The sequence below is a fragment of the Corynebacterium sp. NPDC104732 genome, assembly GCF_055583565.1.
Genome location: NZ_JBVJNS010000003.1, coordinates 170,788 through 214,384, shown reverse-complemented (window position 1 = coordinate 214,384; position 43,597 = coordinate 170,788). Strand labels below are relative to the sequence as shown.

Sequence of the window (43,597 nt, the reverse complement as noted above, 5' to 3'; positions counted from 1 at the left end):
AACCCAAACAATATTCGACACAGCGATGACCTAACAGCCACTACTACCTACCCCCCATTTACCCTCAATGATTCACAACTAGTTGACAACGATCGAAATTCTGCATCTGGGCCTCAAAAATGGCCGTTTCCCGACCGAAAATGTGGAATTTTACGTGTCTTCTCCAGAAAACCTTTTGCTCTACTTGTCTCCCGAGCACGATGCCGCGATCCGGCAGCTTTTTGACCAGCTAGCGGAGCGCGGTTTCCCGAGGCAGCAGCAAACCCCGCACATTACGCTCACGTTTTCTCCCGCGATGTCGCCGCGCGTGGTGGAGCGCGCCGCCGAACTGCTACCCGGGTTGGTTCCGGCTGAGTTTCGGAGGGTCGGCACCGTTGTCTTTGGCACTAAGTCCAAGCAAACCGTGGCGTTGCTGCTGGAAACCACCGATGAGCTGGAGCGCGCCGCCCGGGAACTCAGCGCTTTGAACCCGGATGGCCGCGGTGATCGCTGGACCCCGCACCTCACGGTTGGACTGCGGCTTCCTCGTGCGATCGTGCCCGACTACGTGGCAGCACTCGACGAGCTGCGACCTCCCACCCAATTGCTCGCTGTTCGGGCCGGGTATTGGCGCCCGGTGCAGCAGGAGCTGACTACACTAGCTCCATGCCCGAAGGCCACGTAATCCACCGACTCGCCCGCGACCTCACCGAGAAATTCGCAGGCCAGCGCGTTCGTGTTTCGTCGCCGCAGGGTCGGTTCGCTGCCTCCGCCGCGCTTATCGACACCCACGTCCTCACCCACGCAGACGCCTACGGCAAACAGTTGTTTGTTCATTTCGCTGGGCCTCATGTGGTGAGCATCCATCTTGGTTTGATCGGCAAGTTGAGGATCCAGCCCTTGGCGGACCCCGGCCCCACGGTGCGACTGCGCATTGCCAACTCGAATACCGCGGCTGATCTGATTGGACCGCAGTGGTGCCGTCTGATCACAGAGTCCGAGATGGCGACTGCCGTGGCGAAGCTCGGCGCCGATCCATTGCGCGCAGATGCGGATCCCGAGTGGCTGTGGTCTCGTGTGAGCCGCTCCGGCCGCACGATCGCTTCGTTGCTCATGGACCAGAAGTTGTTTGCCGGCGTGGGCAATATCTACCGGGCTGAGCCGTTGTTTCGCTTGGGGTTAAGCCCGTTTACTCCGGGGCGGGAACTGGATCGGGGCCAATTCGATGCGCTGTGGCGCGACCTCGTGACGCTCATGAAGGCTGGGGTAACAGCTGGCAGGATCGATACGGTTCGGCCCGAGCACACCCCGGAGGCGATGGGGCGCGAGCCTCGTAAGGACGACCACGGCGGGGAGGTTTATGTCTACCGCCGGGCGGGCCTGCCCTGCCATGTGTGCGGGACTCCGATTAGCCACCAGGTGTTAGAGGGCCGGAACTTGTTCTGGTGTCCCGCCTGCCAGTGCTAGGACATGTACACGCCTTAAACATTTCCCCGAAACGTGTCGATTTTTAGGCTCCAAATGTACATATTACCTTTTATTGGGTCAATACCTCGAGCACAGCCAGGTTCTTAAAGATTTTTTCTCGACCGATCGTTTGTTCACTCAGCACACCGTTCTCAGCCAGCAGAGCAAGCCACTTCGAGGCGGTTTGGCGCTGGGCTATATCAGCTTCCGTAACGTCGCCAATACGCACATATGGGTTCTTCACCAGGACTTCAGCCAACTCTTTTGCCGGTTGTATCCCGAGGTCACGAATCCGATCAGCTAGCTGCTCCTGGACTTTGGTTACCGCTTCAATGAGACGTATTGCTTCTTGCGCAGCACGTTCCACAGCCCTAACCATGAACAGGATCCACTCTTCCCAGGCCCCTTCTACCGTGACGGCCCTCAACAATCGGTAGTACTCAGACTTGTGGGCAACGATCTGTCCGGAAAGATATAGCACGGGGAGAGCTAGCATTTCTTCCTGTACCAACAGCGCCACATTCAGAATTCGCCCTGTGCGACCATTGCCATCATAAAAAGGGTGAATGGCTTCAAATTGGTAGTGAGTCAATGCCATGAGCACCAGCGGATTCAGGCCATGGTCACTGTAGATGAATCGCTCCCAGGCAGACAGGTGTCGCTCAATGACCTCTCTCCCTTCCGGAGGGGTGTATGCCCTCTGTTGAGTAGATGGGTCTCCAATGTAGGTGCCGGGAGTTGATCGCACCTCATTCCGCCCGTCTTGCAACACCCCGCACACCTCTTTAGCTAACTTTTCCGAGACCGGAAGTGTCCCCAGTCCGGAAACCGCAAAATGGAGCGCATCGTTATAGCGGAGTGCCTCCTTTGTGGCAGGTGTTGGCGTGGCATCTGCGCGCCAAGCTGCTCGGAACAGCTCATCGTTTGTGGTGACGATGTTTTCAATTTCGGTGGAAGCCTGCGCCTCCCGAAGCGGGATAGTCGACGTAATGATCGCAGGATTTGGAATCAGCCGACATGCCATATTGAGCGCGGATATGGCAGATTGCGCGTCGATGACGGCCTTGAGCACCCTCACTGTTTCCACAACGTCTGAAGGGGGCAACGGAGGGAGATCGTTATAGGGCACTTCGGGATTGAAATTGCTCATGTACACACCTTAAACATTTCCCCGAAACGTGTCGATTTTTAGGCTCCAAATGTACATATTACCTTTAGGGGGTCTCCTGAACTGGGGTTTCTCCAACCTCCGGGGCCACGGGTTCTGTCGCTACCGGTTCTGACGTAGCTTCCGGCGTCGCCGGGACGGTCGGCTCAACGGTGGGCTCAAAGGTTTCCTCAGGCGTCGGAATGTAGGTTTGTGGCACTTCCGAGTACACGGGAGGCGCTGGTGCCGGCGCGGGAGCCTCGGGTGTCTGCGTCACTACGGGGTCGGGAGCTAGCCATCCGGCTTGGCCTCCTTGCTGCCCGTCAGAAAGTGTCATCGATCCCAACATTCCGACGATGAGCAGGCCGATCATCAGCAGCGTCGTAGAGGGGCGCACTCGCCCACCGAGCGAAAGGATTCCGGAGACTTTCCGTGGTTTCTCCGGCGCATCGGAGCGTTCCACAATTTCCTTCATCACCTGTTCGCGTGGCACGTCAGCGTTTTCTGCGGCGTTGGCGAGCGCTTCGAGCTCCCCGGTATCCGTTGCCTTAGGCGGGGCCGGTTTGATGGCCGCTGCTGGGATGGGACGAAACTCTTCCGTATCAAGCAGGTGCCGGAGGGAATTGTTGACGTCGTCGTCAAGCAGCGTCGTTTCGCTGGCGCGCTTGCCGTAGTCCTCCCACCATTCGTCCAGCACGGCGGCGCGGACGGCACGTTCGACGAGCCACTGTTTGCCCGGCGCGACGTCGATCATGAGGCGCATCGTGGCCGTCCATGGCAGACCCATGGCGGTCGGTGGGGTGACGGCGGTGGCGGGGTGGAAGGTGATTTCGCTGCGGATATGCTCGCTTATCGACGGCTCAAGCAGCGCATCTTCTGCCGCCGCCAGCGATCGCGCGTTGATTTCATCCATTGAGCTACCGGCCGTGATCGGCACTGGAATGTTGACCACGGCGCGGGCCCAGCGTGCCGAAGAGTTGACGCACATGCGGGCTTCGCCGTTGGGGACGGTGATTTCGTCGCCATTGATGGTGCGGATCGTGGTGGCGCGCAGCGTCATGTCCACGACGTCGCCTTCGACGGTGGCTGCCGTTCCGTAGAACTTCACCCAGTCGCCGATACCGTATTGCTTTTCCGTGATGATGAAGAAACCACCCAGGAGGTCGCCAATGATTTTCTGCGAACCAAAACCAACCGCGGCGGAAACGACAGTCGCGGGGATGGCAGCTGCAGCCAGGTTGATCCCGAGGTTCCGCATTCCGAAAATAATCAGGAACGTGTAGGCGATGGCTTCAGCGATGTAGACCATCGCACCTACCAGGGCTTTTCGCCCCTTTGCAGCTTCGCTGCCTTCGTCAACGGCTTTGCCTGCTCCGGCGATGACGCGACGTCCGACTCGGGGGATGAGGAAGCCGATGATCACCAGCATGGCAAGGAAAATGCCATGGGCAACAATCCACTGTTTGATTTCTTCGAGTATTAACTCCACTGGCATAGGCACCAGAGTAATAGCGTTGGGCGTTTTGGTTCGGTGCCGTTGTTACTTCAGCACAGGTGCGGCAGGGTTATTGCAAAAATATTTATCTTATGTAAGATGACCAGTGCTTTGTTAGATGAGATTCCTCAGCGGACACAGGCCACTGATCCGAAAGCATCGAGAGATGCCGCAGGGTTAGGACAGATTTCCTCGGATTAAGGGGTAATCCAAAGTGGTTTCTGCCCAAACTATGGGACAGATACGCCGTTGAGAGTCAAACTCCTTACGTGGAAGCTCACACTCACCTGGAACCTTGTTCCCACTGTGGGTGTGGAAAGGTACAACATGACTCTGCTCAATCTCGGGCATCTGACTGCCCATTTAAGCCTTGCCTTCGTGCTTGGGATCTTGATCGGATCTGAACGTGAATTGCGGGCACGGGCCGCCGGCCTGCGCACCACCACTTTGATTTCTCTAGGTTCGGCCCTTTTTACGGTGCTCGGTGCTGAGGCGTTCGGTGGTGGCGATCCAACCCGGGTGACCGCACAGATTGTCTCCGGCATCGGTTTCTTGGGTGGCGGCGTGATCATCAAACATGGGGCTTCTATCAGTGGGCTTAATACCGCTGCCACCATGTGGTCCTCAGCAGCCATTGGGGCACTATGCGGAACAGGTTTGTGGGAAATCGCCCTCATCGGCTCGATCCTCATCGTGTTGGCTAACTCGGTGCTGAGGCCCCTGTCCCGCATGCTCGCCAGGACAACGGAACTCGAACCAGAAGATGCCAGCTACGCCGCTGAACCGGCGGTGTGAACGACTTAAAGTAATTGTTAGGAGGCATAGCCATGTCTAACTCCAAGATTTCAGCCGCCCGCTGGTTTTACCCCCGCGGATCTAGCAGCGAAGATACCCCCATTCTTTACGACGTGTACCTCGCCTTCCAAAACGGCGACAGTGCACTGCTGCGTGAGCTACTAGGTATCTACACTCCGCATTCCATCGATGCGGCGATATGCCAACTACCGGGCAGGACCGATTACCGCACCCTGGCCCAGCTCGATGCCCATGAGTTGGCTTCATTCCTTAATGATCTGCCCACCCCACGTCAACTGGCTTATATTGAAGCGCTGGAGGACAACATTGTCAGTAGTGCGCTTTCTGAGATGGCGCCAGATGAGGCCAATGACTTGCTCCAAGCGGTGGATCAGGACCGTGCTCGGCAGCTCCGCGCTCGACTGCGGAAAGACGTCCTGCGGGAAATTGAGCTGGTAGCCGGGTACCGGGAAAACCAGCTGGGCGCTCTGGTCAACCCAGCTTTCCTGCTGGTGGGGCCGGAGGCAACCATAGGGGATGTCGTACAGCTTATGCGGGTGACCTCTGAGGTTCGCTTTGATACAGACACTGTTTTTGTCTGTGATCCCACTGGTCTGCCACTGGGCGCCGTTGAGTTGGCTGAGGTTGTCCGCCATATGGACAGCCAGCAGCAGATCAGTAGCTTCATGGATACCGCCCTTCCCTCAGTGTGCGCCACGGATCCAGTGGGCGAAGGACTCAAAGCCCAACAGGCATCGCGACTGTCGTTGCTGCCGGTACGCAATAGTGATGGACAGCTGCTCGGCGTGGTGAGCCATCGTGACCTGCTGGACGCCGATAGTCGACTGCAAGCCGGCATCCTGACCCGTTTCGGTGGTTCGTTACTGGATTCCAACCTTGATTACTTTGCCTCTCCCTTGCACACCTTGTTTTTCACCCGGGTGTTCTGGCTCCTCATCCTCACCGTTTTCGGTGTGGTCACCTCTACTTTTGTAGCTAGTCAAGAGGACCTCATCGCGGAAGTGGTCATCCTGGCAGCGTTCATCGCCCCGATCATCGACATGGGTGGCAACTCTGGCAGCCAATCAGCCACGCTCGTGCTGCGTTCGATGGCGCTAGGCCAGATCACGGTGAGCTGGAAACAGTTAGCCAAGATTGTTGCGCGGGAGATCCCGGTAGCTATTTTCATCGCGATAACCGTGGCAGTCGCCGAGATCGTCATGGCGTTGATGTCTAAATCAGGGCCTATCTTCGCGCTAGGCACCGAAACAGGGGTCGCGATTTTAGTGGTAGTAGGACTATCGATGTTCTGCTGCACGGTGGCGGGGGCTGTCATCGGCAGCCTGCTTCCTTTTCTCGCCCGGCGGATTGGCGCGGATCCGGCGACACTCTCGGCACCGTTAATTACCTCGATCATGGACATCGTGGGTGTACTGATCTATTTCGGTTTTGCTGCAGTATTCCTTGCTGGATTGTTATAGGTGTGATCGCTATCTGGTCCAGGGAACGAAAATGAAACCCAAATGGGGGAAGTTGAATGTGACAAGAAGGGCATATATGAAAAAAGTTATGTTTTCTATTCCGTTCAGAGTCCCTACGGACTAAATTAATTTTTAGCTTCCTTCTGGGTGTTACTGCCCGTGTGCAGGCATGACCGGATGTTTACGCTTCCCTGCCCCGAGGAGCCCCCATGCCCGAATTTAGAGTAAGACGAGTCTTGAGCAACAACGCTCTGATTGTGTCTACCGCAGGGGAAAACGCCATTGAAAGCGTGCGGGTAGGTAAAGGAATTGGGTTTGCTAAGAAACCCGGTGATCTCATTGAATCGCCACTCGACGGTCGCGAATACGTCGAGATTAGTGAGCAGCAACGCGCCGTGCTGGATTCGCTCCGCGAACTGGACGATCATTTGCTCACCGTCATCAGCGCCAGCATTGATTTGGCCAGTGACATGCTCGGAGACCTCCATCCCAGCGTCTACGTGATTCTGGTGGAACACATCGCATTCGCTGTGGAGCGGACCACCCGGGGCGAAGTGATCCATAATTCTCTCATCGCAGAAACCAGGGCCGTCATCCCAGAAGAGTTTCATACTGCCGAACTGATCGTGCACTACCTCAATACCCACCTCGACCAGCTAGACCTACCCCTCGATGAAGCGGCCTACATCGCACTTCATCTTCACGCCGCCCGCTCAGGTGCCAGTGTGAAACAACCGTTGGCCGTGGCCAATGCTCTCGGGCAGGCCACCGCTACGGTTAGGCAGTTACTCGGGGATGCGGGGGACCAGGACGCACTGTCTATGGAGTTGGCGATGCTCCTCAGGCGCCTCAAACAGGGGCGATTGCGCGCGAATGCGCTGCAGCGGGACGTCGAAAAGCGACTGCCCAAAGAATTTGATGTTGCCAATCGGATTATCGCGAACTTATTGAATCAACCCACGACCGCTCCGGAAGCGCGGGGCGAAGCAGCATTTCTCGCCATGTTCTTGCATGGCTGGACGCAGAATATTTAGAAAGGAAAAGTCATGGGAACTGTAATGCAGTCATTACAACGCCTCGGCAAAGCCCTGATGGGCGCGGTGGCCGTCATGCCGGTGGCAGCCCTCCTCATGGGCATTGGCTACTGGATTGACCCCAAGGGATGGGGCTCCGATAACGTCCTAGCAGCCGTGTTCATCCAGTCGGGTTCGGCTGTGCTGGACAACCTCGGCTGGATCTTCGCCATCGCCATCGCCTTCGGGCTGGCCAAGGACTCCAACGGTGCCTCTGCTCTGTCGGCGTTCGTCGGTTTCGCCACCGTCACTGCGCTGATCGGCCCGAAAGCGGTGGCCAGCTACAAGGGGATTGAAGATCCGAAAGCGCTCACCGGCGATGAAGCCTTGCATTGGGCTTCCCAAGGCTGGGATGCCATCGGCGGGAAAAACGTGCTATTCGGCATTCTGGTCGGTATCCTCGCGGCGTGGGTCTACAACAGATTCCATAACGTGAAACTACCGGACTTCCTGGCGTTCTTCTCCGGCCGTCGGCTGGTCCCCATCCTGACCTCTCTGTTCTCCATTGTGCTCTCGGGAATCCTCTACGTCCTGTGGCCACTGATTTACACCGCACTGTTCAACTTCGGTACCGCTATCCAGGGCATGGGCCCACTGGGCGCTGGCCTTTATGGCTTCATCAACCGACTCCTGATCCCGACGGGCCTGCACCACGCAGTGAACTCGATCTTCTGGTTTGACGTCATCGGCATTAATGACATTGGCAAGTTCCTCGACGGCGGTAAAACCATCGCCGCTGCCCAGGCCGCTACCGACGCCGCATCCTGCCCTGGCAACTGGGTCAACAACACCTGCGAAGTGGTTGGCGTTATCGGTCAGTACCAGGGCGGATTCTTCCCGATCATGATGTTCGGCCTCCCAGGCGGTGCGCTCGCTATCTACCTGCGTTCCAAGCCAGAGCGTCGTAAGGCTGTGGGCTCGCTCATGCTGGCAGGCGCACTGGCTGCCTTCTTCACCGGTGTGACCGAACCGCTGGAGTTCTCCTTCATGTTCCTCGCACCGGCACTCTACCTGGTCCACGCGCTGCTAACGGGCCTGTCTTTGGCGATCGCAACCTTCTTCCACTGGACCGCCGGCTTCGGCTTCTCCGCCGGTTTCATCGACATGCTGCTGTCCGCCCAGAACCCACTGTCCAACAAGTGGTGGATGCTGCTGGTCCTCGGCGCTATCTACTTCGCCCTCTACTTCGCGATCTTCTACGTCCTCATCGGCGCGCTCAACCTTAAGACCCCAGGCCGTGAGGATGACGAAGAGCTTACCGCTGCGGAAGAAGCAGGAGATATGGAAACCTCCAAGGCCGCCAGCCATATCATCGCAGGTCTCGGCGGTGCGGAGAACATCGACGCGCTCGACTACTGCGCTACGCGCCTGCGTGTCGCTGTGAAAGATGATGACTTGATTGATGAATCCACCATCAAAAACGCCGGTGTTGCCGGCATCATTCGCCCAGGTGCGCGCAGCATCCAGGTCATCATCGGCCCCCAGGTGCAGTTCATGTACGACGAGGTATCCCGCCAAGTCTCCGGATCCACTGCCATAAGGTAGCTGGGCGCAGGTAATATCTCTGGGATGTACACCTCTGATGCCTTGCACTGGTTCCGTGACGACCTCCGCCTCGAGGACAACCCAGCCCTCAGCGCCGCCACCTCCCACGGAACCACAGTCGGGCTTTATGTGCTGGAAACCCCGGGCACTGGGGTCCGATCACTCGGCGGGGCAACGAAGTGGTGGTTGCACCACAGCCTCCGTGCTCTCGCCACTGAGCTGGCAGAACATGACATTCCCCTGCTGGTGATGGCGGGGGATCCGCGGGCAGTGGTGCCACAGGTAGCGTCCCAGGTGGGGGCCCGGTTTGTGTCCTGGACTCGCCGCTACCACCAGCCACAACGAGATATCGATGCCACTGTCAAGGACAACCTCCGCAGCGCAGGCCTCGAAGCGCACAGCTATCCCGGTTTCCTCCTGGCAGAGCCGTGGGAGGTTCGCACGCAACAAGGCGCGGGCTATAAGGTGTTCACCCCGTACTTTGCCGCGTTGGATAAGTTCCTTGCCGCGCAGCAGTGGGAGGGGTGTGAACTGGCCGTCGGCAAGCTGGGGCCTGGGGCGGATGTGGCTGCCACCGCGCGGATGATCGATGACCTCGCGCTGGTGCCCACGCACCCGGCCCGGCGCGAACCCGACTGGACCCGTGGGCTGGCCGAGCGCTGGACCCCAGGTGAGCGTGGCGCCACCGAGCGGCTCGAGGATTTCCTCGCTAAGCCGGACTACGCCCGCAACCGGGATTTTCCCGCCATCGACGCCACCAGCAACCTCTCCCCGCACCTGAGGTTCGGGGAGATCAGCCCGCGCACCGCCTGGCTAGCCAGCAGCTCCGAGACCTTCCGCAAGGAGCTCGGCTGGCGCGAGTTCGCCTGGCACCGCCTCTACCACGTGCCCACCATGACGCAGGACACCATCCGGCCCCGCTTCCAGAACTTCCCCTGGTATTGGATGCCCCGCGACGGCGCCAGCCACCCCGCCGCCAGCGACCTCACCGCCTGGCAGCGCGGAGAAACAGGCATTGAGCTTGCCGACGCCGGCCTGCGCGAACTCATCCACACCGGATACATGCACAACCGGGTACGCATGGTGGTGGGCTCCCTGCTGACGAAGAACCTCGGGATTCACTGGCGCCACGGCGAAGAATGGTTCTGGGACACCCTCGTGGACGCCGACCCGGCCAGCAACGCCTTCAATTGGCAGTGGGTCGCCGGCTGCGGGGACGACGCCGCCCCCTACTTCCGCATCTTCAACCCAGACACCCAAGCCAAAAAGTTCGATCCCGACGGCCACTACCGGGACAAATGGATCCCCGAACGCCACAGCCCGGCCTACCCGCCACCGATCGTAGATCTGAAAGAATCTCGCGCCATGGCACTGGAGATGTACCGGGCTTGCTAGTGGTTGAGGGTTTTTGACGCCACTTCACGGGTTTCACTGGGAGCAGCGCTAGTTGGAGGCAGTTTTTTCCATGGCTTGAAGCCGCTGAAGGCAGCGCCAGTGCAGATGGTTGTGGCTCCAGACGGCGTCGCGCAGCGCCTCACCCAACTGTGCAGCGGTCATGCCAATGGAAATGAAGGTGTTGGATTCGCAGCGGAGCTGGTGGCCGTCACCGTCGGGAAGCACGCAAAAGCGGGAGCTCTGTTCCTCAATGTTGAGTTCGTTGGCAAGGTCGAGGAGGAGTCCGTTCAAGTGAGTGGTTTCTCCGATAATGGTGGCCACTTGGAGCCAGGTACCGCCGTCGAGAAGCCTGCAGCAGTGGTAAACATCGTTGCTACGGAAGGTTACGTCCCCACTGGGGTACTCAAAGATATCTTCAGCCTCGAGGACCTCGAGAGTCTTTTCGATGCGCCCATTCGTGACCGGCAGCGTGAGGTCAAGTTCGTCCGCATCAAAGTTGGCGAGAAATCCCGGTTCGGTGTGGGTGAGCTCGGGGAACTCGATGCCCGCGGCACGCACTGCCCTGTTAATGCCACCAAATATGGTGTCGAGGTTCTCCCGGAGCTGCACATCAGACATGCCGCCCTTGAGGGAGACGAAAGCGTCGACATGCACCGTCAACCGCTCACCCTGCTTGCGGAAACCCAGCGTCGGCTGGCAGCGCTCACTATTGTAGGCCGCGACCCACGCCGTCAGTTCCGGCAACTGCCGAATATGCATGTCACCCCAAATACGCACCCCAAACAGCAGCGTCGGCTCAAACGGCCCATCCCAAACAACATGCACAATGTAGCCCGGCCAGCTGGCCCACACCTCGCAATCGTCTTCCTCATCCACCCGATACCGGATACCAAGGTCAGTCATTGCACCCATGAGCCGCGTCATCGTCACCGGCGCGACCTCGTTGTCCGACAAAATTCGATCAAATTCCATGATGCCCTCCTGCTCTCTCGCTGGAACACCTTTCACGCTAACAAGCAGGGCGGACACGCTTTTATGAAAAGTCGAACGCATGTACTATTTTGGCACTATTTGTCCAGCGTGGCAGCAGGGACGGTGTGACTGGGAGGCCATTCTCGACGCCGAATTGAACTTAAGTTTTGGCAGATTTGTTTCCTGGCAGGTGGGCAGAGCTAGAGTTCATCCCCCTCTTCCATGAGTGGCGTAGGCGTAGCGCCGTAAAGTGGGTCCTCTAGGTTTCTTGGAGGCTTGGAAACACATTCCCGAACGCCGTCCACGTGTTCGTTGAGGCTATTTGAGACATTGGCCCACATAGGATCCAAGATGAAATCAATTCCAGATCGTCGAGCGTGCTTGGCTGCAGGTACAAAGTCACTATCACCGGAAATCATGACGATTTGGTTGACTAGACCTCGTTCCGCTAGCGATGCAATATCGAGGCCGATGCGCATGTCGACACCCTTTTGCGTGATATCCAGAGAAAAGTCCGTCTCACAGAGATCAGTAACTGAAATGTCACCTCGGCAGAGCTTCTTCAAAGGCCCGGGCTTGAGTGTGTATCCGTTCTGAGTTTCTAACTCTTCTCCGCGCCTCAACGCTACTTTTCGCTTCTTGACGATCTCTTCAAAAAATGCCGTCATCCATGCATACTCTTCCGACTTGCCCAAATTCTGCTGGCTTTGAGTTAGCGGATGGTACAGTACTTTGTTTGAAGGAGGACAATCATAGTAAAAGATCCGATAAAGACTGCTCTCGGACTCACGGATGTGCCGCCGACAGTAAACCAAGAGTTCATCCGCCCGCTCACGCGGAGTTTTTTCTCCGAATAGTTTCTTGGCTCGCTTTCGATAGAATCCGCCATCCACCATGATGGCAGTTATGATAGGTCGCCGTGGAAAATTCGTTGCCGACCTACCTAAATGATGCTTCCCCAATTTCCACTCCCCCATAGAGTTTGAGCCCAGTCATCGGCACTCTCCTTATAGGTGGAGGGTCAACGGCTGGACTACGTGCGCGTATCCTAACACTGAGGGCAACTCAGATGCCAACCGCTAAGCCTCTCAAAAATGCCGTTAACCCCACCGAGCTTTCTCTGTCCGCCAAAGGCGTCTATTGAACCTTCTGCAAGTGGGCGTTCTAGATTACCGAGGTTTCCACACCGGATGTTGCACCACATGCTGAGCGAATAGGCTCCACGGCAAGCGCTTGCGAACAATCTCCCGAGCAGCGCCGCTGGTCTGTTTCTCGGAGAACTTCATCCACTACCGCAAATAGGTTTTCTCAGGAATCCCGATCACTTCAGCGATCCATACGATTGCCGGCGCGCATTGCAATCTGTTGTAGGTAGTACGTGAGCTTCTCACGATTGAATTGCCTTACACCGTGGACCATTTGAGTCCTGAGCCAACCCAGCAAGTGGTCTTTTTGCGTCTGGTACAAACATTTCTACCTGGCGTCATTCTCTCAAACACATCGGTGCTTTGCACATGCTCGGGCAGTTGCTCTAGGAAAGCAGGAATCCGCGGATCTCGAAATCTCACATCCAGCAGCTATTTCTCCAATGACAACCCCTTCACAATGTCATTTGTCTCCACGGCCACGCGCGCGACTTTGGCAATGAGGTCTACGATGTACCGCGGGTTGGCAACTTCATCGGCCCAGTCGTTCGGGTCATTCACAATGCCGGATGCTTTGTCCTTCTTCACCTGGTAGCGGTCGATAATCCACGCCGGTGCCGAGCGCGATCCGAGCATGTATTCCTCGGCATCCACCGGCAGATTCGCGATGGTCACCTTCTTGTTGTATTCAATCCGCGTGTAATCGCAGACCAGTTTCCCGGTCTCAGGATCGCGTACCTTCTTCCATTTCATCTTCAGCACGCGCCACGTCTCCCGGTCCTCAGGATCCACGCCCGCCTTCACCTCAATCGAGACCGGGTACGGTGCCACGTCCTCATACCCGACGTGCAGCTTCATGAGCTTCTCGCCGGCCACGGCAAACTTGTCGAACTCTTCCCGCGTCGCCGGCGTCTCAATATGCGGCAGCATCTTCTTCAGATCGGCCGCATACTTCTCCCGATAATCCGGGTCGTGCAGCTTGCCGTACACAAAGTGGAAGATGTCATCGCCGGAAATGTCCGCGCCCAGCGCATCCCGGTACAGCTTCTTGATCTCGTCGGTCACATTATCGACGCGCCGGTACCCCGCCACGACCTCACCGACCTCACCGTACTTGCTCACCTCGGCAGGCTTATCGACGCACCCTTGACTCAAATCAAGCTGACCTTCAGGAGCCTCCAACTTTTCCCACGTGAAGCGGGGGAAGAACTGGCCTGCATTGGAACCCCACATCGCAAGATCTGGGATCAAATCAGTGGCGAGTGTTGAAAAGGGCTTTGCGCTGCCCGGATTGACGATGTAGAAGCCAATGTTTCTATGCTCCGGAGTCGGGAACATCGACGGCATCTGAGACTGCTCGTGGTTAAGAAGTCGATCAAAATAGACATGTTTCCTGTCAAAAGGACGATATATTGCAGTACTTAACTTTTCCTTTTCAAAGGCAAATTTCGATTGCCTATGTGCATAGTTCCTCAGACTACGACTCCATTTGATGCGCCGTGGATCTGAATGAACGGGAGATTCTTTTAGAAAAGCTTCCACCTGTTTCTCTCCAGGGCCAACACTAGTTTTGCCCAATTGGCGAAACTCTTCAACCGCCAAGTTGTAAGCTTCACCCATCTCTGCAACTTGTCGAACTAGTTTTGCTTCGCCAAATGAATAAACCCAAGCATCACGATTAGTTTGGAGACCAGCAGAGTACGAATCGAAATACTTGCTTGATGTACCTTTTTTCTCTCCGAGTACCGGCCACTTTTCAAATTCTGCCGACCGCTGGCTCAACCAATCGCCATATTCGTTTGGTTGAATCATTCGCCAGTCAATTTCCGTGACAGTCGCTTGGGTGGCGTATTTTGTTTTCATTTCCGGCGTGGCGTAGTCAGGCGATTCGTAGTAGTGAATACTGCAGCCTTTCTTGCTACTGTCTTTGATTCCTACGGTGACTGCCACACCTACACGAATATTGAAGACGTTTCCGCCTTCTCGTTTCGCCAAATCGCCTGTTGTTCGGGAATTGCCGCGCAGATTGAAAATGTAAATGTCCGAGAAGTCTTCTGCCATTGAAAGGCGTACCCCCCCCCCCCGGTATTTCCGTCAATCCAGCCGTTGTTGGTTACAAACGCGACTACGCCCCGATCACCAATGCGGTCCGTCGCCCAGCGGAATGCGCGCAGGTAGGAGTCATAAAGCGAGTTCTTGTTCGTCGCGGTCGACTTAGCCGCGTAGGTCTCTTCAATTCGCTTATCCAAGGTCGGATACTTGAGATTCGCATTCAGATCGTTAGCACTGTTTTGACCTACCGAGTACGGTGGGTTTCCCACAATCACGTTGATCGGTGCTTCGATCTGCCGATTAATGGCAGCATTGTTCTCTCGGAAGACTTCAAGATCAAGAACGTCGCCGTCCTCATACACCTGGAAGGTATCGGCAAGCGCGATGCCTTGGAACGGCTCGTAATCTGGGGCCTCAGTACCGTCGCGAAGCGCCGCCTCTTCCCGCAGCGCGTTGTAGGTCATCTCGATGTTCGCAGTGGCCACGTAGTATGCGAGCAGCATGATCTCGGTGGCGTGCAGTTCGGAGGCATACTTGCGGGCCAGATCCTCTGGCTTGATAAGGCCCGATTGCAGCAGGCGCACCATGAAGGTTCCGGTACCGGTGAATGGGTCGAGGAAGTGGACGCCTTCGTCGGAAAGGCTGCGACCAAAGTGCTTAATCGACAGGTCGTTGGCGGCGCGGAGGATGAAGTCCACAATTTCCACTGGGGTGTAGACGATGCCGAGGGCTTCGGACTGCTTTTTGAAAGCCTTGCGGAAGAACTTCTCGTACAGTTCCTTAATTACCTGCTGTTTGCCGGAGGCGCTGGTCAAGGCTTCGGCGCGCAGGCGGACATCGGCGTAGAACTTTTCCAGTGGCTGGGTTTCGGTCTCCAGTTTCTTGTCATCAAGCGCGTCGACCATGCGTTGCATCACGCGGGCAACCGGGTTCATTTTCCCGAAGTTCTCCGAGTTAAACAGCGCGTTGAACACCGGCGCGGTGATCAGGTGCTGGGACAACATGCTGATCGCATCGTCTTCGGTAATCGAGTCGTTCAGGTTGCCCCGTAAGCCCTCGACGAAGATGTCGAATTCTTTGCGGATTGTGGGGTCGGCGGCGTCGATAAGCGCCCTAATGCGCTCCATCTGTGCCTGCGCGATGCCCGCGACGTCTTCGGCCCAATCCTCCCAATACGTGCGGGTGCCGACCTTGTCCACGATTTTGGTGTAGATCGCTTCCTGCCATTCCTCCAGCGAGAACAACACCAACTGGGTGACTTCGTCCTTGCCCGTGTCAAAGTTATCCGGCTTCTTGGTGTCGCCCACGTGGTCGTGCTCGACGGGGAGCTTTTCGTGATCGCCTTCGTTGAGATTGACGGAGCTGACTCGGGCATTGAACCGCTCATCGTGGGCACGGAGGGCGTTCAGCACCTGCCAGACAACCTTGAAGCGCTTGTTGTCATTCAGCACCTCAGCGGGGCTCTTACCTGGGGGGACAGCCACCGGAAGGATAATGTAGCCATACTCCTTGCCCTCCGACTTACGCATCACCCGGCCGACGGACTGCACCACGTCCACAATCGAATTGCGGGGGTTGAAGAACACCACCGAATCCAGCGCCGGCACATCCACGCCCTCAGAAAGGCAGCGGGCGTTGGTCAAGACACGAATTTCGTCCTGTTCTTTCGCGGCCTTGAGCCACGTCAACTTTTCTTTGCGAGTCAGTGCATTCATCCCTCCGTCCACATGATCGGCGGTCACTCGCAGGTCCACGTTGTGAAGGGAGACGTCGTTGAGCACGGCTTTCTCCCGAAGGAAATCGGTGTGGCTCGCAATGAGCTGCGGGAACGAAGCGGCGATATTCTTAGAGGTCTTGATGTCCTTGGCAAACGCGACCGCGCGCTCCATTGGGAGTGCGCCCTCTTCAAAGCCGCCCTTCTTGCCTTGTTCGGTTCCCGACCGCTTGGCAAAGGCATTCCACGCGCCGATCATTGCGGATGCCTGGGTGAGGGTCAGCTCCTCGGTAGGCGCCATGCGAGCCATCGCGTCGGCTGCCACCGACTCGTCCACTGTCATGACCAGGACTTTGTAGTCCGTGAGCAGGTCCTTCGACACCGCCTCACCGAATCCGAGGCGGTGCATTTCAGGACCATAGATCGCCTCATCGTCCATGGAGAACAGCTCGGCGGAGTGCTCAATTGCCTTGCCTTTGACAGTGTCACCGAACAGGCGTGGTGTGGCCGTCATGTACAGGCGCTTGCCTGCCTTGATGTAATTCGCGTCGTGGACCCGGTTGAAGTTTGATGGGTCGTCGCCATGCAGCGTCGCGCCCGTGGTGCGGTGCGCTTCATCGCAAATGACCAAGTCGAATGGGTCAAGGCCCTTTTCTTGCGCGTCATGGATCGCAGGAATGGACTGGTAAGTGGAGAAAACAACTGTTAGCCCAGCTTTGCGTTTGCCCTTGCTCAGTTCCTCACTGATTTCCGCACCATTCGTACTAACGGGAATCTCCAGATCGTAGCTGGCGATATCCTCCGCTTCCTTGCCTACCTTGGTATCCGAGCACACCGCGTAGGTGCGCAGATCCAGCTGTGCCTGGGCCGACCACTCCTTCAAGCTTTGAGAAAGCAAGCTAATCGACGGCACTAGGAACAACACCCGGGCCTTAGGATTAGTCGGATTCAGCTCAGCTGCAAAACGTTCCGCCAACCGCAACGAAGTAAAAGTCTTGCCCGTACCGCAAGCCATGATGAGCTTGCCTCGATCATGCGTTTTGAAACCTTGCAGGACATTCTTGATGGCTTCTTCCTGGTGTGGACGCGGTTCGAAGAACTCTTTTCTCGTCAGGTTGATCTGAATCTCCGAACCAGGGAACACAATGTCCCAGTTGATCGGCGATTCCGCAATGTCGCTCACCCCGATGCGGTTGGTCTTAATGATCTGGTTTTCCAACGCGGATTCCGCATTACTCGACCAATTATCGGTGGTGGAAATAATGATGCGGTTGGCAAAAGTCTCGACGCCGTTCTCGGTCTGGAAACTACGTCCTGACGCCTCGAAGAACGAATCCAAGTGCCGCTTCTGCAGATAGGTCTGCGGCAGGTAGAACTTGCACTGGATTGCCGTCCAGCGTTGGTCATCACGTCGACGGGCGACCAAGTCGATTCCGGTATCCGCTTTGCCTCCGTTGTACTTCCAATCGCCCCAACGATAGACCTCGTCATAGCGTTCCTTGAGCACCGGATCAGCCTTGAAGTAGTTCACCATGAGCTTTTCAAAGCTGAGTCCCTGCTCAGCAGCCGATGGGAGCGTACGGAGTTCAACGATGGCATCACGGAAAGAAGACATAAGTAATATTTTGCCTGATTACCTCTACCAATGCCGCCTGCGACTCCGCAGAATCCTCACTAGATCCCTTTGGCGACGGGAATCCCAGGGACAGGCGTCGATAAGCGCCCGTGCGAGGTTGTCGGTGGCCTTTACTGCTTCGTCCGCGATGCTGTTCGCTTTCTTTTCGCTTAGGCCGTAGTCTTCGCAATACTTAAGGAATCTCTTGCGGCTAAGGCCATTTCTGTTGCCCGCAACGCTGAGTGCCATCGAGGTGTCACCATAGGGGGCGGTGCTGGGGATGTCGTAGACCGGGGAGAGTTCGAAGCCCTGTCCCTTGTTGATGACAGAAACATTCTTGGCGTGGAGGTCTCTATTACCGCTTAGCCAAGAGAAAGCGAGCTGGGTAGCGAGTCCTTGAGCTGCGAGTATGGGCGAACTGACTACGCTAAGCACCGCTTCGGTTACCTCTTCGAAACTGACGTTGTATTTGTCTGCCGGATAGATATTCAGGAGCTGGCCGGCGTCTTCGACAGCATGTTTGTGGGGGAATTGGCCGTCGAATCTCTTTATGACCAGCCCAGATCTGCCATGCTGATCGCGGATTACCTTGGCGTCAACAATCTTGTTCTTCTGCCCCTTCATACCCCGGAACGCCTGTATACAGGCGTATTCGTTTTCGACAAGCCAGGGATACTCTGGCCGCGAGATCTTTACGATCGCCTCCTCCCCCATAGGAAAGGCAATGGTCCGCGCCGAGGCCTTCTCCTGCACCCCAGCAATCGCATTGGGATCGGGCACGCCTGCGTCTGCCAGTACGTTTTCGAAGTCGAGGTCAGGCGCGTCCAAATCGATGCTCGCTTCGGGCTTTTTCGGGCGCTCCCCCTCAGGCAGCACCACCACTCGGCCAACAGTGTTCCCACCCACGGCGAGCAACAGCCCGAGATCGTCATCGGCTGAGGTCTTGACAGAGCGCTTCAACGCAGAAAGGCGTCGACCTTCGGGAAGCAATCCGGCGAAGAATGGTGGGAGAGCGCCGGGTTGGGTCCGCACTGGGCTTTGCTTCATCGGCAGGGTGGTTGCAACCGGGATGGTTGTCTCAGGAAGGTAGCGAAATTCTACGTATTCTCGCGTCCGCTCCAACTCGGCAACCTGCTGCTCTCCGATCCACACCCCGGCGATCATCGCAGCGCCTCAGGCACGTGAATGACGGTGGCTAGCTCTAGTCCAAGAACCGCCAGCACGGCGCGCAGCTTGTCCACGCGCACCGTTTCTTTACCGGCTTCGATCGACCTAACTAGTCGCTCACTCACCTGTGCCAGGTCCGCAAGATCTTCTTGGGTGAGGTCGAGTTCTTTGCGTCTTGTTCTGATTGTTTCGTGGATTAGTTCCATTTCCGCTCCGCCATTTCAGGCACGATCGTGCCTATATCGGTCAGAATAGGCCTCGCTCAACGTATCTGCAACCCCCTTTAGGTACGATCGTGCCGATTAGATAGTTATTGATGTGGACACAGTGCCAAATTTCCCAAAATCGGCACGATTGTGCCGATTTATTAGATCCGTTCATGGCTAGTGAAAACTGTGTCACAATTGCCGTATGGGATTATTTGAGTGGCTGCGCAGCCTGTTCTCTTCACCGAAACTAGCGCCAAGGCCGTCGGCAAGCACCGGTCCTGCATTCATGGTGATCGATATTGAAACCACCGGCCTTTCTCCAAAGAACGACCGAATTCTGGAATTAGCTCTGGTCAGAACGGATCATTTCGGTCGGCCGCTGGCGGAGTGGAGTTCACGTATGAACCCGGAGGGGCCCGTCGGTGCTACTCACATTCACGGCATTACCGATGACGACGTGCGCAACGCCCCAACCTTTGCACACCTGGCTCCCTTCATTGCTTCACAACTTGCAGGTCATGCTTTGGTCTGTCACAACGCCAAGTTTGACCTTGCGTTTCTTCAGAACGAATTTCGGCGTGCAGGCTGGGATTGGCCTCAGACCCCACATTTGTGCACTCTGCAGGCCTCACGCTCGCTACTTCCCCAGCTGCACCGTTACACATTGGAAGCGTGTTGTCACGCTGCCGGTTTTGCACATGTTGATCAGCACAATGCACTTGGCGATGCGAGAGCAACAACTCGCCTACTCCAGACGATGCTGGCTCTCGACTCTAAAAGTAAATCCGTCCACCAATTCCACCGGCTGCCTAATGAAGCTCGACGAGTTCAATGGCCGACATTGCCCTCTCGTTCCCCTCAACGCACACCCGAACGGAAATCGCTCCCAAAGCCACCGATCAGGAAGCAGAACTCCAGGAAGACTGAAGCAGCCCCGCTCATTTCTCAGATCAGTGCTTCCTCCGTACTTGAGCATGTCTCCAATGACAACGCAGCCAACTACGTGGAAGTACTTCTTTTGGCCTTGGCTGACCATGAACTTACTGAAAGCGAATCTCAAGCACTGGCAGAACTACAACAAATGAGCCAACTGTCAGATGAAGAGGTGACAGAGATTCATCGCGCTGTTGCAGCCTCACTTGCCGATAATGCAGTTGCTGATGACATTTTTAGCAAGCACGAACGCACGGAGATTAAGACCGTCCTGATGATGCTTGGGATTCCCGAGAAGCTGGCAACAAGGTTTTTCCGTGAGGCACAAAAGCGCAGGTATGTCGCTCTGTCCCAGGGACTTCCTCCCTTGCCCGACGACTGGAATGTGGGCGAGCCGTTGCATGTCGGCGATAACGTAGTTTTCACGGGAGTAGACGATGCCCTGCGATCACAATTGGAGAATCAGCTTAAGAAAGCGGGCGTGTACCTCGCTTCAGGCGTTAGCAAGAAGACGGTCATGCTGGTGACCGACGGATCTTTTAGTGGCAAAAAGTTGGATAAAGCCACCGAGCTGGGCACCCGGATCGTGACGCCGGCTGAATTCGAAAAGCTCTTGACGTGGATTCAGCCATTTGAGGGATAACTGAACTCTGGTTTCCCAGATCGGGTGAGCGATTACCCCACCACCGCTACCTCTCCATCGACCACCCGAAACGGCCTGCACATTCCGTTCTTTGTTGGCCCCACAATGGGTACTAATTCTGCTGGACAAACCACCGAGCGGTCCTTGTATCCGAGCAGGTATTCGTCGAAAGCCGGGAGGTCAAGCTGGTTTCCAAGGACGCCATCCAAGGACACATTTTCCTGATAGGCTCCCATGTAATGCTCTCCCACCTGGATCACGTCGCGCGCCAAGCTCGCTGCCCGTTTCGCATCACGCACCGTGAGCCCACTCCACCAGGCCAAATCCTGGACTGTCGCAGGACCACGGGAGTGGAAATACCGGGTGCCGAGTTCAGCCAGAGCATCATCGCCTTCCAAGTCGAGGCCCGGCCCCGAAAATGCAAACACATCCTTGTCGATCTGCACCACATCCCCCGTAGAACCGAAAGATCGCAGCAGATGAGAGCCCTGCGCACCATCAAACCCCATGATTTCATAGGCCAATTTACGCGGTACCGGGCCGGAAGACAGCGCCTCATGAAAAGCAGCCTTTGCGCGCGCATAATCAGAGGAAGTGATGCCGAGGCCTGGGCGTCGTTTAGCGGCGGCTGCCTCCGCGCGGGGCGCGCACGACCGCATCATCCACGGCGCGTCCTCGGCGGCCAGGAAGTGGTGCGTGCCGCGCTGCGACCAGCAGCGGACGATACCATCGAAATTGTCGGCGTTAGCGCGCGCCTGCAGGGCCTTAACGCCTGAATCGTACTGTTGCGCCTGGGTTGCAAGCATCCAGCGAGCAGCGTCGAGGGGCGTGACCAGCTTGAACGCAGGCACCAGACGCTGGGCGATAGGGCGTCGGGCGCGAAACTCCTCAGGTTTCATGCCCTGGAGCTCAAATGGCAACACACCCGTCATCTACCCTTGAAACCAATGACCACGCTTCAGCTCAAAACATTCCAACCCCTCCCCCAGGTGGCCCGGTTAAAAGAAACCGGAACACTCACAGGCGATTGGGATCGGATTAGCTCATGCAGCTGGACCGACGCGTACCGAGGCATGGTGTCAAACATGGCCGTCCACGGCATCGATTGCGCAGGCAACCCTCCCATCTGGGCATGGTGGGGACCGCTCACCCTTGGCGACGCATTCCTGCTGTACGACCTCGAGCACGATCTACCGCAGGGCTTCGCCACTATCACTTTCAACGCCCCATCCAAACTGGTTTTCCTCAGCGACTATGGCGAATGGAACGATGCCCTCTTCCCCTACACCCCATGGACCCCCGCTCCCCTCCCTCCTACACCAGGCCAGCAACTCCAGGCAACGCTGCCCTACCTCGATCTAGGCTGGGTCACGGATATTAGCCCGTTGCCGACCGCGGATTTTTACGAGTTGGATTGGGATAGTGCAGTGTAAGCAGCGCAAATCCAGCGTACGGATGGGATGATCCAAGCCTTGAAAATCCCATCGGTACGCTAAATTTCCCAACCCCTTAAGCCTTAACTGGTGGCGAACCCGTCGCCTACCGAAGGATAAGGCTTAAAGTTAGGTAGAGTCGAGATTCACCGAAGGATAAAGCTTAAAGTTAGGAGTGATCGATGGGCGCGCGGCTGGAAAAGACGTGGCTGCCTGCTGACGGCAGCGGCTTAAGCCGCCGTGCCAAGGCAGGCGGAAAGTATCGCGCCTACCTGCCAGATCCACTCTCGGAGGGCATCTCTATTTCTCCAGAAATAGCCGCCCGCGCCGGCATCCTAGAGCGCCAACTGCTCTCGTTGACTCGCAAAGACACCGCATTCGGTCTCGAAGGAATTTCCCGTTTCTTGCTGCGCTCCGAGGCAATTTCCTCTTCCCGGATCGAAGGCATTGCCCCAGCCGCCGACAAAGTGGCACTCGCCGAACTAGCCGACTCTGAAAGCATCACCGGTTTTAATCGCAGCGCCGAGCTAGTGGCAAACAATATCGCCATCCTCAAAATGGTGGAAAGTCGCATCGCCACGGCCGACGCCATCACTCCCAACGACCTCTGCGAACTGCAATCCCGCCTCATCGAAACCCCAAAGATCGCAGGACTACGCACTGAGCAGAACTGGATCGGCGGCTCGAGTTGGAACCCCATCGACGCCGAGTTCGTCCCACCACCACCCGAATACGTTGCAGGGCTTATCGACGACCTATGCAACTATCTCTCAGGCGCAGAGCACGGCGCATTGATCCAGGCCGCAATTGTCCATGCCCAATTCGAAACCATTCACCCATTCGCCGACGGCAACGGACGCGTCGGGCGGGCCCTCATTCATGCGGTACTGCAGCGACGAGGCCTCACCAACTCCCCAATGCTGCCAGTGAGCATGATCTTAGGTACATGGCCGAACCGCTATGTAGCTGGACTTACCGCATTCCGAGAATCCAACATTGACGCGTGGCTGGACTTCTTCTTCACAGCCACAGAGGAAGCCATCAAACAATGTGCCCGAATTTCTGGGGACATCGCCGAACTCACAGCCGAGTGGCACCAGCGTTTTAATACGCACCACACAAACAGTGGGGCCAAACGGGCTCCCCGGTCCGATTCTGCCGGAGCCCGCATTCTCACCCAACTAGCCGAGTATCCGGTTCTCACCGCCAATTCCGCAGCACGAATCTTTGACCTGTCAGACACTGCTGCTAGGCGTGCCCTGGAGTCACTTGCTGATGCGGGAATCCTGCGCCGAAAGTCCGTGCACAAGTCAGGAACCACCGGCTACCTCGCCGATGAAATCCTTGACCTCATCACATTCGCCGAGCGCAGACTGGCTTCCACACAGTTCGATACCCGGGTGAGCCCGCCAAGAGGTGGCTTCCCCAAATCCAGCGTACGGATGGGACGATCCAAGCCTTGAAAATCCCATCGGTACGCTAAATCCGACCGCCCAAACCCTATTTCCTAAACAGCGTCTTCTTCGCGTACTTCGGCTCCGAGGTCACCAGCACTCCGAGGTTGCGGAAGATGCCTTCGTCCACGGATCCGAGGATCGTGGTGGTGTGGATGTCGCAGCCGCGCAGGTTCTGCAGTTGCTCCAGTGCTCGGCGCGCGTTCTCGTCGGTGGACGCCGAGGTCGACAGGGCGATGAGCACTTCGTCGGTGTGCAGGCGCGGGTTGCGGGAGCCCAGGTGCTTGGTCTTGAGCGTCTGAATCGGTTCGATGGACTCAGGGGACAGCAGGTGCACTTCGGAGTCGATGCCGGCGAGCAGCTTCAGCGCGTTCAGCACGACGGCGGCGGAGCAGCCCAGCAGAGGAGAGGTTTTGCCTACCACGATGCGGCCGTCGTGAAGCTGCAGGGCAGCGGCGGGTGCTTCGGTCTGGGCCGCAAGCTCGAGAGCTGGGGCAATGACGGAGCGCTCGGAGGTTTCGATGCCGAGGCGACCCATGATCATGGCGACGCGCTCGGAGCCGATCGGGTCGAGTTCCGCGCGGGCCTCGGCAACGAGCTCCTTATAGTAGCGGCGGATGATTTCTTGGCGGCCGGCTTCCTGGCAGACGGCATCGTCGGAAATGCAGTGGCCGGCCATGTTCACGCCCATGTCCGTAGGGGACTGGTACGGGGAGGATCCGGCGATCTTCTCCAGCAGTACCTTGAGCAACGGAAATACTTCCACGTCGCGGTTGTAGTTGACCGTGGTTTCGCCGTAGGCAGCGAGGTGGAACGGGTCGATGATGTTCTTGTCGTCCAGGTCCACCGTCGCGGCTTCGTAGGCCTCGTTCACCGGGTGGTTGAGCGGAATGTTCCAGATCGGGAAGGTCTCGAACTTGGCGTAGCCGGTCTGGATACCGCGCTGGTGCTCGTGGTACATCTGCGAAAGACACGTGGCCAGCTTGCCGGAGCCAGGGCCCGGCGCGGTAACAACCACCAGGTCGCGAGTAGTTTCGGAGTATTCGTTGCGACCCAGCCCCTCCTCGGAGACCACCAGTTTGGTGTTGGAAGGATAGCCCGCGATCGTGCGGTGGATGGCCACTTTAAGGCCGAGGCGCTCCAGGCGCTCCCGGAACGTGGTGGCCTGGATGTTGTCGTCCTCCATCTGCGTCATCACCACATGTTCGACCAGAAAGCCCTGTTCCCGGAATCCGTCGATCAGGCGGAGCACATCCTCTTCATAAGTGATGCCAAAGTCCGCGCGTACCTTGTGGCGCTGCAGATCTTTGGCATTGAGGCAGACGAGGATTTCCAGCTCATCTTTGAGCTGTTCCAGCATGACGATCTTGTTATCAGGGGTGAACCCGGGGAGAACGCGGGAGGCGTGCATATCGTCAAATAGCTTGCCACCCATTTCCAGGTACAGCTTCCCACCGATTTGGTCGCGCCGCTCTTTAATGTGGTGCGATTGCATCGCGATGTATTTGTCGCGGTCAAATCCGACTTTCTGTGCAGTCATGCAGCGTGCGTCCTTAGTGCAGTAACGATCAGGTACGCCCGCTAAGTCTATCAACGATCAAAAACACCGCGGTACTAGTCCGGGGAAATTTATTCTCAGCGTTACCCCAGCAAGATCACATCCAGGCGGCGAGGCCCATGCACCCCCTCCACACGTTCGAGCTCAATGTCCGATGTTGCGGAAGGACCCGAGATCATCGTGATCGGTGCGGTGCGCTCCACCCGGGCGAGCGCTTCCGGGATCAATTCGACCACAGTATCTACCGGCACCACGCACACATGATGGTCCGGTACCAGGCTGATAGCGCGGCGTCCCTCGTTGGCGCGGCCGGTGAGGAAGATGGTTCCCGTCTCGGCGCAGGACACTGTGGAAGACGTGACCACAGCAGACACAGTGTCATTGAGCTCGCGGGTTGGCAGCACCTCTGAGCTCGACTCGAAAAAGGTACGGTTTGCCTCCCGCGCAGCCAACCAGGAACGATCCAGCCCATCCGGTGCCACGATGCGGGTCGCCTCGCCAAGCAGCTCTGCCATTCGGGCTGGGAGAGACTCGGCAGTCTCGTGGTACACGTTCGCCTTGTAGTCCAGGAGCCGATCTTCCAGCATCTCCAGGGTGGCGGCGTGATTGAGGGACGAGGTGCGTCGATAAGCGCGCGGCACCTCTGGGGCCTGGGGCGCGTCGGCGAGGGCGCCCGCAATACGTCGCAGAATCTCTTGCTTAGCGCTCATTGCTGCCCTCCTCAGGGGTGAAACCGTCTTGGGATAGACGCTCGGCTGTTTCCGCACTGTGCTGCTTCCACCAGTTCCGGAATGACTGCTTCGGTGGCACGGGAATGTCACGCTGATCAGTCCAACCACCCGCTATGCCCGGCAGCCAACTAATCTTCTTCCCCAGCAACGCCACCGCACGCCCCAGCGGTAACGCCTGCTCCAGCAGCGACATCCGCCTGCCCGAAGACATCGCCACCGACGCCGCCTTCATCAGCAGGTCCATCTGCGTCGGCACCTTGTTGTCCTGCGCTTTTACCGCTTCTGAGCGCAAGTGCACCAAAATATCCGGAATGTTGATCTTCACCGGGCACACGTCGTAACACGCACCGCACAAACTCGACGCAAACGGCAACGACGCATTCTCCGCCGACGTAATACCGGTGAGCTGCGGAGACAAAATCGCCCCAATCGGGCCGGGGTACGTCGAACCATACGCGTGCCCGCCGGCGTGCTCGTACACCGGACACACATTCAGGCACGCTGAACAGCGGATACAGCGCAGCGCGTCGCGGCCAACCTCGTCACTGAGCACCGCGGTGCGGCCATTATCCAGCAGCACAATGTGCACGTTCTGCGGCCCATCGCCCTCAGTCACGCCAGTCCACATGGAGGTGTACGGGTTCATGCGCTCGCCTGTCGACGACCGCGGCAGCAACTGCAGGAACACCTCAAGATCCTCAAAGGTGGGGATGAGTTTTTCGATGCCCATCACCGTGATCAGTGTCTCCGGCAGCGTCAGGCACATCCGGCCATTGCCCTCCGACTCCACCACGCTCAAAGTTCCGGTTTCCGCCACCCCGAAGTTTGCGCCAGATACGGCAACGGTGGTCTTGAGGAATTTTTCCCGCAGATGCGTGCGGGCAGCATCCGCCAGATCGCTCGGATCCGAGGTCAACGACTCATCCGTCTCTGGCATTTCCTGCAAAAAGATATCCCGGATCTCATGCCGGTTCCGGTGGATTGCAGGCACCAAAATGTGCGATGGTTTATCCTTGCCTAGCTGCACAATCAGCTCCGCAAGGTCAGTCTCCGTCGCGTGAATCCCCTGCGTTTCCAGGTGTGCATCCAGGCCGATCTCCTGGGTGGCCATGGACTTGACCTTGATGACCTCCGTCGACCCAGTCTCCTGAATCAGCTCAGTGACGATCCGGTTCGCCTCCGCAGCGTCACGCGCCCAGTGCACATGGCCACCACGGGCGGCGAAGTTGCGCTCGAACTCCTCCAACAGCGCAGGTAGCTGCGCGGCAACTCGCCGTTTGATCGCCTCACCAGCGTTGCGCAGCTCCTCCCAGTCCGGCAGTTCCGCCGTCACCGCTGCGCGCTTGGCACGGATGGTGTGCGTGGCGTGGTGAATGTTCGCACGCATCTGCTCGTTACGCAGCTGCTCTTTCGCTGCCTTCGGAAACGGGATATCTGCGTGCACATTTCCCTGCCCATAGGCTGGGCGGGGCCGTGGCATTCCAAGATTTGTTGTCATCACTTCGCTCCTGCGGGAATAGAAAGTTGCACGTCGCCGGTGATATCCAGTGGGTTCTTGCGGGTGGCGGCCAGAATTTCGGCAAAGTGCACGGTCTGGATGTCCTCGCCTCGTTTGTGGGCCGCGCCCCCGATGTGGAGCAGGCAGGCGGCGTCACCGCCGGTGCATAGTTTCGCGCCAGAGGCCGCGATATTGCCGAGTTTCTGCTCCACCATCGCGCCGGAAACATCCGAGTTCTTCAGCGAGAACGTGCCGCCAAACCCGCAGCATTCGTCGGAATCAGGCAGCTCACGGAAGTCGATCCCATCGACCGTGCGCAGCAGGCTGGGCTGGCGATCTTCCAGCCGCAGCAACCGTTTGCCGTGGCAGGACGGGTGGTAGGTGACGGTGTGCGGGAAGTAGGAACCGAGTTGGGTCGCGGCGTCGGTGATCCCGAGGACGTCGATAAGCAGCTGCGACAGTTCGTAGGTGCGTCCTGCGACGTCCTCAGCTTCCCTCGCGAGCTGTTCTTCACCGGCGGCGCGGGCGACTATCGGCTGCTGGTGGCCGAGCGAGGCGACGCAGGAACCGGACGGGGCAACGGCGTAGTCGAAGCTTTCCGACGAAAACGCCTGCACATGATTGCGAACCACCGGGAGTGCCTCGTCCAGATATCCGCTGTTGGCGTGCATTTGGGAGCAACATCCTTGGCCCGCTGGGTACACCACCTGGTGCCCGAGGCGTTCCAGGATGCGGACGGTGGCTAAGGCGACTCTCGGATACATCGCGTCAACGATGCACGTGGAAAAGAGTGCGATTTTCAATGGGTCCTCCGGGGGTGAGTGCGGTTATTTTTTCAACAACCTTTGTGGTCAGACCATAGTAGAACGGTGAGGTAAATCACGCAAATGGCAAAAATATTCCTGACACCACTTGACGAACGTGACCCGCAACACATATTCTCCTGTGGACTGACCACACAGGTTGGCTGTGAGTTGTAAGCGCGAGCGCCTTATCGACGACCATCCCCTAGTCGCTCGTTGCCCCCACTTGCCTTCTCCTGCCATCCAAAACAGCAGGTGAACGCCTATCGGAAAGGACTTTTATGGACAATCTCGCTGTCCTGAGCAGCCTGGCATTGCTGCCACTGGTGCTCGTCGGTGTGCTCCTCGCCGGCCTCCATTGGTCGGCTAAACGCGCGATGCCCGTCGGGTACGTGGCTGCTGTCATCGTCGCAATGAGCGTGTGGAAAATGACGCCGATCGGCATTATCGGCGCCACCATTGAAGGCATCATCGTCGCCATCACCATGCTTTATGTGGTGTTCGGCGCCCTGCTGCTGCTCTCCACCCTCACCATCGGCGGCGCAATGACCACCATCCGCGCCGGCTTCAACGGCATCTCGGAAGACCGTCGCATCCAAGCGATCATCATCGGCTGGCTCTTCGGCTCCTTCATCGAAGGCGTCTCCGGCTACGGCACCACCGCAGCCGTTGTGGCCCCACTGCTGCTGGCCATTGGATTCCCGGCAATGGCTGCCGTTATGGTCGGCCTCGTCGTCCAATCCACCCCGGTGAGCTTCGGCGCCGTGGGTACCCCCATCCTGGTCGGCGTCAGCGGTGGCCTCGGCGGAGACTCCGCAGTGGCAGAACGCGCCGCGGCACTGGGACTCACCATGCCCGACTTCCTCGCCCACATCGGTTTCCACGTTGCCGCCATCCACACTATTGTTGGCATCCTCATTCCGCTGTTCATCGTCACCATGCTCACCGGATTCTTCGGACCGGAGCGCAGGTTCCGCGACGGCCTGGAAGTCTGGCCGTTCGCCATCTACGCATCACTGGCCATGACCATTCCATACGTCCTGGTAGCCCGCTTCCTCGGACCTGAATTCCCAGCACTGTTCGGTGGCATCTTCGGCATGACACTGGTCATGTACACCACCAAGCGCGGTTTCCTCGTCCCCAAAACCACCTTCCGCTTTGGTCCCCGCTCCGGCTGGGAAGCACACTGGATGGGAACCATCGAACCAGCAGAAGTATCCGAAGAAGCGCCACGCATCACCCGCGCCCGCGCCTGGGCCCCCTACATCCTGATGGCAACGTTGCTGGTAGCGTCCCGCGTCATCGGGCCTCTGAAGGAATGGCTGGTCGGCCTAGCCATCCCATTCAAGGACATCCTCGGTACCGGCATCTCCACCTCCATCCAGCCGTTCTATCTCCCAGGCTTCGTCCTCATCCTCACCTCCGTGGTGGCCTTCTACCTGCAAGGAATGAACAAAGCCCAGATCAAGGAAGCGTTCTCCCTGTCCGGCAAGCAGATCGCCGGCACCGCAGCCTCCCTGATGTTCGCCGTCCCACTCGTGCGCGTGCTCATCCAATCCGGCCCATCGCTCAACGAATCCGGCCTCGCCTCCATGCCAGTGACTATGGCGCAGGCAGCAGCCGCCATCTCCGGCATGTCCTGGCCAGCGATCGCCCCGTGGATCGGTGCGCTCGGAGCCTTCATTGCAGGATCCAACACCGTCTCCAACCTGACGTTCTCCCAGTTCCAGTTCTCAACCGGCGTCGCCATCGGCCTCGACCGCCCAGAACTGATCGTGGCAGCGCAAGCCGTTGGTGGCGCGGGTGGAAACCCCATCGCGATCCACAACATTGTCGCAGCCTCCGCCACGGTCGGCCTGCTCGGACGCGAAGGTGCACTGCTCCGTCAAACCATCTGGGTTACCATTTACTACTGCCTGGCAGGTGGCGCAATTGCCTGCCTCTTCGTCACAGGCTGGGGCCTCAACCTGGGCACCATCATGGCCACACTTATCGTCATTGGGCTCATGATCGTTGCCAGAAAGCTCTGGCACGCTCCAGCTCGACAACCACAAGAGCAGCCGGAAAAGGTTCCAGTTTCGCCTTAACTAAATGTGCAGTAGTTATAGAATGAACTGCTGCACATTTCCCATGTTAAGGAGCTTCATATGTCGCCGGTCCAGCCCCGGGTCTACACCGTCATTCTCGAATGGTTGGAAGAAAAACTCCGCTCCGGCGACATCAGCATCGGCGACAAACTCCCCGCCGAGCGCCAGCTCGCGGAAGACTTTGGGATCTCCCGGGCGTCGGTACGCGAGGCAATCCGCGTCCTCGACGCCATGGGCCTCGTCCGATCAGGCACCGGCTCCGGCCCCAACGCGGGCGCCGTCGTCATCTCCGAGCCTTCCTCCGCGCTGGCCTGGGCCCTGCGCATGCACGTGGCGACCCGCTCGCTACCGGTCAAAGACATCGTCCACACCCGCGTCCTCCTCGAATCCCAAGCAGCACTCGAAGCCGCACACGGCCCAGAAACCCCAGAACGCGCCCACACCCTCGCAGAAGCCCGTCAGCTCCTCGACCTCATGGACGACCCCGACCTACCAAGCGACACCTTCCACGAACACGACGCCCACTTCCACATCCTGCTCACCTCCCTAGCAGGAAACATCGTCGTAGAAACCATCATGGACTCGCTACGCCAAGCAACCATCGGATACGTCGCAGAAATGGTCGCACACCTGCCCAGCTGGGCCGACACTCGCGACCAACTACAAATCCAACACCGCGACATCCTCGCAGCAGTCGAAGACCGCGACGGAGAACGTGCCAGCGAAGCACTCCGCCACCACATCGAATGGTTCTATAGCCTGCGGCGGGAGTTGTAGGGGCGGGGTTTTGCGATGCCCCCCGACATTACCCTCCCGAAGTTCGGGCTGGTGAGAGCATTTTAAGAGCAACCTCGGGGGCGTAATGTCGGGGTCAAGTGCGCTGAGCACACAGCCTCGAGTTTGCTGGGGCACGTGTGAGGTTGAAGCGTCACGAGGGATTTACGTGACTATTGCGCTCGCACATATCGGTAGAAGAGTCAGTGTTCGCGTTCTCCCCGACATTACCCTCCCGAAGTTCGGGCTGGTGAGAGCATTTTTAGACCAACCTCGGGGGCGTAATGTCGGGGCCAACGCTCCACCCCACCAACCTCGGGTTTGCTGGGCCCATCAAGCCAACGCGAACCCCGCTTTCTAGTGCAGGCTTTTTCCTTCGATACCTTTCGGCACCATGAGCACAGCTATGAGGGATAGCAGGGAGATGAAGGCGATGTAACCGCCAATTGCCAGGGATGATCCGGTTTTGTTGAGCAGCATTTGCGCGATCATCGGGGCGAAGGCACCGCCGAAGATGGAGCCGATGGCGTAGGAGATTGATACGCCGGACAGTCGGATTCGGGCTGGGAACATCTCGGCGTAGAGTGCGGATTGTGGCCCGTAGGTTGCACCCAGTAGGAGGCCGAGGATGAGGGCGGCGACACCGAAGAGGTAGATGTTGCGGGTGTCGATGAGCAGCCACATGGGGATGGCGTACACAATCATGGCGACGTAGGCCCAGGCAAAGGTGCGGACTTTGCCGAATTGATCGCCCCAGAGTCCGGACCAGATGGTGCCGATGAGCCAGGTGACGGATCCCAGCAGTGATACGAGGAGGACTTGGGATTTTGGTAGTCCGAGGACTTTGGTGCCGTAGGAGTTGAAGAACGCGATGGCGAGGTATCCAGCAGCGTTGCAGCCTGCGAAGATGAAGGCCGCGATGAATACGTCTTTGGTGTGGTTCTTGAACAGCACTCCCACTGGGGCACTGGATTCCTTTTGCAGCTGCTGAAGCTCAGCGAAAACTGGGGACTCCTCGACCATTTTGCGGATGAAGTATCCGACTGCGATCAGGACGAGTGAGGAGAGGAATGGGATGCGCCAGCCCCAGGCGTTGAATTGTTCGTCGGTGGTGAGGCGGGTGAGAGCCAGCATGAACACGGTGGCAAGGAACATACCTGCTGGCACGCCGATTTGCGGGTAGGAACCGAAGTAGGAGCGGCGGTTAACCGGCGCGTGTTCCACGGCGAGCAGCGCGGCGCCGCCCCATTCGCCACCTGCGGACAGTCCCTGGATGATGCGGAGCAGCACGAGGATGAGCGGCGCCGCGATGCCGATGGTGGCATAGTTCGGGAGCAGGCCCATCGCGACGGTTGCCCCACCCATACCGAATAGTGTCAAGACCAGCACTAATTTACGACCAAAGCGGTCGCCAAGGTGACCGGCGATGATGGCGCCGAGCGGGCGGAAGAGGAAGGAAATTCCAATCGATGCCCAGGACACAATTTGTGCCAGTGCCGGGGAGGTGTTGGAAGCGGGATTGAAGTATTGGGCAGCGAACACCAGGCCAGCAGCCTGCGCGTAGATGAAGAAGTCGAACCATTCGATGGTGGTGCCGACCATCGATCCTGCGAGCACACGGCGGTGTTCCGTGGTTAATGGGGCAGGCGTCGTTTCCGTGGTTGCAGTGGTCATGGGAAGCTCTCTTAGCTCTTAGGCCGGTTATCAACAAGGCGCTTGGCCTTGCCTTCACCGGTGTCAACGTGATCGCGAACCTCAACGCCAACGGTGATGCCGATACGGTTTTTGATCTGTTTCTTCAGGTGGTGTCCTGCATTGTCGCGCTCGCTCTGGGAGAAGTCTGGGTGGCCTTCCACCAGGATCGTCAGGGTGTCCATGCGCCCCTTACGGTCGAGCACACACTGGTATTTGGTTTTCAGTGCAGCTTCTTCGACGATCAGTTCCTCAAACTGCGATGGGAAGCAGTTCACCCCGCGCAGGATGATCATGTCGTCGTTACGCGCGCTGATGCGTTCGAGGCGGCGCATGGATCGGGCGGTGCCCGGCAGCAGGCGCGTGAGGTCGTGGGTGCGGTAGCGGATGACCGGGAACGCCTCTTTTGTCAGCGGCGTAATGACAAGTTCACCGAACTCACCGTCGGGAACTGGCTGCAAAGTTTCCGGATCCACGATCTCTGGGTAGAAGTGATCCTCCCAAATAGTGAGGCCATCCTTGGTCTCGACGCACTCCTGCGCGACGCCTGGGCCCATGACTTCGGAGAGCCCGTAGATGTCTGTGGCATCGATTCCGAGGGCTTTTTCTAGTTCACCGCGCATCCCTTCGGTCCACGGCTCGGCGCCGAAAATTCCGGTGCGCAAGGAGGTTTCTGCCGGGTCCATGCCTTCCTCACGCATGCGGTCAACCACATTGAGCATGTAGGACGGGGTAGCCAGGATAGCGTCCGGTTTGAAATCGCGAATAATCTGCACCTGGCGTTCAGTCATGCCACCGGAGGTCGGAATAGCGGTAGCGCCGAGCTTTTCGACGCCGTAGTGCGCACCCAAACCGCCCGTGAAAAGCCCATATCCGAAAGCCACCTGCACCTTGTCGCCCGGACGCACACCACCAGCACGCAGAGATCGAGCCACCAAGTCGGCCCAAATTTCAATGTCATTGCGCGTGTATCCCACGACTGTTGGCAACCCGGTGGTGCCCGAGGACGCGTGGATGCGAGCGATCTGGTGATCACCCACCGCAAACATGCCGAAGGGATATTCGGCGCGCAGGTCTTTTTTCTCAGTGAAGGGGAATTTAGCCAAGTCGGACAGCTCTTTGAAGTCGTCCGGGTGCACGCCCATTTCATCAAAGACACGGCGGTAGTGCGGAACGTTGAAGTAGGCGTGACGGATGGTGTTCTTCGCACGGGCGGTTTGCAGCGCGGTGATCTCATCGCGGGAGGCAAATTCGATCCCCGTTTCAGGGCCGTGATGAGTGGACATGATGTCGTATACAGAAGTCACGTGTGAATCCAACTTTCTTATCGAACCGGACTTTACTGACCGATCGTTCAGCTAATGTGTGACTCACACTACAACAAAGCAGGTGACCTACGCCACCTTTTTTGCAAAACTTTGCCGGATTTTTGTTAGTGAAGTTTCAGGCGCTAAAGCTGCAAACCCAAGAACGCCATCGTTTCCACAATGTCGGCAACCTCATCTTGATCCAAGGCCCCCTCAGGCGAGTACCACTCCACCAGCGAATTAATCATGCCGAACAACAATCGTCCAGCCACATTGGGCGCCACATCCGGATCGAGCGCCCCCTCCTCCTGCGCAGCGGAAACGAGGCCGACCAGGTAGTTGGTAAATTCACGCCGTCGTGCCAACGCCTCCAATTCCACTTCAGAGTTTCCTCGTAGCCGGAGCAAAAGAGTGACATATTCCGGCTCCCGGCACAGCGCCAGCGTGGTGCCACGCACCAACAGCCGAAGCCTCTCCATCGCCGGACCTGGCAGTTCTTCTACCTCCGCGACCAGGTCATCAAGCAGGCTGAGCGCCCGGTCGGTGGCATACTTCAACAATTCTTCCTTCGAGGAAATGTGATGATAGATCGCAGACTTGGAGAGACCGAGAACCTTGGCCAGGTCGCCCATACTGGTTGCTTCGTAGCCACGCGCATTGAATTCCTGCACCGCAATACGCATAACATCATCGCGACTATAACCGGGCCGACCTTGCTTTACTTGACGCCGTACTTGACTTCCCACACCTGTCAACGATACCCATTCCGAACGATCGTTCAGAAACTTGGTGTCGTGCGCCACATTTTGTGCTTAGCTGGTGGCCATGAATCATCCAATCCTTGCCCCCGGAGTTGCGGCGGGCCCCGAATTTGAGCATGTTCGAACGATGTTCGCTGACGATCCGGCCACCACCGATCTTGGCGCGGCCATCACACATCTAGCGGTCGGCGAATGCGATGGACACTTCACAGTCCAGCACAAACACTGCAACGGCCATGGCACTGTCCAGGGCGGCATTCTCTTCACTTTCGCCGATTCCCTGTTCGCCGGTGCCTGCAATGCCGCAGGTGAGACTGCCGTGGCGACCCACAATTCAATCCACTACATCGCCCCCGCCTTTGAGGGGCAGCGCATCGACGGCCATGCCCGTACCGTGCAGTCGTGGGGTCGCAATGGCTTCGTGGACGTCACCCTCACCTGCGAGGGGAAGCCGGTCGCGGAATTTCGAGGGACTTTCCGGATGTTACCGGGCCGGCCAGAGAAGCGATAACCCGCAATTCCAGTAACCCCGATCACATTTCTACTTGATCCAAGTCACATCTCCCCATATACTGACCGAACGATCAGTAATTAACTGAGGAGATGCCATGACCCCTGAAGAACACTTCGATAACCTCATCGCAGAAGATTCCCGGATCGAACCCACCGACTGGATGCCGGAGGGCTACCGAAAAACGCTGACCCGCCAGATCAGCCAACACGCCCACTCCGAAATCATCGGTATGCAGCCAGAAGCCAACTGGATCACCCGCGCCCCAAGCCTCAAGCGCAAGGCGATCCTCATGGCAAAGGTCCAGGATGAAGCCGGCCATGGTCTTTACCTGTACTCTGCTGCGGAGACACTCGGCACCGACCGCGACACCCTCGTGGATCAACTGCTCGAAGGCAAAGCCAAGTACTCCTCGATCTTCAACTACCCGGCGCGCACCTGGGCAGATGTCGGCGCCATCGGCTGGCTTGTCGACGGCGCAGCGATCTGCAATCAGGTCCCGCTGTGTCGCTGCTCCTACGGACCTTATGGCCGTGCCATGGTGCGCGTGTGCAAGGAGGAATCCTTCCACCAGCGCCAAGGCTGGGAGATCCTGTACGAGCTCGCCCACGGCACCCCGGAGCAGAAGCAGATGGCACAGGAGGCGATCAACCGATTCTATGGCCCGGCCCTACAGATGTTCGGCCCACCGGATGACGATTCGCCGAACTCCAAGCAGTCCATGGCGTGGAACATCAAGCGTTTTTCCAATGATGAACTGCGACAACGCTTCGTGGACATGATCGTGCCACAGGCCGAGGCCTTGGGTCTGCACTTCGAAGATCCCGACTTGAAGTGGAACGAAGAACGCGGTCACTACGACTTCGGCGCGCTGGACTGGGACGAGTTTTTCGGCGTCATCAAGGGCGACGGCCCGTGCAATGAGCAGCGGATGCAGCGGCGTCGAGAAGCCTTTGAGCAGGGCGCTTGGGTGCGGGAAGCCGCAGCCGCCTACGCCGAAAAGTACGAGTCCAACGACACCTCTCTGATTGCGTAAAGGAAAAGCACATGTCTAACAACTGGCCACTGTGGGAAGTTTTCGTCCGCACCAACCGCGGTCTTTCTCACGTCCACGCTGGGTCGTTGCACGCCCCCGATGCCACGATGGCGCTGCGCAACGCGCGTGACCTGTACACCCGTCGTAATGAAGGCACCTCCGTGTGGGTTGTTCCTGCCGAGGCTATCACCGCTTCTGACCCGGATTCCAAGGGCGGATTTTTCGAGTCCGCGCAAGGCAAAAGTTTTCGCCACGCCACCTACTACACCAAGTCTGAAGGGGTGAAGCACCTGTGAGCATCACGACGACCGACTCCGCCACCCGCCAGTCCATGGGCGACGCCATCACCGCGGAGGACATTCAAAACTCTGGTGTGACCGCCCCCGAGAAGGTCGCCGAGTACGCACTCACCTTGGGTGACGACGCCCTCATCCTGGCCCAGCGCCTCGGCTGGTGGGTCTCCCGCGCCCCAGAAATGGAAGAAGATATCGCCCTAGCAAACATTGCCCTCGACCTGCTGGGGCACGCCCGCTTCCTCCTGTCCTACGCTGGCACCGCCTGGGGCAAGACCGAAGACGACCTCGCCTACTTCCGTAACGAGGAAGAGTTCCGTTCCTGCCGCTTGGTAGAGCAGGAAAATGGCGACTTTGCGCACACTATCGCCCGCCAGCTGCTGTTTTCCTACTACGCCCACGGGCTGTACACCGCTCTGCTGGAATCCCAGGATGACACCCTCAAGGCGATCGCGGCGAAGGCCATCAAGGAAATTGAGTACCACGTGGACCACGCCTCCCAATGGTTGCTGCGGCTGGGGCTAGGTACTGAGGAATCCCACACTCGCATGCAAAAAGGTCTGGACCACATGTGGCCCTACCTGGCGGAACTTTTTGAAGACCAGCCGATCCACTCAGAACTCGAGGGCATCGCGGTGAAGCCATCCACCCTGAAGGCCGAGTTTGACGAACGGATCGCGTGGATCATCGACAAGGCAGGCCTGGAACTCCCGCAGGCCAAGCAGGCCCGCTCCGGGCACCGCACGGGAATGTTCTCCGAAGAACGCGGCTATATTCTCGCCGAAATGCAGGTGCTCGCCCGCCAGCACCCAGGCGCCACCTGGTAGCGAGGTCATCATGCACGAGCTCAGGCCCACCACGGAACGTGAAGCGCAGCTGTGGGATGCTGCCGCCACAGTACCCGACCCGGAAATCCCGGTTATTTCGATCGCTGACCTTGGGATTTTGCGTGGGGTGCGGTTTGACGGGGAACAACCGGTCATCACAATCACCCCAACCTATTCCGGATGCCCCGCTATGGAAACTATCTCCACAGATGTCAAAACCGCAGTGGAGCAAGCAGGGTTTCCTCGCCCCAGCATTGATCTCGTGCTCCACCCCGCGTGGACGACCGATTGGATGACGGAAACCGGCAAGCAACAGCTAGAGGAATATGGCATCGCACCACCGCGTCGTGAAGCACGCAGTAGCGGCCCTATCCCCCTTACCCTCAGCGCCCCGGTGACCTGCCCACGCTGCAAGTCGCGCAATACCTACAAACTCAGCCACTTCGGCTCCACGTCCTGCAAAGCGCTCTACAGCTGCCGGGACTGCCACGAGCCATTCGACTACTTTAAGGTGCACTAATGAACAAGAAGGTGTCATTCAACCCGCTACCGGTCTCCGGGATTCGCCGCCTCACCGACCACGCCGTGGAGGTATCCTTCGAGGTCCCAGCTGAGCTCGCCGACGACTACAACTACATCCCCGGCCAGTACGTAGCGCTCCGCAAAGACATCGACGGCCAGGAAGTGCGCCGCTCGTACTCCATCTGTGCAGTGCCCGAGCGCTTACCGACGGGCGCGTCTGTGATCAAGGTGGGCATCAAGAGGAATCTCGGTGGCGTATTCTCTACCTGGGCCAACACCGAGTTGCAGGTTGGCGACACCATCGACGTGATGAACCCACAAGGGGCATTCACCTCACGCACCCACGTCACCTTCCTCAACGACCCGTCCGCTGCTGGCAAAGGAAAGAAACACCTGGTAGCCGTCGCAGCTGGCTCCGGCGTCACCCCCATCATGGCAATCGCGGTCGCTTTCCTCGAGGCCGCCGACGACCACACCTTTGAGCTGGTTTACGCCAACAAAGGCGCGGGAGACGTGATGTTCGCGGAGGAGATCGGCGACCTCAAGGATAAGTACCCGTCCCGCTTCGCAGTGCACCACGTGCTCTCCCGAGAAAACCGCGTGAACCCGCTGTTCACCGGCCGTATCGACAGCGAGCGCCTGGAATCCTTGCTGGATAACGTCCTTGATTCCGGCGCCGACGAATGGTTCCTCTGTGGTCCCTTTGAGCTGGTTCAGCTGTGCCGCGACACGCTATCTGCCCGCGGCGTGCCGGAAGACAGCGTCCGTTTTGAGCTGTTCACCACCGGAAAACCAGGCGATGCGCCAGCCGGTCAACAGGGGCGCGAGGTGGAGATTAAGGAGGGTGAAGACATTTTCAAAATCAAGTTCACTCTCGATGGGCTCACAGGCGAAGTTGAATCCCCGGTCTCCGCGCACGAAACCGTGCTCAACGCCGCATTGCGCAAGCGTTCCGACGTCCCGTTCGCCTGCGCCGGCGGGGTCTGCGGCACCTGCCGCGCCCGCGTGGTGGAGGGCGAATACGAAATGGATGAAAACTACGCCCTCGAACCGGATGAAGTAGAGCGCGGTTACGTGCTGACCTGCCAAACCCGCCCCACTTCTTCCTGTCTCACCGTTGACTTTGACTCCTAGGAGCTTTTTAGATGATCGAACTGGATATCACTGACAACGTCGCCGAAGTCACCCTGAACAACCCGAAGGCGATGAACGCCCTAGCTGAGCAGGACTTAGTTGACCTGGCCGGGGTCTACACCGAGGCTGCGGCTGCCGGGGTCCGCGCTCTGGTCCTGCGCGGCGAAGGCCGGGGATTCTGCGCAGGCCGCAACATCGCTGGCGTGAACCCGAAGGACGACGACGCCTACGACTACTTAGCTCACAAGGTCACCCCGGTGCTGCGCGAGATGGCTTCCTTCCCAGCGCCGACTTTCGCTGCTGTGCAGGGTGCCTGCCTGGGCGTGGGCCTGGGTCTGGCCATTGCCACTGACATTGTGTACGTGGCCGAGGACGCCAAGATCGGTTCCCCGTTCGCCAACCTGGGTGCCACCCTCGATTCCGGTGGGCACGCCCTGTTTGTCGAGCGGCTCGGCGAGCATCGCGCCATGGACCTTATCGTCACCGGCGATCTGATGACCGGCGCGGATGCTGTGAACGCTGGCTTGTTCTCCCGCGCGGTGCCTGCCGCTGAACTGTTGGAATTCACCCGTGCAAAGGCGGTTAAGGCAGCCCAGGGGGCAACGCTCGCCTTCATGAAGTCCCGTGCCCTGGTACACCAGATCCGCGATGAGCGCATCGGACTCTGGGAGTCTCTGGAAGCCGAGAATGTAGCCCAGGGCGAACTGTGCAGCTCAGAGGACTATTTCGAGGGCTTCGCCGCCTTCCAGGAAAAGCGCCGTCCAGAATTTAAGGGGAAGTAACGTGACTGCATATCTCGTATCCGGAACCCGCACCCCGGTGGGCCGCTATGGTGGCGCGCTGTCCTCCGTCCGCCCCGATGACCTGGCTGCTTTGGTGGTCAAGGCTGTGGTCGAGGACTCTGGGATCCCGCCCGAGGCCGTGGATGAAGTGATCCTCGGTAATGCCAACGGCGCTGGTGAAGAGAACCGCAATGTGGCCCGCATGGCCTGGCTGCTCGCCGGTTTCCCTGATTCCGTACCGGGCATCACCGTCAACCGCCTCTGTGCCTCCGGCATGTCCGCGATTGCCCTGGCCACCGCCATGGTGGAATCCGGCCAGGCCGACATCGTTGTCGCAGGTGGCGTAGAGTCCATGTCCCGCGCGCCATGGGTTATGGAAAAGCCCTCAACCGCGTTTGCCAAGCCCGGCGAAATCTTCGATACCTCGATTGGTTGGCGCTTCGTCAACCCGGTTTTCGCAGCTCAGGACAAGATGACCTACTCCATGCCGGAGACCGCCGAAGAGGTCGCACGCCGCAGCAACATCTCCCGCGAGGACGCCGACGCCTTTGCCGTCCAGTCCCAGGAACGGGCGTTGGCCTCGCGTGGCTTTATGGCTGCCGAGATCACCCCGGTACCGGTGAAGGACCGCAAGGGCAACGTCACGCTCGTGTCCGAAGACGAGGGGCCGCGCGCCGGCACCACCCCGGAGGTGTTGGCCCGCCTGCGGCCCGTCGTTAAGGGCGGCGAGGTGGTCACCGCCGGCAATTCGAGCTCGCTTAACGACGGCGCGTCCGCCATCATCGTGGCCTCCGAAGCAGCCCTGTCCAAGTACGGTCTCAAGCCGCGTGCCCGCGTCATCGCAAATGCGGCCGTGGGCCTGGAACCTGCAGTGATGGGCCTGGGCCCGATCCCAGCGACCCGCTCAGTGCTTGATCGCGCTGGTTGGTCCACCTCGGATGTCGACGCCTTCGAGATCAACGAAGCCTTCGCCACCCAGTCGCTTGCCACCGTCCGTGAGCTGGACCTTGATCCCGAGAAAGTGAACGCGTGGGGCGGCGCCATCGCCCTTGGCCACCCGCTCGGTTCCTCCGGTTCTCGCATCACCGTCACTCTGCTGAACCGCCTCGAGCAGACCGGTGCGTCTCGCGGCGTAGCCACCATGTGCGTCGGCGTCGGCCAGGGCACTGCTATCGCTATCGAAAGGGTATAAATGTCTGCTCTGACCATTGACTACTTGGACGATCGCGTCGTTGCGACGATGTCGCGCCCCGAGGTCCGCAACGCCATCGACGCGCAGATGATCGCCGAATTCCACGAGCTCTGCGCAACGCTGGAAAACGACCCAAAGATCCTCATCATCACCGGCGCCGAAGGGATTTTTGCCTCCGGCGCGGACATCGGCCAGCTGCGGGAACGCAGGCGTGACGACGCCCTCCGCGGTGTCAACTCCACCCTTTTTACCCGCATCGCTCGCCTACCGATGCCCGTCATCGCAGCGATCGACGGCTACGCCCTCGGCGGCGGGTCGGAACTAGCGCTAGCAGCGGATTTCCGGCTCGGCACCCCACGCATCAAGGTCGGCCAGCCGGAAACCGGGCTCGGGATCACCGCGGCCGCAGGTGCCTTGTGGCGACTCCGGGAGGTGGTCGGCGAGCCGATCGCTAAGGAAATCCTGCTGGCGGGACGCATCTTGAATGCGGAAGAGGCCCTGGCCTGCGGTTATGTGACGGGATTGCATGAGGATGTGCTGGCAGCGGCGCATGAGTTGGCGGACCGCGTCGGCAAGGAAGACCCGCTGGCTGTGCGCCTCTCCAAGCAGCTGTTCGCCATGCCCGCCGCCGCGCACCCGTACGTGGACAACATCGCCCAGGCAATCTGCTTCGAATCCGAAGCGAAATTCGACCGCATGCAGGCTTTTCTAGATAGGAAGAAGAAATGACACTTTCACGCGTAGGAGTACTAGGTGGCGGCCGCATGGGCGCCGGAATCGCGCACGCATTCCTCATGACCGGAGCTGCCGTGACCGTGGTCGATATTGATCCGGCGGGCCCGCTGGGGCGCATCACGCGCGACGTGGAAAAATCCATCGAACGTGGCGCTTCCGGTTCGGCCTCCGATTACCTGGACCGCTTGACCTGCACCACCGCTGTGTCTGACTTCGCCGGTTGCGAGCTGGTCGTGGAAGCGATTCCGGAAGACTTCTCCCTGAAGGCTAAGGCTTTCGCCGACATCGCGACGGCGGCACCGGAGGCTGTGATCGCGTCCAATACCTCGTCTCTTTCGGTGACCGATCTCGCCTCGGTGGTGCCATCATCCCAGGTCATCGGCCTGCACTTCTTCAACCCGGTGCCAGCCTCGAAGCTCGTAGAGATCGTGGTGGCCGAGACGACCTCTTCGGATCTGGTTGAGCAGGCTAAGGAATGGGTCGCAGCGTTGGGCAAGACCCCCATCGTGGTCAAGGACTCCCCTGGCTTCGCCTCTTCCCGCCTCGGCGTCGTCATCGCCCTTGAAGCGATCCGCATGGTCGAAGAAGGCGTCGCGTCCCCAGAGGATATCGACAATGCCATGGTCCTTGGATACAAGTTCCCGGTTGGCCCGCTCGCTTTGACGGACATTGTTGGGCTCGACGTGCGAATGGGTATCTCCGAATATCTGGCCTCCACCCTCGGCGAACGATTCGAACCACCAGCACTCATGCGCGAGATGGTGGCTCGGGGCGAGCTCGGTAGGAAGACCGGGAAAGGGTTCTATTCCTATTAAGCTGGCCGGATTTCCTTATTCAATTGGGATATATCCCCGGTATTTTGTACCTATGGATAAGGAAATTCGACAAGCTTCCCACTGGGTCCTCGCGTTCCGCCCAACCGGCACGCCTACTGCAGAGAACTTCCGCTTGGAAACCGCAGAGTTGCCTGCCCTGCAGGACGGCCAGGTGCTGGTGAAAAACGTCGTGGCCTCGGTGGATCCGTACATGCGCGGGCGCATGAATGATGTGAAGTCCTACATTCCGCCGTTCCAGATCGATGAGCCACTGACCGGCGGGGCCATCGGCGAGGTGATCGAATCTCGTTCCGACGCACTCCCGGTCGGCACGATGGTCTCCCATCTCCTGGGCTGGCGGACGCACGCTGTGCTGAATGAAGGGGAGGCAACGGTCGTCGATACGCGTGCGATCGCGCCCGCAACCTACCTGGGTGCTCTTGGTATGCCGGGGCTCACGGCGTACGTCGGGCTGATGAAGGTCGCGGAATTCAAGGAAGGCGACGCGGTGTTTGTGTCCGGCGCTGCGGGTGCCGTGGGGCAGATGGTCGGGCAGCTGGCCAAGCAGTTCGGAGCGTCCCGCGTCATTGGTTCGGCGGGGTCGCCGGAGAAGGTGCAGCACCTGCTTGACCTGGGTTTTGATGCCGCATTCAATTACAAGGATGCTGCGGTGGCCGAGCAGCTGAAGGCGGTGGCTCCGGAGGGCATCGATGTGTACTTCGACAATGTGGGCGGCGACCATCTTGAAGCCGCAATCGCCTCGCTGAACACCTTCGGCCGCGTCGCGATGTGCGGCGCCATCGCCCAGTACAACGCCACCGAGCC

The 43,597-nt window shown here is 58.6% G+C and carries 37 protein-coding genes, 1 pseudogene and 1 riboswitch (1 of these 39 cut by a window edge); of the genes and pseudogenes, 23 read left to right on the top strand and 15 right to left on the bottom strand.

Annotated features, from left to right (window positions below; genetic code table 11):
• Positions 1-154 precede the first annotated feature (154 nt).
• The gene (locus tag ACZ6ZO_RS04040; protein WP_182384974.1) at positions 155-664 is read left to right on the top strand and encodes a 2'-5' RNA ligase family protein; all 510 of its coding nucleotides are present in this window, start codon (positions 155-157) and stop codon (positions 662-664) included.
• Complete coding sequence (locus tag ACZ6ZO_RS04035) at positions 646-1,446, top strand: Fpg/Nei family DNA glycosylase (protein ID WP_465290739.1); 801 nt, start codon at positions 646-648, stop codon at positions 1,444-1,446. The genes ACZ6ZO_RS04040 and ACZ6ZO_RS04035 overlap by 19 nt, the downstream gene beginning before the upstream one ends.
• Before the next feature lie 70 nt (positions 1,447-1,516).
• Here the strand turns inward: ACZ6ZO_RS04035 and ACZ6ZO_RS04030 are convergent, their stop codons facing one another.
• Both ACZ6ZO_RS04030 and ACZ6ZO_RS04025 read right to left on the bottom strand, forming a co-directional pair.
• The gene (locus tag ACZ6ZO_RS04030; protein ID WP_182384976.1) at positions 1,517-2,596 is read right to left on the bottom strand and encodes a Fic family protein; all 1,080 of its coding nucleotides are present in this window, start codon (positions 2,594-2,596) and stop codon (positions 1,517-1,519) included.
• A 64-nt stretch (positions 2,597-2,660) separates the two neighbouring features.
• Positions 2,661-4,088 (bottom strand): mechanosensitive ion channel family protein, encoded by a 1,428-nt coding sequence (locus ACZ6ZO_RS04025; RefSeq protein WP_465290738.1) that lies wholly within the window; start codon positions 4,086-4,088, stop codon positions 2,661-2,663.
• 103 nt (positions 4,089-4,191) lie between these two features.
• Positions 4,192-4,370, top strand: a riboswitch (M-box (ykoK) riboswitch).
• A gap of 45 nt (positions 4,371-4,415) precedes the next feature.
• Between ACZ6ZO_RS04025 and ACZ6ZO_RS04020 the strand changes: the two genes are divergently transcribed.
• The 5 genes from ACZ6ZO_RS04020 (at position 4,416) to ACZ6ZO_RS04000 (ending at position 10,377) form a co-directional block, all read left to right on the top strand.
• Positions 4,416-4,883 carry an MgtC/SapB family protein gene (locus ACZ6ZO_RS04020; RefSeq protein WP_465290737.1) on the top strand — a complete coding sequence of 156 codons (468 nt, stop codon included), beginning with the start codon at positions 4,416-4,418 and terminating at the stop codon, positions 4,881-4,883.
• 32 nt (positions 4,884-4,915) lie between these two features.
• Positions 4,916-6,364 carry a magnesium transporter gene (locus ACZ6ZO_RS04015; RefSeq protein ID WP_465290736.1) on the top strand — a complete coding sequence of 483 codons (1,449 nt, stop codon included), beginning with the start codon at positions 4,916-4,918 and terminating at the stop codon, positions 6,362-6,364.
• 209 nt (positions 6,365-6,573) lie between these two features.
• Positions 6,574-7,398 (top strand): PRD domain-containing protein, encoded by an 825-nt coding sequence (locus ACZ6ZO_RS04010; protein WP_465290735.1) that lies wholly within the window; start codon positions 6,574-6,576, stop codon positions 7,396-7,398.
• 12 nt (positions 7,399-7,410) lie between these two features.
• Positions 7,411-8,982 carry an N-acetylglucosamine-specific PTS transporter subunit IIBC gene (gene nagE / locus ACZ6ZO_RS04005; RefSeq protein WP_465290734.1) on the top strand — a complete coding sequence of 524 codons (1,572 nt, stop codon included), beginning with the start codon at positions 7,411-7,413 and terminating at the stop codon, positions 8,980-8,982.
• 24 nt (positions 8,983-9,006) lie between these two features.
• Positions 9,007-10,377 carry a cryptochrome/photolyase family protein gene (locus ACZ6ZO_RS04000; protein ID WP_465290732.1) on the top strand — a complete coding sequence of 457 codons (1,371 nt, stop codon included), beginning with the start codon at positions 9,007-9,009 and terminating at the stop codon, positions 10,375-10,377.
• A gap of 48 nt (positions 10,378-10,425) precedes the next feature.
• Here the strand turns inward: ACZ6ZO_RS04000 and ACZ6ZO_RS03995 are convergent, their stop codons facing one another.
• From ACZ6ZO_RS03995 to ACZ6ZO_RS03975, 5 genes and pseudogenes are all read right to left on the bottom strand, one after another.
• Positions 10,426-11,349 carry a YbjN domain-containing protein gene (locus ACZ6ZO_RS03995; protein ID WP_465290730.1) on the bottom strand — a complete coding sequence of 308 codons (924 nt, stop codon included), beginning with the start codon at positions 11,347-11,349 and terminating at the stop codon, positions 10,426-10,428.
• 200 nt (positions 11,350-11,549) lie between these two features.
• On the bottom strand, positions 11,550-12,245 hold the full coding sequence (locus ACZ6ZO_RS03990; RefSeq protein ID WP_465290728.1) for an NYN domain-containing protein: 696 nt from the start codon (positions 12,243-12,245) through the stop codon (positions 11,550-11,552).
• A 681-nt stretch (positions 12,246-12,926) separates the two neighbouring features.
• Positions 12,927-17,875 (bottom strand): annotated as a pseudogene (locus ACZ6ZO_RS03985) (DEAD/DEAH box helicase).
• Positions 17,876-17,899: 24 nt separating this feature from the next.
• Positions 17,900-19,039, bottom strand: a complete 1,140-nt coding sequence (locus ACZ6ZO_RS03980; RefSeq protein ID WP_465290726.1) for a type II toxin-antitoxin system HipA family toxin — start codon at positions 19,037-19,039, stop codon at positions 17,900-17,902.
• Positions 19,036-19,248: a type II toxin-antitoxin system Y4mF family antitoxin gene (locus tag ACZ6ZO_RS03975; RefSeq protein ID WP_208768455.1), complete on the bottom strand. Its 213-nt coding sequence runs from the start codon at positions 19,246-19,248 to the stop codon at positions 19,036-19,038. The genes ACZ6ZO_RS03980 and ACZ6ZO_RS03975 overlap by 4 nt, the downstream gene beginning before the upstream one ends.
• 205 nt (positions 19,249-19,453) lie before the next feature.
• Here ACZ6ZO_RS03975 and ACZ6ZO_RS03970 point away from each other — a divergent pair, with 205 nt between their 5' ends.
• Positions 19,454-20,827 carry an exonuclease domain-containing protein gene (locus ACZ6ZO_RS03970; RefSeq protein ID WP_465290724.1) on the top strand — a complete coding sequence of 458 codons (1,374 nt, stop codon included), beginning with the start codon at positions 19,454-19,456 and terminating at the stop codon, positions 20,825-20,827.
• 32 nt (positions 20,828-20,859) lie between these two features.
• Here the strand turns inward: ACZ6ZO_RS03970 and ACZ6ZO_RS03965 are convergent, their stop codons facing one another.
• A complete protein-coding gene (locus ACZ6ZO_RS03965; protein WP_465290722.1) occupies positions 20,860-21,750 on the bottom strand; it encodes a DNA glycosylase AlkZ-like family protein in 891 nt (296 codons plus the stop codon).
• 24 nt (positions 21,751-21,774) lie between these two features.
• On the opposite strand from ACZ6ZO_RS03965, the gene ACZ6ZO_RS03960 reads away from it, so the two are divergent.
• Together ACZ6ZO_RS03960 and ACZ6ZO_RS03955 are read left to right on the top strand one after the other, a co-directional pair.
• Positions 21,775-22,260 (top strand): hypothetical protein, encoded by a 486-nt coding sequence (locus tag ACZ6ZO_RS03960; RefSeq protein ID WP_465290720.1) that lies wholly within the window; start codon positions 21,775-21,777, stop codon positions 22,258-22,260.
• Between the two features lie 182 nt (positions 22,261-22,442).
• Positions 22,443-23,723, top strand: coding sequence for a Fic family protein (locus ACZ6ZO_RS03955; protein WP_465290718.1), 1,281 nt, complete (start codon positions 22,443-22,445; stop codon positions 23,721-23,723).
• 37 nt (positions 23,724-23,760) lie between these two features.
• Here ACZ6ZO_RS03955 and ACZ6ZO_RS03950 read toward each other — a convergent pair whose 3' ends face one another.
• The 4 genes from ACZ6ZO_RS03950 to ACZ6ZO_RS03935 all read right to left on the bottom strand — a co-directional run bounded on the left by ACZ6ZO_RS03950 (position 23,761) and on the right by ACZ6ZO_RS03935 (position 28,304).
• Positions 23,761-25,254, bottom strand: a complete 1,494-nt coding sequence (locus ACZ6ZO_RS03950; RefSeq protein ID WP_465290716.1) for a DUF1846 domain-containing protein — start codon at positions 25,252-25,254, stop codon at positions 23,761-23,763.
• Positions 25,255-25,355: 101 nt separating this feature from the next.
• Positions 25,356-25,982: a LutC/YkgG family protein gene (locus ACZ6ZO_RS03945; RefSeq protein WP_465290714.1), complete on the bottom strand. Its 627-nt coding sequence runs from the start codon at positions 25,980-25,982 to the stop codon at positions 25,356-25,358.
• Entirely contained in the window at positions 25,972-27,501 is a 1,530-nt protein-coding gene (locus tag ACZ6ZO_RS03940) for a LutB/LldF family L-lactate oxidation iron-sulfur protein (protein ID WP_465290712.1), read from the bottom strand. Before ACZ6ZO_RS03940 ends, ACZ6ZO_RS03945 begins: the two co-directional genes overlap by 11 nt.
• Entirely contained in the window at positions 27,501-28,304 is an 804-nt protein-coding gene (locus ACZ6ZO_RS03935; RefSeq protein WP_465290710.1) for a (Fe-S)-binding protein, read from the bottom strand. Before ACZ6ZO_RS03935 ends, ACZ6ZO_RS03940 begins: the two co-directional genes overlap by 1 nt.
• 281 nt (positions 28,305-28,585) lie before the next feature.
• Here ACZ6ZO_RS03935 and ACZ6ZO_RS03930 point away from each other — a divergent pair, with 281 nt between their 5' ends.
• Together ACZ6ZO_RS03930 and ACZ6ZO_RS03925 are read left to right on the top strand one after the other, a co-directional pair.
• Positions 28,586-30,391 carry an L-lactate permease gene (locus ACZ6ZO_RS03930; protein ID WP_182384997.1) on the top strand — a complete coding sequence of 602 codons (1,806 nt, stop codon included), beginning with the start codon at positions 28,586-28,588 and terminating at the stop codon, positions 30,389-30,391.
• Positions 30,392-30,451: 60 nt separating this feature from the next.
• A complete protein-coding gene (locus ACZ6ZO_RS03925; RefSeq protein WP_465290708.1) occupies positions 30,452-31,168 on the top strand; it encodes a FadR/GntR family transcriptional regulator in 717 nt (238 codons plus the stop codon).
• 354 nt (positions 31,169-31,522) lie between these two features.
• Here the strand turns inward: ACZ6ZO_RS03925 and ACZ6ZO_RS03920 are convergent, their stop codons facing one another.
• The 3 genes from ACZ6ZO_RS03920 to ACZ6ZO_RS03910 all read right to left on the bottom strand — a co-directional run bounded on the left by ACZ6ZO_RS03920 (position 31,523) and on the right by ACZ6ZO_RS03910 (position 34,847).
• Positions 31,523-32,839 carry an MFS transporter gene (locus ACZ6ZO_RS03920; RefSeq protein WP_465290706.1) on the bottom strand — a complete coding sequence of 439 codons (1,317 nt, stop codon included), beginning with the start codon at positions 32,837-32,839 and terminating at the stop codon, positions 31,523-31,525.
• Between the two features lie 11 nt (positions 32,840-32,850).
• Positions 32,851-34,164 (bottom strand): AMP-binding protein, encoded by a 1,314-nt coding sequence (locus ACZ6ZO_RS03915; RefSeq protein WP_465290704.1) that lies wholly within the window; start codon positions 34,162-34,164, stop codon positions 32,851-32,853.
• A 143-nt stretch (positions 34,165-34,307) separates the two neighbouring features.
• Positions 34,308-34,847 (bottom strand): TetR/AcrR family transcriptional regulator, encoded by a 540-nt coding sequence (locus ACZ6ZO_RS03910; RefSeq protein WP_465290702.1) that lies wholly within the window; start codon positions 34,845-34,847, stop codon positions 34,308-34,310.
• 142 nt (positions 34,848-34,989) lie between these two features.
• Between ACZ6ZO_RS03910 and ACZ6ZO_RS03905 the strand changes: the two genes are divergently transcribed.
• The 11 genes from ACZ6ZO_RS03905 to ACZ6ZO_RS03855 form a co-directional block, all read left to right on the top strand.
• Positions 34,990-35,436 (top strand): hotdog fold thioesterase, encoded by a 447-nt coding sequence (locus ACZ6ZO_RS03905; RefSeq protein ID WP_465290700.1) that lies wholly within the window; start codon positions 34,990-34,992, stop codon positions 35,434-35,436.
• Positions 35,437-35,533: 97 nt separating this feature from the next.
• Positions 35,534-36,472 (top strand): 1,2-phenylacetyl-CoA epoxidase subunit PaaA, encoded by a 939-nt coding sequence (gene paaA, locus ACZ6ZO_RS03900; RefSeq protein ID WP_182385003.1) that lies wholly within the window; start codon positions 35,534-35,536, stop codon positions 36,470-36,472.
• An 11-nt stretch (positions 36,473-36,483) separates the two neighbouring features.
• Complete coding sequence (gene paaB / locus ACZ6ZO_RS03895) at positions 36,484-36,768, top strand: 1,2-phenylacetyl-CoA epoxidase subunit PaaB (protein WP_047241130.1); 285 nt, start codon at positions 36,484-36,486, stop codon at positions 36,766-36,768.
• Positions 36,765-37,592, top strand: a complete 828-nt coding sequence (gene paaC / locus ACZ6ZO_RS03890; protein ID WP_465290697.1) for a 1,2-phenylacetyl-CoA epoxidase subunit PaaC — start codon at positions 36,765-36,767, stop codon at positions 37,590-37,592. The genes paaB and paaC overlap by 4 nt, the downstream gene beginning before the upstream one ends.
• A 10-nt stretch (positions 37,593-37,602) precedes the next feature.
• Positions 37,603-38,112: a 1,2-phenylacetyl-CoA epoxidase subunit PaaD gene (paaD, locus tag ACZ6ZO_RS03885; protein ID WP_182385005.1), complete on the top strand. Its 510-nt coding sequence runs from the start codon at positions 37,603-37,605 to the stop codon at positions 38,110-38,112.
• A complete protein-coding gene (paaE, locus tag ACZ6ZO_RS03880; protein ID WP_465290694.1) occupies positions 38,112-39,248 on the top strand; it encodes a 1,2-phenylacetyl-CoA epoxidase subunit PaaE in 1,137 nt (378 codons plus the stop codon). Before paaD ends, paaE begins: the two co-directional genes overlap by 1 nt.
• A gap of 11 nt (positions 39,249-39,259) precedes the next feature.
• The gene (locus tag ACZ6ZO_RS03875; RefSeq protein ID WP_465290692.1) at positions 39,260-40,030 is read left to right on the top strand and encodes an enoyl-CoA hydratase/isomerase family protein; all 771 of its coding nucleotides are present in this window, start codon (positions 39,260-39,262) and stop codon (positions 40,028-40,030) included.
• A gap of 1 nt (position 40,031) precedes the next feature.
• A complete protein-coding gene (locus ACZ6ZO_RS03870) occupies positions 40,032-41,222 on the top strand; it encodes a thiolase family protein (RefSeq protein WP_465290690.1) in 1,191 nt (396 codons plus the stop codon).
• The gene (locus tag ACZ6ZO_RS03865) at positions 41,223-41,951 is read left to right on the top strand and encodes an enoyl-CoA hydratase/isomerase family protein (RefSeq protein ID WP_208768437.1); all 729 of its coding nucleotides are present in this window, start codon (positions 41,223-41,225) and stop codon (positions 41,949-41,951) included.
• Positions 41,948-42,772, top strand: a complete 825-nt coding sequence (locus ACZ6ZO_RS03860; RefSeq protein ID WP_465290688.1) for a 3-hydroxyacyl-CoA dehydrogenase family protein — start codon at positions 41,948-41,950, stop codon at positions 42,770-42,772. The genes ACZ6ZO_RS03865 and ACZ6ZO_RS03860 overlap by 4 nt, the downstream gene beginning before the upstream one ends.
• 52 nt (positions 42,773-42,824) lie before the next feature.
• Positions 42,825-43,597, top strand: the 5' portion of a protein-coding gene (locus ACZ6ZO_RS03855) for an NADP-dependent oxidoreductase (protein WP_465290686.1). 238 nt of this gene lie beyond the right edge of the window; 773 of the gene's 1,011 nt are visible here — the first part of the coding sequence; its start codon is at positions 42,825-42,827; the stop codon falls past the right edge of the window.

Excerpts from the sequence above, each read along its gene's own strand:
- paaA (WP_182385003.1), top strand. The coding sequence starts at position 35,534 with ATGACCCCTGAAGAACACTTCGATAACCTCATCGCAGAAGATTCCCGG.
- ACZ6ZO_RS03865 (WP_208768437.1), top strand. The coding sequence starts at position 41,223 with ATGTCTGCTCTGACCATTGACTACTTGGACGATCGCGTCGTTGCGACG.
- ACZ6ZO_RS03970 (WP_465290724.1), top strand. The coding sequence starts at position 19,454 with ATGGGATTATTTGAGTGGCTGCGCAGCCTGTTCTCTTCACCGAAACTA.
- ACZ6ZO_RS04025 (WP_465290738.1), bottom strand. The coding sequence starts at position 4,088 with ATGCCAGTGGAGTTAATACTCGAAGAAATCAAACAGTGGATTGTTGCC.
- ACZ6ZO_RS03980 (WP_465290726.1), bottom strand. The coding sequence starts at position 19,039 with ATGATCGCCGGGGTGTGGATCGGAGAGCAGCAGGTTGCCGAGTTGGAG.
- ACZ6ZO_RS03950 (WP_465290716.1), bottom strand. The coding sequence starts at position 25,254 with ATGACTGCACAGAAAGTCGGATTTGACCGCGACAAATACATCGCGATG.
- paaD (WP_182385005.1), top strand. The coding sequence starts at position 37,603 with ATGCACGAGCTCAGGCCCACCACGGAACGTGAAGCGCAGCTGTGGGAT.
- ACZ6ZO_RS04035 (WP_465290739.1), top strand. The coding sequence starts at position 646 with ATGCCCGAAGGCCACGTAATCCACCGACTCGCCCGCGACCTCACCGAG.
- ACZ6ZO_RS03940 (WP_465290712.1), bottom strand. The coding sequence starts at position 27,501 with ATGACAACAAATCTTGGAATGCCACGGCCCCGCCCAGCCTATGGGCAG.
- ACZ6ZO_RS03960 (WP_465290720.1), top strand. The coding sequence starts at position 21,775 with ATGACCACGCTTCAGCTCAAAACATTCCAACCCCTCCCCCAGGTGGCC.
- ACZ6ZO_RS03925 (WP_465290708.1), top strand. The coding sequence starts at position 30,452 with ATGTCGCCGGTCCAGCCCCGGGTCTACACCGTCATTCTCGAATGGTTG.
- ACZ6ZO_RS04000 (WP_465290732.1), top strand. The coding sequence starts at position 9,007 with ATGTACACCTCTGATGCCTTGCACTGGTTCCGTGACGACCTCCGCCTC.
- ACZ6ZO_RS04010 (WP_465290735.1), top strand. The coding sequence starts at position 6,574 with ATGCCCGAATTTAGAGTAAGACGAGTCTTGAGCAACAACGCTCTGATT.
- ACZ6ZO_RS04020 (WP_465290737.1), top strand. The coding sequence starts at position 4,416 with ATGACTCTGCTCAATCTCGGGCATCTGACTGCCCATTTAAGCCTTGCC.
- ACZ6ZO_RS03955 (WP_465290718.1), top strand. The coding sequence starts at position 22,443 with ATGGGCGCGCGGCTGGAAAAGACGTGGCTGCCTGCTGACGGCAGCGGC.
- paaE (WP_465290694.1), top strand. The coding sequence starts at position 38,112 with ATGAACAAGAAGGTGTCATTCAACCCGCTACCGGTCTCCGGGATTCGC.
- ACZ6ZO_RS03860 (WP_465290688.1), top strand. The coding sequence starts at position 41,948 with ATGACACTTTCACGCGTAGGAGTACTAGGTGGCGGCCGCATGGGCGCC.
- ACZ6ZO_RS03975 (WP_208768455.1), bottom strand. The coding sequence starts at position 19,248 with ATGGAACTAATCCACGAAACAATCAGAACAAGACGCAAAGAACTCGAC.
- ACZ6ZO_RS03905 (WP_465290700.1), top strand. The coding sequence starts at position 34,990 with ATGAATCATCCAATCCTTGCCCCCGGAGTTGCGGCGGGCCCCGAATTT.
- ACZ6ZO_RS03910 (WP_465290702.1), bottom strand. The coding sequence starts at position 34,847 with ATGCGTATTGCGGTGCAGGAATTCAATGCGCGTGGCTACGAAGCAACC.
- nagE (WP_465290734.1), top strand. The coding sequence starts at position 7,411 with ATGGGAACTGTAATGCAGTCATTACAACGCCTCGGCAAAGCCCTGATG.
- ACZ6ZO_RS03920 (WP_465290706.1), bottom strand. The coding sequence starts at position 32,839 with ATGACCACTGCAACCACGGAAACGACGCCTGCCCCATTAACCACGGAA.
- ACZ6ZO_RS04030 (WP_182384976.1), bottom strand. The coding sequence starts at position 2,596 with ATGAGCAATTTCAATCCCGAAGTGCCCTATAACGATCTCCCTCCGTTG.
- paaB (WP_047241130.1), top strand. The coding sequence starts at position 36,484 with ATGTCTAACAACTGGCCACTGTGGGAAGTTTTCGTCCGCACCAACCGC.
- ACZ6ZO_RS03945 (WP_465290714.1), bottom strand. The coding sequence starts at position 25,982 with ATGAGCGCTAAGCAAGAGATTCTGCGACGTATTGCGGGCGCCCTCGCC.
- ACZ6ZO_RS03990 (WP_465290728.1), bottom strand. The coding sequence starts at position 12,245 with ATGGTGGATGGCGGATTCTATCGAAAGCGAGCCAAGAAACTATTCGGA.
- ACZ6ZO_RS03875 (WP_465290692.1), top strand. The coding sequence starts at position 39,260 with ATGATCGAACTGGATATCACTGACAACGTCGCCGAAGTCACCCTGAAC.
- ACZ6ZO_RS03930 (WP_182384997.1), top strand. The coding sequence starts at position 28,586 with ATGGACAATCTCGCTGTCCTGAGCAGCCTGGCATTGCTGCCACTGGTG.
- ACZ6ZO_RS04015 (WP_465290736.1), top strand. The coding sequence starts at position 4,916 with ATGTCTAACTCCAAGATTTCAGCCGCCCGCTGGTTTTACCCCCGCGGA.
- ACZ6ZO_RS03995 (WP_465290730.1), bottom strand. The coding sequence starts at position 11,349 with ATGGAATTTGATCGAATTTTGTCGGACAACGAGGTCGCGCCGGTGACG.